This is a genomic window from Spirosoma jeollabukense (assembly GCF_054777855.1).
Genome location: NZ_BAAHAD010000011.1, coordinates 57,672 through 115,342, shown reverse-complemented (window position 1 = coordinate 115,342; position 57,671 = coordinate 57,672). Strand labels below are relative to the sequence as shown.

General features: G+C 47.3%; 45 protein-coding genes (2 of these 45 cut by a window edge). 17 read left to right on the top strand and 28 right to left on the bottom strand.

From position 1 onward, the window contains the following. Window positions 1-746 carry the start of a nitrite reductase large subunit NirB gene (nirB, locus tag ACYVEA_RS28025; RefSeq protein WP_461116729.1) on the bottom strand. 1,774 nt of this gene lie to the left of the window's left edge, so the window shows 746 of its 2,520 coding nt (coding positions 1-746); the start codon lies at window positions 744-746; its stop codon lies off the left edge, out of view. A gap of 277 nt (window positions 747-1,023) precedes the next feature. Here nirB and cobA point away from each other — a divergent pair, with 277 nt between their 5' ends. The 7 genes from cobA (at window position 1,024) to ACYVEA_RS27990 (ending at window position 13,642) form a co-directional block, all read left to right on the top strand. Further along, window positions 1,024-1,782 carry a uroporphyrinogen-III C-methyltransferase gene (cobA, locus tag ACYVEA_RS28020; RefSeq protein ID WP_461116728.1) on the top strand — a complete coding sequence of 253 codons (759 nt, stop codon included), beginning with the start codon at window positions 1,024-1,026 and terminating at the stop codon, window positions 1,780-1,782. Window positions 1,783-2,176: 394 nt separating this feature from the next. Beyond that, window positions 2,177-3,673, top strand: a complete 1,497-nt coding sequence (locus ACYVEA_RS28015) for an alginate export family protein (RefSeq protein WP_461116812.1) — start codon at window positions 2,177-2,179, stop codon at window positions 3,671-3,673. A gap of 146 nt (window positions 3,674-3,819) precedes the next feature. Further along, a complete protein-coding gene (locus tag ACYVEA_RS28010) occupies window positions 3,820-5,121 on the top strand; it encodes a NarK family nitrate/nitrite MFS transporter (protein ID WP_461116727.1) in 1,302 nt (433 codons plus the stop codon). Window positions 5,122-5,220: 99 nt separating this feature from the next. Then, the gene (locus tag ACYVEA_RS28005) at window positions 5,221-8,745 is read left to right on the top strand and encodes a molybdopterin-dependent oxidoreductase (RefSeq protein WP_461116726.1); all 3,525 of its coding nucleotides are present in this window, start codon (window positions 5,221-5,223) and stop codon (window positions 8,743-8,745) included. Window positions 8,746-8,814: 69 nt separating this feature from the next. Continuing rightward, on the top strand, window positions 8,815-10,272 hold the full coding sequence (locus tag ACYVEA_RS28000; protein WP_461116725.1) for a rubredoxin: 1,458 nt from the start codon (window positions 8,815-8,817) through the stop codon (window positions 10,270-10,272). A gap of 73 nt (window positions 10,273-10,345) precedes the next feature. Continuing rightward, window positions 10,346-10,741: a hypothetical protein gene (locus ACYVEA_RS27995; protein ID WP_461116724.1), complete on the top strand. Its 396-nt coding sequence runs from the start codon at window positions 10,346-10,348 to the stop codon at window positions 10,739-10,741. A 72-nt stretch (window positions 10,742-10,813) separates the two neighbouring features. Continuing rightward, window positions 10,814-13,642 carry a M16 family metallopeptidase gene (locus ACYVEA_RS27990; protein ID WP_461116723.1) on the top strand — a complete coding sequence of 943 codons (2,829 nt, stop codon included), beginning with the start codon at window positions 10,814-10,816 and terminating at the stop codon, window positions 13,640-13,642. Between the two features lie 39 nt (window positions 13,643-13,681). Here ACYVEA_RS27990 and ACYVEA_RS27985 read toward each other — a convergent pair whose 3' ends face one another. From ACYVEA_RS27985 to ACYVEA_RS27965, 5 genes are all read right to left on the bottom strand, one after another. After that, entirely contained in the window at window positions 13,682-15,082 is a 1,401-nt protein-coding gene (locus ACYVEA_RS27985) for an MBL fold metallo-hydrolase (RefSeq protein WP_461116722.1), read from the bottom strand. Between the two features lie 56 nt (window positions 15,083-15,138). Then, window positions 15,139-15,936, bottom strand: coding sequence for a sulfite exporter TauE/SafE family protein (locus ACYVEA_RS27980; protein ID WP_461116721.1), 798 nt, complete (start codon window positions 15,934-15,936; stop codon window positions 15,139-15,141). Window positions 15,937-16,046: 110 nt separating this feature from the next. Next, on the bottom strand, window positions 16,047-17,549 hold the full coding sequence (locus ACYVEA_RS27975; RefSeq protein WP_461116720.1) for an APC family permease: 1,503 nt from the start codon (window positions 17,547-17,549) through the stop codon (window positions 16,047-16,049). A 142-nt stretch (window positions 17,550-17,691) separates the two neighbouring features. Beyond that, window positions 17,692-20,772 carry a protein translocase subunit SecDF gene (gene secDF / locus ACYVEA_RS27970; protein WP_461116719.1) on the bottom strand — a complete coding sequence of 1,027 codons (3,081 nt, stop codon included), beginning with the start codon at window positions 20,770-20,772 and terminating at the stop codon, window positions 17,692-17,694. Window positions 20,773-20,877: 105 nt separating this feature from the next. After that, on the bottom strand, window positions 20,878-21,264 hold the full coding sequence (locus tag ACYVEA_RS27965) for a hypothetical protein (protein WP_461116718.1): 387 nt from the start codon (window positions 21,262-21,264) through the stop codon (window positions 20,878-20,880). Between the two features lie 243 nt (window positions 21,265-21,507). Here ACYVEA_RS27965 and ACYVEA_RS27960 point away from each other — a divergent pair, with 243 nt between their 5' ends. Next, a complete protein-coding gene (locus ACYVEA_RS27960; RefSeq protein ID WP_461116717.1) occupies window positions 21,508-22,428 on the top strand; it encodes a hypothetical protein in 921 nt (306 codons plus the stop codon). 108 nt (window positions 22,429-22,536) lie between these two features. Next, window positions 22,537-23,370 (top strand): carboxylating nicotinate-nucleotide diphosphorylase, encoded by an 834-nt coding sequence (gene nadC / locus ACYVEA_RS27955; protein ID WP_461116716.1) that lies wholly within the window; start codon window positions 22,537-22,539, stop codon window positions 23,368-23,370. A 49-nt stretch (window positions 23,371-23,419) separates the two neighbouring features. Here nadC and ACYVEA_RS27950 read toward each other — a convergent pair whose 3' ends face one another. The 5 genes from ACYVEA_RS27950 to ACYVEA_RS27930 form a co-directional block, all read right to left on the bottom strand. Then, window positions 23,420-25,174, bottom strand: coding sequence for an amidohydrolase family protein (locus ACYVEA_RS27950; protein WP_461116715.1), 1,755 nt, complete (start codon window positions 25,172-25,174; stop codon window positions 23,420-23,422). Between the two features lie 46 nt (window positions 25,175-25,220). Next, window positions 25,221-25,580, bottom strand: coding sequence for a hypothetical protein (locus ACYVEA_RS27945; RefSeq protein WP_461116714.1), 360 nt, complete (start codon window positions 25,578-25,580; stop codon window positions 25,221-25,223). A 213-nt stretch (window positions 25,581-25,793) separates the two neighbouring features. Then, complete coding sequence (locus ACYVEA_RS27940) at window positions 25,794-26,774, bottom strand: pyruvate dehydrogenase complex E1 component subunit beta (RefSeq protein WP_093825406.1); 981 nt, start codon at window positions 26,772-26,774, stop codon at window positions 25,794-25,796. Window positions 26,775-26,943: 169 nt separating this feature from the next. After that, the gene (gene porZ, locus ACYVEA_RS27935) at window positions 26,944-29,196 is read right to left on the bottom strand and encodes a type IX secretion system anionic LPS delivery protein PorZ (RefSeq protein WP_461116713.1); all 2,253 of its coding nucleotides are present in this window, start codon (window positions 29,194-29,196) and stop codon (window positions 26,944-26,946) included. A 64-nt stretch (window positions 29,197-29,260) separates the two neighbouring features. Continuing rightward, a complete protein-coding gene (locus ACYVEA_RS27930) occupies window positions 29,261-29,890 on the bottom strand; it encodes a thymidine kinase (protein WP_461116712.1) in 630 nt (209 codons plus the stop codon). A gap of 157 nt (window positions 29,891-30,047) precedes the next feature. Here ACYVEA_RS27930 and ACYVEA_RS27925 point away from each other — a divergent pair, with 157 nt between their 5' ends. From ACYVEA_RS27925 to ACYVEA_RS27915, 3 genes are all read left to right on the top strand, one after another. Next, window positions 30,048-31,379: a hypothetical protein gene (locus ACYVEA_RS27925; RefSeq protein ID WP_461116711.1), complete on the top strand. Its 1,332-nt coding sequence runs from the start codon at window positions 30,048-30,050 to the stop codon at window positions 31,377-31,379. 219 nt (window positions 31,380-31,598) lie between these two features. Beyond that, window positions 31,599-33,695 (top strand): ComEA family DNA-binding protein, encoded by a 2,097-nt coding sequence (locus ACYVEA_RS27920; RefSeq protein ID WP_461116710.1) that lies wholly within the window; start codon window positions 31,599-31,601, stop codon window positions 33,693-33,695. A gap of 107 nt (window positions 33,696-33,802) precedes the next feature. Then, entirely contained in the window at window positions 33,803-35,344 is a 1,542-nt protein-coding gene (locus ACYVEA_RS27915) for a glycosyltransferase family 39 protein (RefSeq protein WP_461116709.1), read from the top strand. Window positions 35,345-35,351: 7 nt separating this feature from the next. Here ACYVEA_RS27915 and ACYVEA_RS27910 read toward each other — a convergent pair whose 3' ends face one another. Then, entirely contained in the window at window positions 35,352-36,098 is a 747-nt protein-coding gene (locus ACYVEA_RS27910) for an ABC transporter ATP-binding protein (RefSeq protein ID WP_461116708.1), read from the bottom strand. Window positions 36,099-36,165: 67 nt separating this feature from the next. Further along, window positions 36,166-36,897, bottom strand: coding sequence for an MlaE family ABC transporter permease (locus ACYVEA_RS27905; protein ID WP_461116707.1), 732 nt, complete (start codon window positions 36,895-36,897; stop codon window positions 36,166-36,168). 161 nt (window positions 36,898-37,058) lie between these two features. Between ACYVEA_RS27905 and ACYVEA_RS27900 the strand changes: the two genes are divergently transcribed. Then, window positions 37,059-37,733 (top strand): SDR family oxidoreductase, encoded by a 675-nt coding sequence (locus ACYVEA_RS27900; protein ID WP_461116706.1) that lies wholly within the window; start codon window positions 37,059-37,061, stop codon window positions 37,731-37,733. 127 nt (window positions 37,734-37,860) lie between these two features. Beyond that, a complete protein-coding gene (locus tag ACYVEA_RS27895; protein ID WP_461116705.1) occupies window positions 37,861-38,775 on the top strand; it encodes an ROK family protein in 915 nt (304 codons plus the stop codon). A gap of 37 nt (window positions 38,776-38,812) precedes the next feature. On the opposite strand, the gene murB is transcribed toward ACYVEA_RS27895, so the two are convergent. Then, entirely contained in the window at window positions 38,813-39,838 is a 1,026-nt protein-coding gene (gene murB / locus ACYVEA_RS27890) for a UDP-N-acetylmuramate dehydrogenase (protein ID WP_461116811.1), read from the bottom strand. 245 nt (window positions 39,839-40,083) lie between these two features. On the opposite strand from murB, the gene ACYVEA_RS27885 reads away from it, so the two are divergent. After that, a complete protein-coding gene (locus tag ACYVEA_RS27885; protein WP_461116704.1) occupies window positions 40,084-40,539 on the top strand; it encodes an SPOR domain-containing protein in 456 nt (151 codons plus the stop codon). 81 nt (window positions 40,540-40,620) lie between these two features. Continuing rightward, window positions 40,621-41,733 carry a GDP-mannose 4,6-dehydratase gene (gene gmd, locus ACYVEA_RS27880; protein WP_461116703.1) on the top strand — a complete coding sequence of 371 codons (1,113 nt, stop codon included), beginning with the start codon at window positions 40,621-40,623 and terminating at the stop codon, window positions 41,731-41,733. A gap of 120 nt (window positions 41,734-41,853) precedes the next feature. On the opposite strand, the gene ACYVEA_RS27875 is transcribed toward gmd, so the two are convergent. From ACYVEA_RS27875 to nadA, 12 genes are all read right to left on the bottom strand, one after another. Then, entirely contained in the window at window positions 41,854-43,374 is a 1,521-nt protein-coding gene (locus ACYVEA_RS27875) for a Do family serine endopeptidase (RefSeq protein WP_093825423.1), read from the bottom strand. A 434-nt stretch (window positions 43,375-43,808) separates the two neighbouring features. Then, a complete protein-coding gene (rnc, locus tag ACYVEA_RS27870; RefSeq protein WP_461116702.1) occupies window positions 43,809-44,570 on the bottom strand; it encodes a ribonuclease III in 762 nt (253 codons plus the stop codon). Between the two features lie 3 nt (window positions 44,571-44,573). Continuing rightward, on the bottom strand, window positions 44,574-45,824 hold the full coding sequence (gene fabF, locus ACYVEA_RS27865) for a beta-ketoacyl-ACP synthase II (protein ID WP_461116701.1): 1,251 nt from the start codon (window positions 45,822-45,824) through the stop codon (window positions 44,574-44,576). 154 nt (window positions 45,825-45,978) lie between these two features. Next, window positions 45,979-46,218: an acyl carrier protein gene (locus ACYVEA_RS27860; protein ID WP_018617787.1), complete on the bottom strand. Its 240-nt coding sequence runs from the start codon at window positions 46,216-46,218 to the stop codon at window positions 45,979-45,981. Window positions 46,219-46,490: 272 nt separating this feature from the next. Beyond that, window positions 46,491-47,339 (bottom strand): TIGR01459 family HAD-type hydrolase, encoded by an 849-nt coding sequence (locus ACYVEA_RS27855; RefSeq protein WP_461116700.1) that lies wholly within the window; start codon window positions 47,337-47,339, stop codon window positions 46,491-46,493. A gap of 75 nt (window positions 47,340-47,414) precedes the next feature. After that, entirely contained in the window at window positions 47,415-48,071 is a 657-nt protein-coding gene (locus ACYVEA_RS27850; protein ID WP_461116699.1) for an SCO family protein, read from the bottom strand. After that, complete coding sequence (locus tag ACYVEA_RS27845) at window positions 48,049-48,684, bottom strand: toxin-antitoxin system YwqK family antitoxin (protein ID WP_461116698.1); 636 nt, start codon at window positions 48,682-48,684, stop codon at window positions 48,049-48,051. The genes ACYVEA_RS27850 and ACYVEA_RS27845 overlap by 23 nt, the downstream gene beginning before the upstream one ends. Then, entirely contained in the window at window positions 48,596-49,420 is an 825-nt protein-coding gene (locus ACYVEA_RS27840) for a YHYH protein (protein WP_461116697.1), read from the bottom strand. The genes ACYVEA_RS27845 and ACYVEA_RS27840 overlap by 89 nt, the downstream gene beginning before the upstream one ends. A 638-nt stretch (window positions 49,421-50,058) precedes the next feature. Further along, a complete protein-coding gene (locus ACYVEA_RS27835; RefSeq protein WP_461116696.1) occupies window positions 50,059-51,099 on the bottom strand; it encodes an aminoglycoside phosphotransferase/kinase family protein in 1,041 nt (346 codons plus the stop codon). Window positions 51,100-51,223: 124 nt separating this feature from the next. Continuing rightward, the gene (locus ACYVEA_RS27830; RefSeq protein ID WP_461116695.1) at window positions 51,224-52,597 is read right to left on the bottom strand and encodes a glutamine synthetase family protein; all 1,374 of its coding nucleotides are present in this window, start codon (window positions 52,595-52,597) and stop codon (window positions 51,224-51,226) included. 171 nt (window positions 52,598-52,768) lie between these two features. After that, on the bottom strand, window positions 52,769-54,355 hold the full coding sequence (nadB, locus tag ACYVEA_RS27825; RefSeq protein ID WP_461116694.1) for an L-aspartate oxidase: 1,587 nt from the start codon (window positions 54,353-54,355) through the stop codon (window positions 52,769-52,771). Between the two features lie 65 nt (window positions 54,356-54,420). After that, entirely contained in the window at window positions 54,421-55,410 is a 990-nt protein-coding gene (gene nadA / locus ACYVEA_RS27820; RefSeq protein ID WP_461116693.1) for a quinolinate synthase NadA, read from the bottom strand. Between the two features lie 229 nt (window positions 55,411-55,639). Between nadA and ACYVEA_RS27815 the strand changes: the two genes are divergently transcribed. Then, window positions 55,640-56,680: a 2Fe-2S iron-sulfur cluster-binding protein gene (locus ACYVEA_RS27815; RefSeq protein WP_461116692.1), complete on the top strand. Its 1,041-nt coding sequence runs from the start codon at window positions 55,640-55,642 to the stop codon at window positions 56,678-56,680. 28 nt (window positions 56,681-56,708) lie between these two features. On the opposite strand, the gene udk is transcribed toward ACYVEA_RS27815, so the two are convergent. Both udk and atpC read right to left on the bottom strand, forming a co-directional pair. Then, a complete protein-coding gene (gene udk / locus ACYVEA_RS27810; RefSeq protein WP_461116691.1) occupies window positions 56,709-57,326 on the bottom strand; it encodes a uridine kinase in 618 nt (205 codons plus the stop codon). A gap of 107 nt (window positions 57,327-57,433) precedes the next feature. Next, window positions 57,434-57,671: the 3' portion of an ATP synthase F1 subunit epsilon gene (gene atpC, locus ACYVEA_RS27805; RefSeq protein ID WP_093825441.1), read on the bottom strand. It continues 8 nt past the right edge of the window; only the last 238 of its 246 coding nucleotides appear in the window; the start codon falls outside the window, past its right edge; its stop codon occupies window positions 57,434-57,436.

Genomic DNA, 57,671 nt, shown 5'->3' with positions numbered 1-57,671 from the left:
CGCGGACGAATCCCGGCCGAGATAACCAGCATATCAACTTCTAAATGCGAACCATCGGCAAACTGCATACCCGTGATACAATCGTCGCCGGTAATTTCCTGCGTACTTTTCGAGAGGTGAATATTCAGCCCCAGCGATTCCAGTTGCCGTTGCAGAATGCCAGAGCCTGCGTCGTCAATCTGCCGGGGCATCAGACGCGGAGCGAATTCCACTACGTGTGCTTCGTCCAGACCTAAATCCAGCAATGCTTTGGCCGCTTCCAACCCCAATAATCCACCGCCCAAAACTGCCCCCTTACGCGCGGTACGTGCGTACGATTGAATAAGCTCAAGGTCTTCGATGGTCCGGTAAACAAAAACGCCGTCTTTCTCAACGCCAGCGACCGACGGCACAAAAGCGCCCGAGCCAGTAGCCATAATCAGGTAGTCATAAGGTACTACCACGCCGTGGTGCGAACGTACTTCTTTCCGCTCCCGATCAATGTCGACCACCGGATCGGTCAGATAGAGTTTAATGCCGTTCTCGGCATACCACTCAGTGGGAGCAAGGGTTAAATCCTCCGCTGTTTTACCCGCAAAATAGGCGCTCAAATGAACGCGATCGTAGGCTACACGCGGTTCTTCCCCAAAAACCGTCAATGTAAAGCGTCCACTATTTTTTTCTTTGGCTACTAATTTTTCGCAGAATTTGTAGCCTACCATGCCATTGCCAATGACGACGACATGCTTGTTTGTGTTTGTGTTCATAGTTAATGGTAACTATAATATTGTGAAAACACCGTTTAATTATTGTATTTATCTAATAAAACAGCCCTATTTCCCCCGATAAGGATATGTCAAAATTAAAAGGCATTTTTCTTAATTCCTAACTTTATATTCGGTTAATGGTTGATATTGAAACATATATTTTTGAAAAACACTTGTTTTTAAGAATTTTGACCCTAATTTTGAAGGGCAAATGAGAAATAGTGGTAATTCAGTATAATAGTATAATACCACTATAATTGACTAACTCAGTAACTATATGCAGCCAAAGCTAACACTCGTGGGGGCGGGTCCCGGCGACGGCGAATTGATCACCTTGAAAGGGATCAGGGCGCTCCGACAAGCTGACGTCGTTTTATACGACGACCTTGCTAATGACTCATTACTGGACTTTGCTCCTAAACAGGCGCTGAAAACCTACGTAGGAAAACGGGCTGGAAAAGCCTCGTTTACGCAGGAAGAAATCAATACCTTAATCGTACGACTGGCGCAGGAACATGGCCACGTGGTTCGGCTCAAAGGGGGCGATCCATACGTATTTGGGCGCGGGTTCGAAGAGTACGATTATGCGAGGCAGTACGGCATCCAGTGCGACGTAGTACCCGGCGTTTCGAGTTGTATTGCAGTTCCGGCTTCACAGGGTATTCCGGTTACGAGCCGGGGTGTGAGCGAAAGTTTCTGGGTCATTACGGGTACGACACGTAACGGCGAACTCTCTGACGATTTGCGTCTGGCGGTTCAGTCGAAAGCGACGGTTATTGTACTGATGGGCCTTGGTAAAGTAAATGAGATATGCGCCATGTATTGCCAGGCCGGACGCGGCCATGTGCCAATGGCGGTTGTGCAGAACGGGACGCGTGCCGATGAGCAAAGCGTAATTGGTCAGGTCTGGAATATTCCGCAGTTGGTGGCAGAGCAAGGCGTGGGGGCGCCCGCTGTGCTGATCATTGGGGAAGTCGTTTCGTTGCATCCGTCCTATCTGGCGGAGTGCCTACGTAGCGTTTCCGTGGCCTACTAAAACGGTTTTCGGTATTTGGTTTTCGGTGGCTGGCGCGTTAGAATTCATGCGTAAGCCTACCGTAAACTAAATACCGAAAACCATAAAAAAAGCCGATCCGGTGTGGGGGCACCTTTGGACCGGCTAAACAGGGTTTGTCTATGCGAAAAACACAAACGCTTCAAAGAAAATGAAAAAACATACGTAAAGCAAATCTGCCTTTCGTTCCGGTTGGCCTATCGATTCTACTGAATCGCCGAATTATCTTCTGCCAACGCGCGCTTCTTCGTTCACTACTTGCCTGACTTATACCACGTTTGCGTGGATTGGGAGGCTATTGTCGACACTATTCATTTTCTATTCTTAATCACCAATCATGATGAAATCTTACCTCGTGCGATTATCGCTTTTGGGTATGTTTATACTAGGACTACAGCCGCTGGTTAAGGCTCAGTTTTCCTTAATTGGTCAGCTTCGTACACGTACCGAACTACGTAACGGCGTCGCTAATCTGCCTGTGAAAGGCGCTTCATCGGCTGCGTTCACGTCGCAACGGGCTCGCCTGACGTTTGGCTATAAAATGGACCGCGTTACGTTCGGTCTCGCCATTCAGGACGTGCGCGTCTGGGGGCAGGATGCTTCGACCATTTCCAACGCCGATGGCAACAAGCTGATGGTTCACGAAGCCTGGGCCGATATCACGCTTCTGAATCGGGCGGATACGACCATTTCAACCAAATTCATTGACTATTTATCGCTGAAAATCGGTCGTCAGGAAATGGTTTACGACGATTCTCGCCTGATCGGGAATCTGGACTGGCTGCAACAGGGACGTCGGTTTGATGCGGCTTTATTGAAAGCGCAACACAAAGGCTGGGCGCTGGATTTAGGCGTTGGTTTTAATCAGAATACGGATGCGTTTGGCGTCGCCGGTACGTATTATACGCCCGCTAACGTACCCACATCGGCCTTATCGACCCAAAACGTTACGTTGGCAATACCGTCTGGTTTCCTGCCAACGACAGGTAAAGGTGGTGCGCCCGTTGTTACGAATGCCGTGAGTACAAACGGGCAGAATCAGCAGTTCAAATCGTTTCAGATGGCGTACCTGACGCGCAAGTTCAAGGCGACGAAGGTTTCGGCGCTGGTGTTCAAGGATGATTTTCAGAAATATAGAATCGACTCAATTGGCTCTGCTACCGCCGGTTACGTATATGGGCGACGTTACGACGTAACGGGAACAAATTCGCGCGTTACGTATGGCGCGTTGCTGACCGGGCAATTGGGCGTTCCGGCTAAACCAACCCAGGTTCTCTGGCAGGCGTTTGGATATTGGCAGAGCGGCAAAGATCGCGACGGCCTTCAAATCAAAAGTGCCCACCATTACGGCGCTAACCTGATGATTCAGAACGGTCCGCTCAGCGCCGGACCGGGTTACGAAATCCTGTCGGGGAATAACGATGCAACTATCCAGGCTGGCCAAACCAGCCGTTTCGATCCGCTATACGGTACGCCACATAAATTCTGGGGCTTGATGGATTACTTCTATGCGGGTACGGGGTCGCCATCGGGTGGGTTGAAAGATGCGTATCTGAAGTTCAAATACACGGGCAAACGCCTGACCACTACGTTCGATGTGCACTATTTCGCGCTGGCCATCACGACGTTCAACAAAATGCCTGATGCGGCTCCAGCCACCCCACTGGCCTCCAAATTGGGCATGGAATATGACCTGATCGCAAATTATTCCCTCAACAAATTCACGACGGTTGAGGCTGGCTACGCGATCATGAACGGCACCAATACGCTAGAATACACCAAGCAGGGCACCATGAACCAGAAAGACAAAATCGGCACGTGGGCTTATCTGATGATCAACATTCGCCCGGATTTTTTCGCGACTAAAAAATAACGATAACGTAGCAAACACCCCTAAACCCCCTGAAGGGGACTTGGCTCACTATCGAGTAGGCCCCTTTAGGGGATTTAGGGATGTTTCTAGCATGACAAAAGCCATCAAACAACATTTCACCCGGGACTTTCTAAACGCACATAATCATGAATGCAACAATTAATAAGCCTCTCGAAAAACTTAACATACTCAGTTTTAAAGGTATCCAGATGCGTACCTTCCACATTACGTGGTTGACTTTCTTCGTCTGCTTCTTCGGCTGGTTTGGGCTGGCGCCACTGATGCCCGCCATCCGTGCTGATCTGGGCCTGACGAAACCTCAAATTGGAAATATCATCATCGCGGCTGTGTCGGCGACCATTTTTGCGCGATTGATTGTGGGTAAATTATGCGATACGTGGGGCCCGCGCAAAACATACACGGCGCTGCTTGTTCTGGGATCATTACCGGTCATGTTTGTCGGTTTAGCGCACGATTACACTACATTCCTGCTGTTCCGATTGGCGATTGGCACCATTGGCGCATCGTTCGTGATTACGCAGTTCCATACGTCGATGATGTTTGCCCCGAAAATCAAAGGCACGGCCAATGCTGTTGCCGGTGGCTGGGGGAATCTGGGCGGTGGGATTACACAACTGGCAATGCCTGTAATCATGGCGATGATCGTTGGATTTGGCTATACGAAGCCCGAAGCCTGGCGTCTGGCGATGATTTTTCCGGGTGTTCTGATGCTCATCATGGCCTTTGTGTATTTCCGTTTCACGAAAGACACGCCAAACGGAAATTATGATGAAATCGAGCGGACAACTGAAACGGGCGAGAAGGTAAGTTTCTGGAAAGCCTGCGCCGATATTCGCGTGTGGGCACTGGCACTGGCCTATGCCTGCTGCTTTGGCATGGAAATTACGTTCGATGGCGTGGCTGCACTCTACTTCTTCGACAATTTCAAGATGGAAGAAACGCAGGCCGGTTTTTGGGCGATGCTATTCGGTGGTATGAACATTTTTGCCCGGGCACTTGGCGGAATCGTAGCTGATAAAGTGGGTAATAAATATGGTATGCGGGGCAAAGGGGTTCTCCTGGCCGGTATGCTGCTGCTGGAAGGCGTTGGTATCATGCTGTTCGCACAGGCGGGTAACCTGCCGATGGCAATTCTGGCGATGATCACCTTCGCGCTGTTCCTGAAAATGTCGAATGGTAGTACGTATGCGATTGTGCCGTTTGTCAATCCGAAAGCGGTAGGTGTTATCTCGGGTGTTGTGGGCGCGGGTGGCAATGTGGGTGGTATGCTGATGGGATTCCTGTTCAAATCGCAGTCCATTACGTATGGACAGGCATTTCTTTACATCGGCTGCATTGTGGCCGTTATCGGCGTGTTATTATTCTTGGTCAACTTCGGCAAAGAAGTCGTAGTCGAACCCGCCGAAGCCGAATTGCAAACAGCTTGATAAATAATGAAGAGTGAAGAATGAAAAGTGAAGAATAAATACTGACCGAAAACCTTTTTATTCTTCACTTTTCATCCTTCACTCTTCACTCAAAAAGACATGACTCACCAAACTACCTGTTGTTATTGTGGCGTTGGCTGTGGAATCGTAGTCAAACAGGAGCAGAACGGGCAATTGAGCCTGGAAGGTGATACCCAGCACCCTTCAAACAAGGGCATGCTTTGCTCGAAGGGAATGAATTTGCATTACACCGTCATGGATCAGTCGGACCGACTGCTATATCCACAAATGCGGCTCAACCGATCCATGCCCAGGCAGCGGGTGAGCTGGGATGCGGCTCTGGAACGTACGGCGGCCGTTTTCAAAACATTTATTCAGAAATACGGTCCTGATTCCGTTGCGTTCTACGTATCGGGGCAATGCCTGACCGAAGAATATTACCTGGTCAATAAGCTCATAAAAGGGTTTATTGGCTCGAACAACATCGACACGAATTCCCGGCTTTGCATGAGTTCGGCGGTGGTGGGCTACAAGCTATCGCTGGGCGAAGATTCGGTGCCGGTTTGTTATGACGATATTGAAGAAGCCGATCTGTTTTTTGTCGAAGGGGCAAATCCGGCCTGGTGCCACCCCATTCTTTGGCGACGTATCGAAGCGCACAAAGCGGCTAATCCAAACGTCAAAATTATTTGTATTGACCCCCGGAAGACCGACACGGCCCGCTCGTCGGATCTGCATTTGCCGTTACGTCCCGGCACCGACATTGTGCTCAACAATGCCATCGGGAGACTGTTAATTGAGAACGGTGACATTGATATCGACTTCATTACGAATCATGCCGACGGTTTTACGGCCTATCGGGATCAGGTCATGATCCGTTCGGTAGAGGAAGCTGCCGAAATCTGTGGAGTTCCTACAAACGATATTCGCACGGCCGCTGAATGGATTGGTCGCTCGAAAGGGTTTCTGTCTCTCTGGACGATGGGCCTGAATCAGTCGGTGATTGGCGTAAATAAAAACCTGTCGCTGATTAACCTGCACCTGATTACAGGACGTATCGGTAAACCCGGCAACGGCCCCTTTTCACTCACCGGTCAACCCAACGCTATGGGCGGACGCGAAACCGGCGGCCTGGCGAACATTCTCCCCGCCCACCGCGACGTAACGAATGCCGTCCATCGCGCCGAAGTAGAAGCATTCTGGAACAGCCCGGTCAAGATTGCTTCTAAACCTGGCCTGACCGCCACCGAAATGTTCGAGGCACTAGCGGATGACCGATTGAAAGCTATCTGGATTATCAACACCAATCCGTTGGTGAGTATGCCGGATTTGAATGCCACCGAGAAAGCGTTGAAAAATGCCCGTTTCGTCGTCGTCCAGGACATATCAAATTGGGCTGACACGGTGCAGTTTGCCGACGTAGTGCTTCCGGCAGCCGCCTGGCTCGAAAAAGAAGGCACCATGACCAACGCCGAGCGTCGAATCGCATATTTGCCTAAAGTACTGGATGCCCCCGGCGAAGCGCTTCCCGATGCCGAAATCATCTGGCGATTTGCGCAGAAAATGGGCTTCAGCGCGGATTTTAACTATACGAACGCATCCGAGGTCTATCAGGAATACACCCGAATTACGGCCGGAACGAACGTCGATGTAACGGGTGTGAGCTATGATTTGTTGAAAAAGAAACGTACAATCCAATGGCCCTATCCGGCAAGGAGCGAGGGGCAGGGAGCAGGAGAAACGGGTACGAAACGGCTGTTTACCGACCATAAATTTTACACTGCAAATCAACGGGCCCAGATTTACGCCGTGCCCGACGAGAATACATCCGAACCAATTGATGAGGATTTTCCGCTTGTCTTAACCACGGGTCGCATTCGTGACCAGTGGCATACCATGACCAAAACAGGGCGGGTTGCCAAATTGAATCAACATGTTCCGCAACCGCTTCTGCAAATTCATCCCGACGATGCCAAAGCGCGGAATATTCAGGAGGGGCAGCTAGTGAACGTGCGCGGGCGACGCGGAGAAGTACGGGTAAAGGCGCAACTGACTGAGGATGTGCGGCCAGGCTTGTGTTTCCTGCCCATGCACTGGGGCAAGCGACTGAACAGCAATCTAAACCGGGCCAATAACCTGACGAGTTCGCTCGTTGACCCGCGCTCGAAAGAACCCGATTTTAAGTTCTCGGCGGTTGAGGTTGTCGCGTATCGGAAACCCGTTGAGAAAATTATCATTATCGGCGCTGGTTCGGCTGGTTTGGGCTTTATCAATACGTATCGGACGTTGAATTCAGACGATGAAATCCACGTCTTTTCCAAAGAGATTTATCCGTTTTACAACCGGGTCTTGTTGCCCGACTACATTAGTGGCGAGCAGACGTGGGAACAGCTTGTTAAACTGCGTGAAGATCAGTTTGACGAGGCTAACATAATCGTTCACAAAGGAATAGGAATTGAGCATATCGACCGAAAGGCTAAAGTGGTAACCGATAGTAATGGCGTTGAACATCAGTACGATAAGATTCTGATCGGTACGGGCAGCCGGGCGTTTATGCCCAAAGGCGTACCGCGACTGCCGGGAATTTTCAATATGCGTTCCCGACTCGATGCTGACGCATTAAAGCCGTTTCTGGATGTTGATGCGCCACAAGCCGTGGTTGTCGGAGGGGGATTGCTGGGACTGGAACTGGCGGCTTCGCTCCGTCAGATTGGCGTTCGAGTGGCGCTGATTCATCGGTCGGGGCGTTTTATGGAACGCCAGCTTGATCCACTCGCCAGCGAACTGCTTTACCTTGAATTGCTAGATCGGGGAATCGATGTGTATTTTAACGAAGAGGTTCAGACGTTTGCCGGAACCGCCCGGCTGGAAGGTGTTACGTTAAAATCGGGTCGGAAGCTTCCCTGTCAGGTAGTCGTGATGGCTATCGGGACGGAACCAAATATCGAACTGGCACGTACCGCCGGACTTACCTGCAACCGGGGTATCGTTGTCAACGACTACTTACAAACCTCTGACCCTGACATCTTTGCGGCTGGCGAAGTGGCGCAGTGGAATGGTCAGATGTGGGGCGTTACATTAGCCGCTGAACAACAGGCCGAAACCGTCGCTCGCTATTGGGCCGGTGATATTTCACAACCGTATCGCGGGAGTTTATCGATGAACATCCTGAAAATGGAAGGCTTACATCTGTGCAGCATTGGCATCGCTGAAGTACCGCCGAATGATACCAGTTACGAAGAAATCATCTTCATCGACAAAGCGAAACGCTATTATAAGAAGTGCATCGTCCACGGCGACAAGCTGGTCGGCGCGATACTGGTGGGTGATAAAAATGAATTTGCCGACTTCCGCAACTTGATTGCAAACGGCATTGAACTGTCCGACAAACGGCTTGGGCTCTTACGGGCGAACAAAAAAGTTGATCCCGTAGAAGGGAAGCTCGTTTGTTCCTGCAACACGGTTGGTCAGGGAAATCTGGAACGAGCGATTCAGGCTGGTTGTACGGATTTTCAGCAACTCTGTCAGAAAACCGGCGCCGGAACCGGCTGCGGTTCGTGTCGACCGGAAGTGCGGAGTATTTTAGAGAAAATGGCTTTGATTAGTGAAGAATTAAGAGTGTAGAATGAAGAATAAAAAAGAAGTCTCTACAGGTTTTTATTCTTCATTCTACACTCTTAATTCTCCCCTAATATGCGCGATTACTATACCATAAAAGTCAACCTGCCTGCCGGGATTGTGTCGCCTGGTAGGTTGCAGACGGTGTTAAAACTGGCCTACGACGCTAAAGTACGAACGGTCCGGTTTGGGGCACGTCAACAATTGTTGATGACCGTGCATTATGAAGACATGCGCTTTCTGGAAAAAGACCTGAAACATCACCAGATAGGCTATGAAGTAAATACCGATTTACATCCCAATATAATCAGCTCGTATTGTGGAGAGGATGTGTTCCGAACGGGGGCGTGGTTACGCGAGAGTGAATACCATACTGTATTGGATCAGTTTGATTATCAGCCTCGATTGAAAGTAAATCTGTCGGATTCTAACCAGAGCTTTACGCCTTTTTTTACCGGAAACCTTAATTTCATTGCCTCAGCAGATCCGCATTTCTGGCATCTCTACGTTCGTCCGAAGGAAAGTAATACGTTATTCCGCTGGCCGGAGATGATTTATACGAATGACCTTGGCCGACTTGCAAAAGCTATTGAAGAGGCAATGCTTGATCAGTGCCACCGCGACGAAGATACACTCTATAAAGCTGTTACGTCGGGGCAAATGTTCATTACACAGCCATCTACCCAGGAGGTTGAATTGCCGGAGTTTTCGCTACCCTATTACGAAGGATTTAACCGCTACGGGGAGCGTTCATGGCTCGGCCTCTACCGTCGGGACGAACAGTTTTCGATTGCGTTTTTACTGGATGTCTGTGCCTTGTGCTTGAAAACACGTATTGGTGAATTATGCACGACACCCTGGAAATCGCTTATTATTAAAGGAATAGAAGAAAAAGATCGTGCTACATGGTCCTATATCCTGGGAAAACATAATGTCAACGTTCGCCATGCCGCCAACGAATTAGCCTGGCAAACGGAAGACCATACCGACGAAGGAACACAGCTAAAACACTACGTGCTGCGGTATTTCGAAAAAAATGATACGCGTACGTTTGGCTTATGTTTTGGGGTACAAACGCGGCCTAAATCGGAAGTTTTTGGCTCCGTCCTCGTGCGAAAACGACCGTTGCTACGAGTTGGCCAATTAGCTCTGATTAGTGTATACGATCTGTATTTCACCGAAAACTTCAACCCGAATAGCCGGACGTATCACTTGTTTGAAAAGGGTCTGCTTAAACTGCACGTACCCAACCAGATAAACCGACTGTGCCGTAAATTCAGTACGCGCCGGTCGCAGGAAAGCGTGGACGTAAATCGAATGGAACCAGAAAAGCCGGAGCCAGTTTCTAACCGGCTAACTAGTATACATCAATGTCCGTATTGCTTCACCGTGTACGATGAACACTATGGAGACGTATTGAATGACATTCCGGCTGGAACGGCTTTCTATGACTTACCCGCTACGTATACTTGCTCAACCTGCGACGCGCCTAAGGAGGAATTCAGGGTGATGCAGGCAGAGTTTATAAATTAAATGCATCTTAAAGAGACTGGGTGACGTATTTAAGGGAGAAGGATATTTTCCGGAAAATTCCTATTATTAATGTGTGACTCGTCATACCAACGATCTTAAACAGCAAATCGAACGCATTTTGCATTGGGAACAATCGTCCCACTGGCGTTCGCGCGACTTTGTGCACCTAAGCGAACTCATATTTACCCATACGAATCAGCACGTTGACGCTCGTGATTTGCAATTATTTTGGACGTCTTCGTCCATTCCCTCACAATTCCTGTTGGATACACTTGCCTGCTACGCCGACTATGCGGACTGGGATGATTTCTGTAGGCGAAATTTTTATGGTGAAGTCGACGCCGATGATGAAATGACAACGCTTCATGCGCCGATGTGGGAAATCCCGATGAAGTGGGTGATTGTGATCTGCTGGTTCTCGGTGCTGGCGTCGATACTGGTGGCTATTTTGTTGGTCTTGAAGGGATAAACGATTCGCCATTGTCCAGCGTTATTGATCTGTATTTCTGATTGAAGAACCATAACTAATTCAAACGACCGAATGGTACGTTTTCCTTTATGCCTGAGCCTGTTGCTCAGCGCTACGCTGGTAGTTGCGCAACCCGCGCCCAAACCCAAATCATCAGCTACGTTAAACCTGAATAGCCCCATTCCACTCGATCCTGACGTTAAGGTTGGTAAGCTCCCGAATGGTCTGACGTACTACATTCGTAAAAATGCCGAGCCGAAAAATCGCGCTGAACTTCGGCTGGTCATCCGGGCTGGATCGGTGCTGGAAACCGACAATCAGCAGGGGCTGGCGCACTTCATGGAACACATGGAGTTTAACGGTACCAAGAATTTTCCGAAAAATGAGCTGGTAAACTTTTTACAATCGGCGGGGGTTCGCTTTGGCGCTGATTTGAATGCCTATACGAGTTTCGACGAAACGGTTTATCAATTACCCGTTCCGACCGATTCGGCCGATGTATTTGTTAAGGCGTTCCAGATTCTAGAAGACTGGGCGCATAACGCAACCATCGACCCGGTTGAAGTTGATAAAGAACGAGGTGTTATTCTGGAAGAACGTCGGCTTGGCCGCGGAGCTGGTCAGCGGATGCGGGATCAGTATTTTCCATTGCTACTGAATAATTCGCAGTACTCGAAGCGATTGCCAATTGGCACCGAGCAAGTACTCACTACGTTCAAACCCGAATCATTACGTCAGTTTTATATAGACTGGTATCGTCCTGATCTGATGGCGGTTGTCGCCGTTGGTGATTTCGATATGAAACAGGTGGAAGGCATCATTCGAGAGAAATTCGGTCGGATTCCAGCCGTAAAGTCGCCCAAACCACGTACCGAATACGAAATTCCCGCACATAAGGACACCAAAGTTGTGATCGTGACTGATCCTGAACAGCCGAATACGGTGGTGCAGGTCATTTATAAGCGGCCGGAAATCAAGGAAAAAACGCTAAATGACTTACGGGAAAGCATTAAGCGTGGTCTGTTCAACACCATGCTGGGCAACCGGATTCAGGAGTTGACCCAACAGGCTGATCCGCCATTTTTGGGTGGTTATAGCAACTACAGTGATTTCTTGGGCAATCTTGACGCCTTTACATCTATTGCTGTCGCAAAGGAGGGAAACGTAGAGCGGGCCATTCGGGCCGTACTCAACGAGAACGCCCGTGTGAAACAATTTGGCTTCACACCAACCGAATTGGCCCGTGCCAAGCAGGAATTTCTGACGAACGTGGAGCAGGCCTACAGCGAACGCGACAAAACCCGATCGGCCAATTTTGTGAACGAGTACATTCAGAATTTTACGGACAAATCGCCTTACACAAGCATCGAGTTCTATTATAATTTCCTGAAAAAAGAGCAGGATGGTATCAAACTCGCGGAAGTAAATGCGCTGGTCGATCAATTTATTCACAATGACAACCGGGCCGTTATCGTGATGGCACCCGAAAAAGACAAGGCCAAGCTCCCGACCGTTCCGCAAATTCTCAGTTACGTGGATGACGCTGGCAAGGGACTGACGGCTTACGAAGATAAAACGATTGACAGTCCGTTGCTCGCTAAACAGCCGACCGGCTCGCCAGTGGTAGATGAGAAGCAAATCAAGGATATCGGTGTTACCGAGTGGACGCTGAAAAATGGCGTTCGGATCGTGCTTAAACCCACTACGTTTAAAAACGATCAGATTCTATTTTCGGCCAGCAGTTTTGGTGGTACGTCTCTGTATGAGCTGCCGGATTTTCAGTCGGCGCGGTTTTCGTCTACGTTGACGGCAATGGGTGGCACGGGGGAGTATAATCAGATTCAGTTGGGTAAATTTTTGTCGGGCAAGCAGGTAAGTGTGTTCCCATTTGTGGGTGAGCTAAGCGAAGGCATCAACGGTAGCGCGGCCCCAAAAGACCTGGAAACGGCGCTGCAATTGCTCTACAGCTATTTCACACAGCCGCGCAAAGACCCCGACGTTGTGAAAGGATTCCTGTCAAATCAGCGGAGTGCCTTACAGAACCGGATCAATACGCCTACGCCACAGGGCGTTTTCCAGGATACGGTGACGGTAACGCTTGGTAACAACAATCCCCGTCGGCAGCCGCTCAAACCCGATGATCTGGACAAAATTGACCTCGACCGGGCCCTGAAAATCTATCAGGAGCGTTTCGCCAATGCCGGGGATTTCACGTTCTATTTTGTCGGTAATTTCAAGGAAGATCAACTGAAGCCATTGGTGGAAAAATACCTTGGCGGCTTACCGTCAACAGATAAGAAGGAGAAATTTAAGGATCTTGGAATCCGGATTCCGACTGGCCAAATCAGCAAAACAGTCTATCGGGGTGTTGATCCAAAAGCGTCCGTACAATTGGTTTACAGTGGTGATTTGGTCTGGTCGTCCGAAACCACTACCCAGTTAGATGCGTTGGCTGAAGTGCTCGAAATCAAACTGATTGAAAAGCTCCGGGAAGAGGAAAGTGGTGTCTATGGCGTTGGTGCCAGTGCCGCCTACTCAAAGTATCCCGTGTCGCGTTACACCTTTCGCATCAATTTTGGCTGTGCTCCCGAAAACGTTGAAAAGCTCATTGCCAAAACGCAGGAGTTGATCAATGACCTGAAACAGAAAGGCGCGTTACCCGCTGACATTGCTAAATTTAAAGCCGAAACCAGACGCGAAACAGAAGTGCAGTTGAAAGACAACCAGTTCTGGCTGGGTTATTTACAGAATCAATATTACAATGGCGATGCGCCAGACGAGGTTCTGCACGAGAATGAGCAGTTGGCCAAAGTAACCGTTGATAGCATGAAAGCAGCTGCCAATCAATATCTTGGATCCAATCTGATCCGGCTAGTGCTGATGCCGGAGAGGAAGCAGTAAAATGTCTTTGTTGAGAGTCATTCGTTGAAATACCACCAACTAGTGACTCTCAACGGATGACTCAACCGGTACGTCCGTTTTTTTTATGGCGGCCATCCCGCCTTCTATATTTACTACGTTGTCAAAGCCCCGCGCTTTTAAAATGGAACTGGCGACCATGGATCGGTAACCACCGGCGCAGTGTACGTAAACCGGCTCGTTTCGGCTGATTTCGGCCATGTGGTCGTTGAGATTATCTAACGATAAATTTTCGGCTCCCTCAACATGTTCTCCCAAAAACTCTGTAGGCTTTCGTACATCAACGATTGGACTAGATGGGTTCTGTTTCCAGCGTCTCGCGAATTCTTGTGCCGAAATACTTTCAACCGTATCGATTTCTTTACCTGCTTGCAGCCAGGTTGAAAAGCCTCCATCTAGAAAACCAATGCAATTGTCGTAACCAACGCGCGCCAGTCGCAGAACGGTTTCGCTTTCCTGACCAGCAGGCGTAACAAGGGCAATTGGCTGAGTTAACTCAGGAATTAAAGCGCCAACCCAGGGAGCGAATTGCCCGTTTAAGCCAATATTAATAGCATTTGGTATAAATCCTTTAGCAAAATCAGCGGCATCCCGAACGTCCAGAATCAGTGCATTGGTTTCGTTAACGGCCGTTTCAAACGCATCGGGCGAAAGCGCCTGACTGCCTCGTTGCATAACCCGGTCAATGGGTTCATAGCCTTCTTTGTTGAGTCGGGCATTTTCGGCGAAATAAGTGGGGGCTGCGGTCAGGCCGTCGAGTACTTTCTCAATAAACTCGTCTCTCGATTTAGCCCGCAACGCGTAATTAAATCGTTTCTGATTGCCGAGCGTATCAGTTGTTTCCTTGCTCATGTTCTTGCCACAGGCTGATCCTGCACCATGAGCTGGATAAACAATAACATCGTCGGGCAGCGGTATTATCTTCCTATTGAGGCTGTCGTAGAGCATGCCAGCCAAATCATGTTCGGTCAGGTTACCTTTGATCGCCAGGTCTGGTCGACCTACATCGCCAATAAACAACGTATCCCCCGTGAAAATAGCCCGTTCTTTTCCTGTTTCGTCGATAAGCAGATACGTAGTAGATTCGAGTGTATGGCCAGGTGTATGCAGGACTTTTATCGTTACGTTACCTAAGGCAAATGTTTCGCCGTCCCTGGCATGATAAGCCTCATAGCTTGTGTTTGCATTGGGGCCGTACACAATCGTAGCTCCCGTTTTATTGGCTAAGTCCAGATGCCCTGACACGAAATCAGCGTGAAAATGGGTTTCAAAAACATATTTAATTTTCGCACCAGCTTTTTCTGCCTTTCTGATATAAGGCGATGTTTCGCGAAGCGGGTCAATAATGGCGGCTTCACCATTGCTTTCAATATAATAAGCTCCCTGTGCCAGACAGCCCGTGTATAATTGTTCGATTGTCATACGTAACGCGGGTGGAAACCCGCAGTTTCATCAATAAATTCGGGTTTCCACCCGCGTTACAGCAATTCTCGCAAAATCATGTAACTAGCCACCACTAGTACAAACCAGCCGAATCCTTTTTTCAGGCGGTCGGGGGCAACAAAGCGGGCTAAGTACATGCCGATGAAAATGCCTGCGATGGATAAACCCGTAAAAGGTAGTATAAAATTCCAGTTCAGGTCGGTATGGTGAATGTCACCCAGAAAGCCAACAAATGAATTAACCGCAATAATTAATACCGACGTAGCAACAGCCCGTTGAATGGGCAGTCCCGCCATGAGTACCAACATCGGAACGATCAGGAAGCCACCACCCGCGCCAATAGTGCCCGTAAGCAATCCCACTGCCAGCCCGTCGAGCGCGAGTGAACCGTAGCGTGGCCGCCCGTCTGAGGCTTCACCTTGTTCTGGGCGATCATTCTGAATCATGGCCCGGGCCGCGATAATCATCACAATAGAGAAAAAGTAGAGGATCGCATTGCTTTTTGGAAGCACAAACTGTTCAAACTGAAAAATTGGATCAGGTAAGGCGGGAACCAGAAACCGCCGACTTAAGTAGACTGATATGAATGACGGTAAAGCGAAAACGGCTGTTACGGTTAAGTCAACCCGTTTTTTTAGAATGTGGTTAATGGAGCCAACCAATGATGTTGATCCAACTACAAACAGCGAATAAGTTGTCGCTAATACAGTAGGTATATGGAAGATATAAATAAAAATCGGCACTGTCAGGATTGACCCCCCGCCCCCGGCTAATCCGATAACCAGGCCTACGACAATGCCCGATGCGTACCCAAATAACTCCTGTTCACTCATTACAGAACAAAGCTACACTTCATAGCCGAGATGTTTAATTTATAGATTAATGAAAACGGCCCCCGACAAGTTGCCGGGGGCCGTTTAGAGGTATTTCTCCAGCGCAGAAACTACTCTGGGGGGTTGTTTAAATGGCTATGCTTCCGGCTGTACAGAAAGTAAACGACGAGGCCTAATGCGCACCAAATCACAAATGATATTTTAGTGTCCGTCCGTAAATTATACATCAGATACAAGTTAGCGCAAATACCTAACGTAGCAATAACCGGCAGCGCGGGGGTACGATAAGGACGTTCCAGGTTTGGCTCCCGAACGCGCAATAACCAGACGGCTCCGCAAATCATGGCAAAGGCCAACAACGTACCTGAGCTACACAATTCTGATACTTTATCGATTGGTGTAAGCGAGGCTACTACGGCCACAATTAACCCAACTAGAATTGTACTCTTCCAGGGCGTTTTGAAGGTTGGGTGAATAGACGCAAACAGGTTTTTAGGTAATAGGCCGTCTTTGGCCATACCCAAAAATATACGGGTTTGTCCCAACATCATCACCAGCATAACCGAGGTCAACCCGCCCAGTGCGGCAATCGTTATGATGTATACAGCCCAGGTCAACCCCTTATCGGCAAACGCTTGTGCTACAGGTGCTTTTAAGTCAAGGCTTTTAAAAGGAACCATGCCTGTCAGCACCAGAGAAACCAGAATATAAAGGGTTGTGCAGATAATCAGGGATGCGATAATGGCAAATGGCACGTCTTTTTTCGGGTTGATTGCTTCACCCGCCTGTGTCGATACCGCATCAAAACCGATATAGGCAAAGAACACGATACTGGCGGCTGTTACAATACCCTGAAAACCAGAATGCGGCACTTTTCCCGGTCCTTCGATGACATCGGGAATGAAAGGGTGCCAGTTGGTCGTGTCTACGTAAAAAGCACCCACGACTATCACAAAAATCACTACGGTTACTTTTACAATTACGATAATGTTATTGGTGCTGGCCGCTTCCTTAATGCCTCTAACCAGAATGTATGTCACTACTAATACGATCAAAAAAGCGGGTAGATTGAAGGCAAACGAAAAATCGGGAACAGCCACGCCCGCAGCTCGTAGCGTAGCGGCTTTTTCCTGCGCTGTAACCGGATCATTCATTAACCACAGGGGCGGATCAATATGGAAAAGGTGAAGAAGTTTCTCAAAATAACCAGACCAGCTTACGGCCACGGTTGTTGCCCCCATCATATATTCTAAAATCAAATTCCAGCCAATAAGCCAGGCAAAAATCTCCCCTACGGTGCCATATGAATAAGCGTAGGCAGACCCTTCAACGGGTAAAATAGAGGCAAACTCAGCATAACATAAAGCCGCAAACGTACAGGCCACACCCGCTAATACAAACGATAGAGCTAAGGCTGGGCCTGCCCAATCATGGGCTGCAATACCTGTTAGTACGAAAATTCCACCGCCAATAACAGCGCCTATGCCAAGAGACGTTAGACCCCAGCGGGTTAACACACGTTTGAGTTCACTCTTTTTCATGTCAGCTTCATAGGCCGCCAGGGGCTTTTTGCGCCAGACACTCGTATCAACAGGTTTTAGTTTGGTTTCCATGAAGGGCAATGGAGTTTGGTGATTATGTCGTTTGGGGAAATATTCTTAGGTAAAAACGTTGGGAAAGATACTAAATTCCGGGACATGAACCAGAAAAAGCCGGATAGTTTTCGAACTACCCGGCTTTCCTGAAATCAATATATTAAGACTGCGAAGGGCGAATCAATGGCTTTTTCTCTTTCTTTTCCTTCTTCGCCGTAAACTCTTCGGGCGTAGCAGGCGCTGCACTTGTGAAGTCGGCAGGAATGGCGTCGAAGCCCGTTTTCTTCTCAGCCGCTACGATGCCTGGTGTAATAGCATCTTTCTCCTGATCGCGGCTCAGCGCGTCAACCACGATTGGCGTAGCCACAAACAAGGACGAATACGTACCGACCACAACACCAATGAGCATCGCGAATGAGAACCCGCGGATGGTTTCACCGCCGAAAATGAACAGGACTAATAAGACCAGGATCGTGGAGAAACCAGTTACAGCCGTACGGCTTAACGTACTATTCAGGGCGTTGTTAATGATCGACGCAATGCTTTCTTTCTTGCCTTTGTTTTCGGCGAGGTATTCGCGTACCCGGTCAAATACGACGACGGTATCGTTCATGGAGTAACCCATGATCGTTAGCAGGGCACCCACAAAAGCCTGGTCAACGTCGAGCGAGAAGGGCAGGAACCCGTTGAAGATCGAGAAGATAGCCAGAATGATAAGCACATCGTGGAACATGGCTACAACGGCTCCATATCCAAAGGCCAACTTCTTGAAGCGGATGAGAATATAGACGAATACCACCGCAACTGCCAGCAGAATAGACCATAAGGCAGATGTCAACAAATCGTATGCGATCGTTGGGCCGACTTTCTGTGAACTCTCAATTTTGGCCGGATTACCTTTAATGCTGCTTAAACCCTGATAAACAGCGGCTTCGGCTTTCTTATCGGCCCCCTGCGAATTGTCATCAACCAGATAGGGCGTCGTTACTTTCACCTGATTGGCTCCAATACCGGTACCACCGTAGGTTTTCACCTCGGGTGATCCACCCAGCACAGTTTCCAGCGAATTACGAACGTCTTCGGTACTAACCGCTTTTTCGAAACGAATCACATACGAGCGACCGCCTTTGAAGTCAACACCCAGCCCAAATCCACGGAAAATAGCGGAGATAATACCCAGCCCAATGATGACCGACGAAACCGTATAGTACAGTTTCCGACGCGATACGAAATCGAAGTCAGAATCTTTGAATAGATTTTTAGCCCAGGATGAGCTAAAGCTCAGCGTTTTACCATTGCGGATATAATACTCCAGCAGGATGCGGGTGATGAAAATAGCTGCGAACAACGATGTCAGAATACCGATAATCAGCGTTGTCGCAAATCCCAGAATCAATCCTGTTCCGAAGATAAACAGTACGATACCCGTCAGGAACGTAGTTACGTTTGAGTCGATAATCGAAGACAAAGCGTTCTGGAATCCATCGGTAACGGCTTGCTTAAATCCTTTACCCAGCGCCAGCTCTTCTTTGATACGTTCGAAAATCAGTACGTTCGCATCAACGGCCATACCAATAGAGAGTACGATACCGGCAATACCTGGCATCGTCAATACCGCTCCCAGCGATGCCATGACGCCCATCAAAAAGAACAGGTTAACCAGCAGCGCAATATCGGCAATGAAGCCAGCGCGGTTGTAGTAGAATACCACAAAAGCTAACACCAATAAGATACCGATAATCGATGAAAGTACACCGGCACTTACGGCTTCTGAACCTAACGTAGCACCCACAACACTTTCTTCAACGATGTTGGTTGGAGCTGGCAGTTTACCTGCTTTCAGTACGTTGGCCATATCTTTGGTTTCTTCTACAGTGAAGTTACCCGAGATGCTCGACCGGCCGTTTGGAATTTCGTTCTGTACGTTTGGGGCTGTGTAAACAAGGTTATCCAGCAAAATAGCCACCGGACGGCCTACATTGGCCGCTGTCAGATTTTTCCATTTACGCGCCCCTTCCGGGTTCATGTTCATCGTTACTTCCGGACGGCCACGGTCATCGTAGTCATTAGCGGCATCCGTGATCACGTCACCTTCGAGTGGCGCACGGCCACCAGCTTTTTTCAGGAAGTAGAGCGGCAGGATTTCTTTGCCATCCGTTGCTTTGAACGTCTTGCGATCCCAGGCAAACACGGCATCAGTTGGGAACAGGCTACGCACTTCGGTCGCGTTCAAAACGGCGTTAGCACGGGCTGTATCTTTCAGATAGACACCCAACTGATCCTGACCAACAGGAATAAACAACTGGGTTAGCGCTGTACCTTGTGCTGCGGCAGCAGCCGTATCGCTTTTCGAAGTCGAATCTTTCTTAGCACCCTGGGCCAGTTGTGATTCCAGGCTAGACGTACCTTTGGTGGCTGAGCCAGTCGTTGGTGTGGTCGTTTTTAAAGCAGCTTTGCGAGCGGCTTCTTCGCGCAGCAAATAAGCACCCATGCCTTCGATGGCAGGAGCCAGCTCGTTCAGGCGATACACTTCCGTAAACTCAAGTTTAGCGGCACCAGTCAACAGGCGACGGATACGCTCAGGATTATCGACACCCGGCAATTCAATTTGAATCCGGCCCGAGCCTGGCAGCCGTTGAATGTTTGGATTGGCTACCCCAAATTTATCGACACGCGCCTGAATGATCTGGAAGGCACGAGTCGTAGCCCCATTCACTTCATCATTCAGCAATTTCCGTACTTCGGTATCTGACGATTGAAAGTTGATTTTGCTACGGTTGGCACTGGTGGCAAAGATGGTTGCCAGCTTGGTGTCTGGAGCGATCTTGCTAAACGCACTGGCAAACAGATCGACAAAGCTCGTGTTGCTCGTTTTCTGATCTTCAGACGCCTGTTTGAGCGCCTGATTGAATTTTGGATCGCGGTTGTTTCCCGACAAACTACGGAGAATATCAACGGGAGATACTTCCAGCACTACGTGCATACCGCCCTGAAGATCAAGACCAAGACCGAGTTCGCGCTCGGTTACTTCCTGTAATGTGCTCCCCAGATAGACGGGCTCTTTCCAGAGTGAATCTAGGTAATGCTGTTTCTTGTTACGGTCAACCTGGCCTTGCTTGTTGGTCGCGTAGGTCTCAGCGGCATTTTTGAAGTTCCTTGAGACGAACGTAAATGACAGGAAGTATAGACAGATAACTGTCAGTACACCCGTCAGAATGAGTATTCCGGTTCTGTTTTGCATGAACGTAGCCTGAACATGGCTGTTCGGGCATCTGAAATGAATTAATGAAAATTAAGAGAAAAACTAAAACACCGTTGGGCAGAGCGAACTGATCTCTGCGCTACGTTAAGGGGCATTTGTGGCTATATGATGCCCGAAAACATGCCTGAAGTAAGAGAAATAAAAATGCGGGAGGGTAAAATGCCGGAGCAGAGTAACGCTCAACAGCAGTAAAATGACAAGCGTCGGTGCGGGGAGCATAAACGCTGTCTGACCTGATTCGCCTAGTTGAACCGCAGGCGTTACAACGGCTTCAAACTGAGCCGCGCTAAGTTGAGCATCTTTCGCATTCGGATCGATCGCTTTCCCGGATTTTGCCTGCTCTGTTGCCAGTTTTTTAGCAACCAACGCTTTCTCTTGCGCTACGTTGCTGTTTCCCCACACGGCCGTAAACAGGAGCAATGTAGCCAGTAACAGGCTTGAAAGACGTTGTATGATGCGTGCTTGCTTCATAAGTTTCCTTAGCGGATGACAAATTTCGCATCATTTTCGATAGAATGCAAATGGAATTTATAGGCCCGGTTCTCAACGGGTTAGGTATAGATGTAGTAGAGGGTCGAACTAGCCATAGTGGATTAAAACAGGTCATAGTTTAATTAAAACTAATTGCCGATAGTCTTTAGTTGATTACAATCCCGTTATATGTTGACACAGGTTCCCGTATTCCCAACTCAGCTATGTAATACGACCCTACTTATGAGAACGATCTTCAGTACTTTGACTTGCTGGTTTGTTATGTCGGCATCCGTACTGGCTCAGCACACCATAGGTTTCACGAATGGTCATACCGGGAAAGCGAGTGCTGTCTTATTCAAGGCAAAGACGGTCCTGATTAAAAGTTTCGACACTATTCAGGCTCCCCTTCAGGAAGTGCCTAAAACCAGTATTGAGCAGATCACAATGGCAGATGGCACCGTGTTAAGTTCCGCAGCCATCGCATTACGTCAGTCTCCTGCCGATCAGGTAGCCTTATTTGTCAGCCAGGAAGCTAACCGGGTTGCCAACGATGATGGGTCTCCTCGGCCGATTCCTTACGAATGGTCGAATTTCCTGCATAAATCTATTACGTTAGTGAGCGTCAGACACGATCAGAAAAATACGGTGCTCACATTTGTACGCCGGAATACTGGCTTGTCCACATTTATCATAAGCTCGGCTACCTACTTATACGATCGCCAGGATGTTCGTCAGGCATTTCGAATTATAAATGCCGGTAAATTTGATCTGGATGTGCCCATTACGATGCCTACCGGTGTCGATTCAATGCAAATTGCCCTGTATTTCGAACGGGTAACTCCCGGTCTGGAAGAAGTCAATTTCAAAAGCATGCCTGTTGCGGCTGGTGCACTAGGTGGCCCAGTAGGCGGGTATCTGATCATTGGACTTTCCATGAATAATCCAGCTGTTGCTGACGGAAGGGAAGAGTCGTCGGCATTGGTAAAACCCTTTGGCTCTACCAAACTAAACTGTGTTACCTGCGGTGGCGTGGGGACGGTACGCTGCCCGAACTGCGCAGGGGAGGGGACTGTCACGAGTACAACCCATATTCCAGTCGTCCACCATAATGCGACAGACTACCGGCTTACAAGTCAGCGTATACTCTGCCCGGTTTGTTGAGGGAGCTGTAATTATCTTTGTCCCAATCGACCTAACCATCCTGAAGTACCCTAATGGCTTTTGGCGCTTAATTGGGAGCGTCGCTAAAAAATTTCCTACTTTCGTTCTATGAACCTACATGAGTTTATTCAGTTAGCCTTAGCCGAAGATGTCGGTGATGGCGACCATACATCACTCTCCACCATTCCAGCCGATGCCCAGAAACGGGCTCGACTCTTAGTTAAAGAAACGGGTATTCTGGCCGGTGTTGAAGTTGCTCAGGCCATTTTTGCCGAAGTTGATCCGACGTTTGTCGTTGATGTGATGATGCACGATGGAGCCAGTATCAACCCCGGCGACGTAGTACTGACCGTTAGCGGAAACGCTCGCAACATTCTGACCGCCGAGCGACTGGTGCTGAACTGTATGCAGCGTATGAGTGGTATTGCGACGCACACACGGGAGCTGGTCAATCTGTTGGAAGGCACCCGTGCAAAATTGCTGGATACGCGTAAAACCACGCCAAATTTTCGGATTTGTGAAAAGATGGCTACTAAGATTGGTGGTGCTGTGAATCACCGATTCGGGCTATACGATCAGATTCTGATCAAAGACAATCACGTAGATTATGCAGGCGGCATTGAAGCGGCAATTACCAAAGCTGTTACGTATCTGAAAGAAACCGGCCGGACGCTACGTATCGAAATTGAGACGCGCAACCGGGCTGAAGTGGAAGAGGTGCTACGTGTAGGACAGGTGGATATAATTCTGTTAGACAACTTCCTGCCCGATGGCATTCGTGATATGGTGCGGCTCATTAATGGCCGGTTTGTGACCGAAGCTTCGGGTGGCATCGACGAAACCAACCTGCGAGCCTATGCCGAAACCGGTGTCGATTTTATTTCATCGGGCGCTTTAACGCATCAGATCAAGAGCCTGGATCTGAGCCTGAAGGCATACTGACAAAATACTGACAGCACGGATCGGCTACTTGAGCCGATCCGTGAATTTATCACCTGGTGAAGTATACTTTCTTAATCTTCCCATCCTCAATCTTATAAATCGCCACGGCGTTTGCTGGCTCTTTGTCTGAAGCGAACGTAACGCTTTCGTGATCGATCACGGTGCTGCCAACCACGATCCGATTGACAAGCTCGCAGTGCAGAAGTGGCGTCTTGTCAAACATACTGCTGTACCGCTTGCGCATTGCTTCTTTACCTTTATACTGAAGCTTATCCGGAAAGTTGTAAACCTCTACGTCCTCTGCGTAGGGCTCCAGAAAAGCGTCGATATTGCGGGCATTATATCCATTGAGTTGCTGTTGCGCCAGATTTTCGGGTGAGTTAGGCAGTAGCTTCGCTGGGTTGGTTACATACCCCCGATTGATAACAGTTTCGATGTTCATCAAGGCGTCAATAGTTTCCAGAGGGTTCTGTGTCAATATCAATACATTGGCTAGCTTGCCTTCTATCAGGCTACCAAACTGACCTTCTTTGCCAAAAATTCTGGCCCCGTTGATCGTTGCGGCTTTTAATAAATCCGCGGTTGAGAGACCTGCCGTCTGCATGGCTTTTAACTCATCAATGAAGGACGTAGCATGAAAGGTGCCGGGATTACCGGCATCCGTTCCAGCCACTACGTTGATACCTGCATTCCAGACTTTTATTAGGTTAGCCCGCTTAATGGAATCCCGCTTAACCAAACGTAGCTGATAGGCGGAACTACTGAGTAAGTCGGTATATCGTTTGCGGATTTCCGGTTCGGGTAAGTGTTTGAAGTCAAACAGAGTTCCTGCTACGTAGGGGTTAGCCTTGGCAAATTCGTAGGGAGTCAGCTTTCGACTGTCGCCGAAGAACCCCGTTATTCCCCGGTTGACGATCATGGTTGGGCCATAACTTACTTTGTTTTTCTGCATCAAACCAATGAGTTCATCATCAATGACGCCGTCTTCCGGGCTATGAACCAGAAAGTCGGCCCCGTATTTCACTCCTAGTTTAGCCGCAAGCAACTCCTGCGTGTGTATGGCTAGCTTGAGCCCGTTTTTGTGCGTTTCGTCGATGGCCGCCTGCACAACGGGAATCATTTCTTCCCCAGACTTGCCCATGCCCCGAATTATGAACCAAACCTTAATAAAGTCAGGCTTATAGACTAGTTGCCGACGTACCATTTCGCGGGCTTCCTCGGGTGTGTTGGCTTTAAGTATGGGCGAATCATCAACTTTAAATGCTTCAGGCTGATAGGTTGAAATGAGCGGCCCGGTCATCAAAATCTGTGGGCTGGTGTAAACCTTGTTAAAACGGTCGCGGTAGGGAAACTGGTAAAGCGGTCCGCCGATGTCAATTACGGTCGTAATTCCGCAAGCCAAATACCGACGTAGCAAATCACCCATATTATCGCGTAGCCATTTGCGCTCGATTTCATAAGGTCGGTATTTCGTCAGGTTGACGCCATCGGGTCGGGTATAAATGCTACCGGACTGAAACAAGTGAATATGACTGTCAATCAGGCCGGGCAGTAGCCATTTCCCTTTAGCATTAATGACCGTTGCTCCATCGGGTAATTTCAGATTCTTGCCAATTTTCCTAATCGTCTCATTTTCAATCAACATACTTATGTTTTCGCGCACTTTGCCCGTTTCAACGTCAATTAAGTTGCCATCTACCAATACAATTGGTCGTTTGGATAGACTAGTGCTGTCTGCCGTACTTGGTTGGCTATAGACGATCGTGCTTCCGAGTAGTAATAGAAGGAATAGAGCGTGTTTCATCGTAGTTGATTGTATTAACAAGCTTGAGATGGAAAATATGACAGCACTATTTCGCGGGATTCTCATCAATGCCTAATCGTGGTAAGGCTGGGTTCAGAATTCTGGGTACGATTTTAATCCGGAATACCCGCATACCCGCTACGTCAAAATCACAACCGTAAAATCCCCGCTGCTTAATCCCGCGATATACCGCCGTATAATTTACCTTGGGCGGCCAGTTATTTGTGGCCAGCTCAACGGTAATAGCATCTACCGCCTTGCGAAGGTTTGAAAAAAAAATGACTGTCGGCTCACGCTGACGTAGCGCAGTCAAAGAGCCAATATATTGAAGTGTCACTTCATAAATTACCCGGCTGGATAAACGAATTTTGGGCTCTTTGGGGCCTCTTTCGGGCGAATTCATCATGTGTTGTAATAATACGAAAAATTATACGTCTATTTTTCAACCCATAAACTATTTTACGGGAATGGCGGTTTTACTTATAATTATGCAAATCAACGCCCGACTGTTTGAACAGTCGGGCGTTTTTGTTGTGGTTCACGAGTATGGCAAACATTAAAAAAAGCGTCGGCCAGCTAGACCAACGCTTTTTGATTTTACTCTAAAACAAAACTTGCCTTACTTTTTATACATCACGGCTTCTACGGCCTGCAACGTACGTTTCACGTTCGGCAGAATAGCTTCGATGAGCGTGGGCGCATAGGGCAGTGGTAAATCCAGGCTGTTGACCCGAATAACCGGCGAGTCCAGATAGTCGAACGCATTACGTTGAATATTGTACGTCAACTCCGACGAGATGGCTGCCAGCGGCCAGGCTTCTTCGACAATAACGCACCGGTTCGTTTTCTTTACGGAACTAATAATTGTTGCATAATCGATCGGACGAACCGAACGCAGGTCAATTACTTCCGCCGAAACACCATTTTTGGCTAACTCATCAGCCGCAGCCAAAGCCACTTTCATAATTTTACCAAAGGAGACAATCGTTACGTCGTTGCCTTCCCGAACGACTTTAGCCTGCCCGATAGGAATCAGATATTCTTCTTCTGGCACCTGGCCTTTATCGCCATACATCAACTCCGATTCCATGAAGATGACGGGGTCATTATCGCGGATGCAGGACTTGAGTAAGCCTTTGGCGTCATAAGGATTCGATGGAACAACAACCTTCAAACCTGACGTATTGGCAAACCAGTTTTCGAAGTTTTGCGAGTGTTGCGAAGACAACATACCGGCATTACCTGTTGGTCCCCGGAATACGATCGGGCAGGAGTACTGACCCCCCGACATCGACATGACTTTAGCGGCCGAATTGATGACCTGATCAATCGCGACGAGCGAAAAGTTGAACGTCATGAACTCAATAATAGGCCGTAGTCCGTTGATGGCTGAACCAACACCAATACCAGCAAAACCCAGTTCGGCGATGGGCGTATCAATTACCCGCTCCGGTCCAAATTCGTCCAGCATTCCCTGACTAACCTTATAGGCTCCGTTGTATTCGGCGACTTCTTCGCCCATCAGATAGACTTTCGGGTCCCGGCGCATTTCTTCCGTCATGGCCTCCCGCAGGGCTTCGCGGAACTGTATTTCTCTCATACTGAGTGTATTGATTTCGTTTTATGGCCTGTCAACTAATACACATTAGCTGCTGGCATTGGCTAAAAATCTGGCCAAAATTAGGCAAAATGGCCTGATTCATCAAATCATCTTTACTGGCTTTTTCTTCATCTGCCGTAATGATCATAGAAGGTGTAATTTTAACGATCTACCGCACTACGGCCAGTTTCCCGGCTAAACTCTCCGTGCCATCGGACGTAACGACAACGACCAAGTAAACGCCTGTCTGTGCCTGTCGATTCCGATAGTCGCGCAAATTCCAGGCAGCGGTACCGCCCTGCGATCGGGTTTCGTAGACCAACTGGCCCCCGGCGTCCAGAATTTTTACCGTTGCGTTTTCCGTCAGACCGTTGATGCCAACCGTCCCGGTGAAATCGGGACGTACCGGATTCGGGAAAATAGTCAGTTTCTTGAGTGTGTCGGCTGGTTCGGTGGCCAGGCCTTGATAAGAGATAAGTCCGTTAGGTTGACCCACAGGTCCGGTTTGAATAAATACCTTGCCGCTGACGGGCTCGATGGCTACCGCTTGAATCAAATTGTTTGGTAATGGGCTATTATCCGATGTGAACGTATTCAGCAGCTGAGAACCGTCGGCTGCTACGTGATAAATACCGGTTTGCGTGCCAATCCACTTCCGATTGCCGCCATCTACGGCAATGGCCGTGATCACTTCATTTGCCAGCAACCGCCGTCGATTAACCAACGGCGGTTGGGCGTCAATAAGCCCATCGAAGACACCCGCTGGATCATCGAACACGGTTGGACCAAGGTCAGTACCAACCCAAATAGCTCCAGTTCGATCTTTAGATAACGTTCGAACACTATTTGTTAATAAGCCACCTTGTCCAGTAAGGGTACTTAAAAAACGGCTCCGATTCGTTTGGGGGTCGAATACAAACAGGCCGCTTCCAAGATCCAGGCGAATCCATAAAAAACCGTAATCATCGGGCACAATCTGGATTATATTAATCTGACTGACTGACGGAAACGACTGAAACTGGCCATCAGGACGGCGGACGTGCAACGTAGCTTGTGTCGTCGTTATTCGACCCGTTGCTATCCACAAATTTCCCTCGGCGTCGCTGGCAAGGCTGGTGATATAGGGACTGATCGTGGCGGGTAACGGGACCAGCGTTGCAGGCTGCGCTTCAGTCTGGCTCCATAGCCCGCTGCCAAAACTGCCCAGATAAAGTCGCTGGTCGGCGGGCAAATATGCTGCCGAGTTAAAACTACTGGATAAGCCATTAATTAACGTGTTGGCCCAGCGACCATTCGGAACAGAAAGTACATTAACGGGTGGTTGATTTACGGAGAACAACGTATCGTTTCGTGGTCCGGCAGGAAGTGCCACGACCGTTTGTGGGTACGTATAAAGTTGAGCGAACAAGTCCCGCGTTGGGCCTTCGGGTGCAATTCGCTGAAATGTGCCGGCATTACCCGCCAGTAGCCCGTTTGTCGTATCGGCAACCCACACGCGATTTTCATCGGCAATCACTTCTCTCGGATTGGTCAACAAGGCGCCGGTAAAAGTGCCGGAGCCAGGTAACGTAACGGCTTTGTCGGTAGCCAGAAGTAAGCTAGTTGTGGCCGGAAATTGTCGAATAATGTCATTGGGTAACGACTGCGTTAAAATCCACTTACTACTTTGTCGTTCATAAACACCCAGCTTACTAAGCGTTGCCGACAACCGGCCCTGGTTTGTAGTAATCGACTCAATTGACAACCCCGGTGTATCAATTTGCTTCCAGTTAGCCGGGTCGGCAATGTTTACACCCGCTGCGAAGCGTATGGCTCGGATTCGGCGTCCGGTTTCTTTCGGATTTACGGCGGCCGTCAGCGCATATAAGCTGTCGGCCGTAGCAACTGTCTGTATAATCGGTAGGGGAACACCATCAGATCGCAGGCTGAAATAGGTATCGCGGACTTCGTTTTTTAAGACATCCAGCACGATCAGGCCAAAATTGGTGCTGAGGTAGGCATTACTGCCAATGCGGTTAATATGATTGATCGTTCGAGAGGCTGGTAAGTTGGCTGTTGTGACGATGATATTCACGTTCAGTACCGTTTCGGGTTCGCCTGTGTCGGATACCGTCAGAAAATCAATATTTCCGTTTCGATACGTGATGAGTAACCGTTTCTGATCGGCAAGATAAAGTAACCGGCTGATGCCTACATCACTTAGCCCCGTCGTTTTACCTAACGTAGTGGTTTCGTTTGTGCTTTTGTTGTAATAAAAAAGCCCATTTTGAGTAGCCGTATAAATTTTATTCGCTACAACTGCCACCGACTGCCCCGACTGATAACTAACGTGAGACTGCCAGGTGCCAATTTGGGCCAATGACGAATGATGAATGATGAATGATAAATGATAAATCAATAATAAACGCCAGAGTTTAGGCATGGATTTAGAAATCCACGATTGATTTAGCATTGCTTTTTCTTTAATATTCATCATTCATCATTCATCATTCATCATTCATAACGTCTTCATAAGCCCACTCCTTCCGGCCGGCATCGTTGCCAAGGTTGAAACAACGCCGACAGCGGGCTTCGTAGCTGTCCGTTTCGCCCAACAGTACACGATCCTTTGAGGGCACAAGCCGATAAGAGTAGTGGGCAATGTCGCCACAAACCACACAAATGGCATGCACTTTTGTTACGTATTCGGCAATGCTCATTAACTGGGGCATACAGCCAAAGGGTTTTCCTGAGAAGTCCATATCCAGCCCTGCCACAATAACGCGTTTCCCCTGATTCGCCAGTATGTTGCAGACATCAGCAATTTCTTTATCAAAAAACTGAGCTTCGTCAATACCAACCACATCGCAATTACCCGCCAGGGCTGGAATCTCGGCCGCCGTTTTTACGGGTAGCGAATGGATCGAGTTTGCCGAGTGCGACACGATATTTTCTTCGTGATAACGCGTATCCAATGCAGGCTTGAAGATTCGAACGTTTAATTTGGCGATCCGGGCACGCGTGAGCCTACGGATCAGTTCTTCGGTTTTGCCGGAGAACATCGAGCCGCAGATTACTTCGATCCAGCCTGTGCGGAGATGGGGCGGTTCGCGTCGACGAGTGGGTTCAATAAACATGGAGAATTGGTCGTTTTAAAGGCCGGTAACTTGTTTTAAAACGAATAAACCGACTTTGCCGTGAAAGGCTTGCTAATCGGTCGTAAATTGCCTTTTTGATCAGATAGCAGGTTTGCGACCGAAAACGTTACAGTATACAAAACAAAGGCTTTTCCTAATGTCGAACAAGTTCAACGCCAACGCCCTTACCGAATATAGCAAGTCGTATGCCCGTCGGGTAGCTACCGATTTTTATCAGAAACATGCTGCCATCAATGGGCAGCAAATTCTGTCCTTGACGCCCATTAGCCAGATTAATATGTTCGTCCTCAGTAGTTTGTCTGATAAATGGCAGGCTGATGCAGCAAAGTTTCGTAGCCCTTATTTCGACTTTACGGATGCCGATGTGCAGGAAGCTCTACAAAATTTCATGAACGTAGTATCGCAACATATTTGTGTTCGACGCGAACATCTTGAACCGTTGCTTGCCGATGCCACGCGTCGCACGATCATTATGATTTTCGATCCCAGAGCTTACTTCGACGAAATTCTACGTAGCCAGCCTGAGTTTACGCTTACGGCCGCAGCGCTGAAAAATATTACACGCTATACAAAAATTAACCAATTCATTCCCGCCCATATTACCCAACGTATCAAAGACAAGCCTTTTGTGTATGCAAATCAGGCAATTGGCTATCTGGATGAAGCCCTTACGCAACGTGGCCATGAACTTGAGCATTACGACAAATTTGTAACCTTATTCTCGGAAAAACTACCAATGGACGTATCGGCTTTGCTACGTAGTCATGTGCCTGATGTCATTCCAAATGCGCCATCACGGTCATTTTTCGATACGGCTACTGAATCGACTGTTCCACCTGCTCCACTGGTTGCAACGGAAGTTAATCCATCTACTGATGCAGTACAGGAAAAGGCCGCCACAACTGTTGCGCCAGCCATTCCACCCCAGCCTGTGCCAGCCAGTGTAGAGGAAATAAAAGAATCGTTGAAAGAGATTTCGGCTCATCCAACTCCGGTAGACGATTCAGAAGTAAGCGGGCCGATGTTTCTTCAGGGCGGTTCTGGTCCTGAGCCGGTTGCCCCCATTAGTCAACCGTCGCAATTACAAACCGGTGCTATTACGCAGCCTGCTACGTCTGAACCGGCGCAGCCCATTGTCCCGGCGGCTACAGCACCGACGCTGAATGATACAATTCGGGATGCCGCCCCCGCTGAACCTGCTAACTCAATTGCCGAAACGTTTCATCGCGCGCCCATCGAGAGCATTGCCCGGAGCATTTCGCTGAATCAGAAATTCAGGTTTATCAACCAGTTGTTCAATGGGAATGCGAATGAATATAACCAGGCAATCCAGGAAATAGACACACTGAATAATTACGGGCAGGCACTCGATCTAATTTCTGACCAGTATGCCTCGCAGTACATTTGGGATATGAAGAGTGACGAGGTAAGTGAACTAGTCGAAATTCTGAAACGTCGATTCTCGTAAACCAGACAACATTCCGTTGATCCGAACCACGGCATTAGGTTGTTCATGCATTTTTAGACAAGCGGGCATGTAGCTTTTCTCGTTAGTGTATCTTTTTGGAAGAACGTTCGTCTTAGGAAGGCCATAATATCCTGATAAAGACATTCGCAACGTCCTTTTCAACCGATTGGAATCTTCAGGAAGGTTGGGCGTATTCTCAACACTTGAACGAAGAGAATTTTGCGAACGGTTTACCTGCTCACGGTTGCTGGATGGCTAGCTGCTTTTCCGGCTTTTGCCCAAACGAGTTTGCCTTCTCGTGGCGACGCTAACCGATCGGCTGATATAAGTCGATATTTACAGGACCTGTTTCCTGTGCAGACTGAGGGGATTGATTATCAGTCCGTTTATGATGCATTAACCCAGCTTTATGTAAACCCGCTTGATCTTAATGTCGCCACGCGTGATGAACTGGAGTCCCTTTATCTTCTTTCTGAACGTCAATTAAGTAGTCTGACAGCCTATCGAGCCGAATACGGTGATTTGTTGTCGATTTATGAACTTCAGGCTATTCCCGACTTCGATTTGCCTACCATTCGGCGGCTACTGCCGTTTGTTACAGTAGCCGGAAATCCGGGTCTGTTTGGTGCCTTGGCTACCCCAACTAATAACTACCTTATCGTTCGATACGAACAGGTTTTAGAACAGCAAAAAGGTTTTTCGGCGGCTATTCCCGATAAAAAAGATAATCTCCCGACACGGTATTTAGGAAATTCGGGCCAACTATATGTTCGGTATCGTTACAGTAGACCCCGTTCGTTCAGCATTGGCTTAACGATGGAAAAAGACCCCGGAGAACAAATCGTCTGGCAACCGTTAGCCCATCGTTATGGGGCTGATTACATTTCTTTCCACGCGCAAGTGCAGAATCGGGGGCGGTGGCGTAACATCTTGCTGGGCGATTATCAGTTCCAAATTGGACAGGGATTGGTGTTATCGGCTGGTTTCGTACTAGGCAAAAGTGCCGAAACTGTTCAGACTGTTCGGCGGCCAACGATTGGCGCCCGGCCCTATACTTCGCTGACCGAATACGGTTACTTTCGAGGAGCAACGGCTACCTATGCTATACGACCAACCCTGGATTTGACCCTGCTGGCCGCCCGCAACCGGCGCGATGCGAACACCGCCGTTGATAGCCTTGCTGGGCAAACCATTGCTACGTCGCTACAAACGTCGGGATTGCACCGCACCTTGTCCGAAATAGCGGATCAGGGTAGCCTGCTTGAGACGAATCTGGGCGTACATCTACTCTATCATAACCGCCGTCAAGTTCAACTTGGCCTGACGGTCTTGTATACAACCTTCGATACGTTTTTCCGAAAACGGGATCTACCTTATAATCAGTATGAGTTTACAGGTAAGCAAAATCTGGTTGTTGGTCTGCATGGTGGCTACATCTGGCGAAACTGGAATTTATTTGGTGAAGTCGCTCGAAGTACGGGATCTGTAACCAATTCGGGCGGATTGGGCGCGGTGGTCGGTACATTAGCCAGCCTAACCAAGAAGCTTGATTTAGCGCTCGTGCTACGTCATTATGACCGGAACTTTCATAGTTTCTACAGCAATGGCTTCAGCGAAGGGAGCCGGACGATCAACGAATCAGGTGCGTATGCCGGGTTGAAGTATACGATTTATCGCAAACTGACATTGGGCGGTTTTATTGATTATTATCGGTTTCCATGGTTGAAATATTTAGTGGATGCCCCATCGGACGGCTTCGATTATCTGCTGCAAGCCCGATATACCCCCAATCGGCAAACGGCGTTTTATGCGGTATATCATGAAGAGCACAAACAGAAAAATTTAACAATCGAAAAGACAAAAGACGTTGTTGGCACAACGCGCCGGAATTATGCGCTTAATGCTGAGTATAGTATAAGACGCGACTTTTCGATGCGGTCGCGTGTGCAGTGGGGTAGTTTTACGTATGCAGGTCAGGCTTCGTCACGTGGATTCGCCTTGGTGCAGGATGCCACGTTGGACTATCGGCGGTTGAGTTTGAGTGGCCGGGTCGCTTTGTTCAATACGGATAATTATGACAGTCGACAGTACGTATATGAGCGTGACGTACTCTACGCGTTTTCGTTTCCAGCTTATTTTGATCGGGGCATCCGCCACTATTTCTTAGTGCAGTACAGCCTAAATCGTCATATAGATGTATGGGTACGTTGGGCCCGAACGGATCTAACGAATAAGGATACTGTTGGCTCCGACCTCGACCAGGTTAATGCTGCCCATAAAACAGAAGTGAAAGTCCAGGCTCGCTGGCGGTTTTAAGATAGGTGCTATAGTAACGTTAGCTCAATAAACATCGTCTGGTGCGTTTGTTTTGATCTATATTTGTCCTGTAGGCTTTAAGCACCAGGTTACATATCCACCTATCTATGTTGAAACTTTTCCGTCGCTTTTATCAGCAGATTAGTCAACGTACTTATTTACTTCTATGGCTTGTTGTTGGACTGCTAGGACTCGTTACAATCTACATTCGGGTTAAAATAATTTTCTTAGTTAATCCCGATATTGGCGGTATTGAGAGTAATGTTATTTTCAGCGTCTTACGCATGATGGCCGGGTATCCGCTCTACCAGAACCCGGAACAGGCCCCCTATGCTATCACTCAATACAGCCCAATCTATTATTACCTGACAGCGGGTCTGTCCCGGCTGTTGGGCTTCACATCCGATGATGTGTATGAGGTATATAGTGCCGGGCGATGTTTGGCGCTGTTGGCCAATGGATTTTATGCCTGGGGGCTCTGGAAGTTAGCCCGGCGTATACAATTACCAGCCTCAGTTGCCGCACTGGTAGCCATTCTTGCTTTTTTACTATTGCCTCCTCAGTCCTACGGCCGACCAGATAGTCTGTACAATGTATTCGTTATATGGACAATCTGGGCATTAGTTCGGTGGAATGCGTCCACGACAACAAAAAAGTTGACTAGTGACATGGTCCTGACGGCTCTGCTAGCAGCTTTGGGCCTTTTTTCCAAGCAATCAGCTATTTGTTTAGCAATAATCGTGAGTGGTTATCTCTTGTTTTTTAGTGGTAAGCCCAGGAAGGCTTACCCATTTTTGGGATTTTTTCTGTTGTTCGTAGGGGTTTTATACGTTAGCTTTTTTCGGGAAGCACCAGATTTAATATATGCTAACGTTATTCGGGGAGTGAGTAACGGCATCGACTTCGTTAACTTCAGATATAACTTAGTTGACCATTATTTACGTCCTTTTTCCTGGTTAGTTGTGCCAGGGGTTGCTATCAGTATTCGCTACTTGCTATTTGAAAAAGGCCCTCGACAGCTCATTGGTTTAGCTACATTTGGTCTGTTTCTGTTTGCATTGGTTACCGGCTTAAAATGGGGGTCGGCGCTGAATTATTTCACGGAGTTTACGGGCCTGTCCTGTATCCTGGTGGCTGATGCCCTCTGGCAGTTACGTACGCTTCGTTCCGATTGGGCGAATGTAGGCCGTTTGGGCTTATTGATGATCGTTGCACTAGTAGTGCCCGTTAATGCCATGAACTTTAACTGGGAGCGAGTTCTTAGCAAACCTATCGACCTAACCCCGTATAAAGAGGAGCAAGCTGTTGCTCAATACGTTGCAACTGAAATGAAGAAATACCCTGGTTGCCTGATCTATAGTACCCAGTATAACAGCAGCTACCTCAATGCTTTTTTATTCCGGCATTGTATTGTGCCTCAGCAGGATATGATTATTGGGTCGGCTTATGAGCTTCGGACGTACGATTATACCGATTTGGAGCAAGCGGCCAAAGATGGGCGAATTAAGTTTTTGATCGCACGTAACGGAGAAACGGAAGCGCCCTTATCACCACCCATCCATTTAGCGAATTATCATCCTGTTAAATCGCTAAATGGCTATGTAATTTATAAATTCAATGCCTCGAATAACCAATTATCCGCGAAATAGACAGAAGCTATTTCTGCATCTCCCGAATTAATTTATTCGCATTAATGAACTCGTTCAGTTCAGTGACACCCGAGTGGGTCAAGGTCGCACTTGTACCTTCCCAAAGTTTATTACCCTGATAGAGGAACATAATTTTCTCGCCAATTTCCATCATCGAGTTCATGTCGTGCGTTATAACAACGGTTGTGATCTGATATTCGTCGGTGATTTCTGAAATTAGCTGATCAATTTTGATTGAGGTCAGCGGATCAAGCCCAGAGTTCGGTTCGTCGCAAAACAAGTATTTGGGATTCAGGACAATAGCTCGTGCAATACCAACTCGTTTTTTCATGCCGCCACTAATTTCAGAGGGCATGCGGTCGCCTGCATTTTCCAGGCCAACTCGTCGTAAGCACTCCTGCGCCCGGTCTATTTTTTCACTTTCCAGTTGCTCTGTAAGCATATCGAGCGGAAAACGAACGTTTTCCAGCACGGTCTTGGAGTCGAAAAGGGCCGATCCCTGAAACAAGACGCCCATTTCTCGCCGAATGGTTTTCTGTTCATTCAGATCCGTAGTCAAAAAATCGCGCCCATCGTACAGTACTTCGCCTGAATCAGGTTTGATTAACCCAATCATGCATTTCAACAGCACACTTTTCCCCGTACCGCTTCCACCAATAATCAGACTTGTATCACCCGGTTTAAACGAGCCATCGATACCCGCCAGAACCTGCCGATCACCAAATGTTTTAGCTATATTTTTTATTTCAATCATAGTCAATGACTGAAAGGATGAACGAGAGAATGAAGTTGTGGCAGTCTTTCACTCGTTCACCCTTTCGCTACGTGAGTAATAACTGCGTCAGAATAAAGTCGGCAGCGACAATGGCAACGCAACTATTGGTAACGGCTGCCGTTGATGCGGCCCCGACTTCCAGCGCTCCGCCCTGAACGTTGTAACCCCGATAGGCCGAAATTGTCGAAATCAGGAAGGCAAACACCACCGTTTTGATAAGCGCAAACGAAACGCCAAATGGCTTGTAATCAACCCGTAATCCGGATACGTATTCTTCTGGCGAGATAACCCCGGCTAGTGTTCCTGCCAGATAACCACCCAGGATGGAGAGGAAACCGGCCATAATAACCAGCAAGGGAAACATGAGTACCGACGCAATAACCTTTGGCAACACCAGGTAGGAGCTTGAATTGATACCCATTACCTCAAGCGCATCGATTTGTTCGGTAATGCGCATGGTGCCTAACTCACTGGCAATGTTGGACCCCACTTTACCGGCCAGCACAATACACGAGAGCGTAGGCGCTAATTCCAGAATAGAGCTATCCCGTACAATAAGCGCGATAATGTTCTTGGGTACAAAGGGGTTGGTAAGGTTGTAGGCCGTTTGTACGCAGGTAACAGCGCCAATGAATGTATTAACAAGGGCAACGATGAAGATAGATCCGACTCCGATGGACGTACATTCGTTTAGAATAAGCCCCAGATAGACACGTAGTTTCTCCCGATTGCGGAAGAGAGTGCCCAAAAAAATAAAGTAACTGCCTAATCGTGACATAAAATGGGTAGTGGAACGAACCGATGGCTGTCCGCAAAATCGGTATTATCTATTCGGGAGAACCCCCATAAAGATAGAATGGTTTCTAACGTAACTTGCGCCGTAGGCTAATCCGTATCGAAGTTGAAATTGATACTGATTAACATAGAATAACTTTTCAAATGAATCCACTGATTATCGTAACAGGTGGCTCCAAAGGTATTGGTCGTGCCATTGCAGACCGGTTTGTATCTGAAGGATTCGACGCTGTTGTCTGTGCCCGCTCCATTGATGGCGTAGTTGGGCCAGGTCTCTTGCCGGTTGCCGCCGACCTCTCCACGCGCGACGGCGTTAATGTATTGCTTACTTACATTCACTCACTCAATCGACCTGTCGACGTATTGGTCAACAATACGGGTACGTTTCAGCCAGGCCAGATTCACAACGAGGCAGAGGGCGTATTCGAGCAATTGATTGATACCAACGTGGCCAGCGCGTATCATCTGACGCGTGGTTTGGTGGGTGACATGATGACCCGCAGACAGGGGCATATTTTTATGATGTGTTCTACCGCCAGCATTACGGCTTATACAAATGGTGGCTCTTATTGTATCTCTAAGTTTGCTTTATTAGGTATGAGCCGGGTACTACGTGAGGAACTGAAACCGCATGGTATAAAAGTAACGGCTATATTACCCGGTGCTACACTTACCGCCAGTTGGGAAGGTACCGACTTGCCTGAGGAGCGTTTCATGAAGCCAGAAGACGTAGCAGATAGTGCCTGGGCGGCTTATTCGCTCTCAAAAAGTGCCGTTGTAGAAGAAATGCTTATCCGTCCGCAACTGGGTGATATTTAGGTTTGTTCGCAGGCAATCAGGCAGGCTAAGGAGATGGCGGCCCGTAATGACTTTTTTGTATCTTGCGGCCGACTTCATTTGGCCTAAAGCTGATAACTTTTCACTGTATAACTTATTACTAATACGAATGGCTTCCGTTGAGTATTTGGGTATCGACGTCGGCGGTACGAACGTCAAAATGGGTATTGTCGATGCCAATACCGGTAAAATTTCCAATTTCTATAGCCACGATACGCTTAGCTGGCGGGAGTCGGGGCACTTTGTCGAGCGTTTCGGCGATGCCGTGGCGCTCCAATTGTTGAGTAATAAAGACGTAAAACAGGTTGGTATTGGCTTGCCAGGCATGCTTAATCGGGAACGGACGGTTCCGCTCGAAATCACGGCTATTCCTGAAATCAACCACGTACCGATGGTGGATTTGTTGAGTAAGCGATTCCCGGGTACTCAGTTTTTTCTGGCTAACGATGCCAACGCAGCAGCTTTGGGCGAATATTACTTTGCTGAAGAAAAAATTACGGAAAATTATATTTTCATTACGCTTGGCACCGGTGTGGGTGGCGCTGCCATTATTAACAAGAAAATCTTTACGGGTGGCGATGGGAATGCAATGGAACCCGGTCATATACCCTCACGCAATGGGCGCGTACTGGAGCGAAACATCGGAAAAAAAGAACTTCTGGAGCTAGCCAATAAGCGCCGGAGCGAATACAAAAGTGAAACGCAATTACCCAATGACGGCGAAATCTCGACAACGGGCCTGGTAGCCGCAGCGGCCGTGGGAGACGAATTAGCTATGCAAATCTGGACTGAAGTAGGTGAGATGCTGGGCGAAGGTTTAGCTGCGCTCATCAAGGTTTTAGATATTAAGCAAGTACTGATTGGCGGTGGTTTATCGGCGTCCTTCGATTATATCCTGCCAGCGGTTAACAAAACACTCGATTATTGGCTCAATGACTATTACAAAAATGGCTTGAGCATTAAAAGAGCTACTTTAGGCAACGATGCTGGATTACTCGGAGCTGCCTCACTTTGCTTTGAATAAATAGGAATGGTCGGAACGGTTCTGGTAGTTCCGACCATCATACCACATTTACCTCGGGTGAAATTGCTACTCCAAATTTGGTTAGTACAGATTTTTCTACTTTTCCTGCGAGGGACAAAATTTCATTACCTGTAGCATTGCCGTAGTTAACCAACACCAATGCCTGCTTGGCATGAACGCCCGCATCGCCAAGACGATACCCCTTCCAGCCAGCCTGCTCGATAAGCCAACCCGCAGGTACTTTTACGGCGTTATCATCGATTGGGTACCCGGGCAGAGTTGGAAACTGATCTTTTAGTGCGTCAAACTGACTTTTTGGAATTTCCGGGTTTTTGAAAAAGCTGCCCGCGTTGCCAATTTGAGCTGGATCTGGGAGCTTGCTTCGTCTGATACGTATCACGGCCTCACTAATAGCCTTAATACTTAAATTTTCTTCAGCTATTCCCATCTCAGTCAGGGTTTCCTGAATGGCTCCGTAACGCGTATGAAACGTTGGGCGTTTATCCAGTTGAAATGTGACGCTTGTAATGATATATTGGTTCTTCAACTCATGCTTGAAAATGCTTTCTCGATAGCCAAATTTACAATCAGCATGGGTAAAGGTTCGTTTTTCACCCGTTGAAACATGAATAGCCATGAGTGATTCGAATACCTGTTCCAGTTCAACCCCATAAGCGCCAATGTTTTGCATAGGTGCCGCCCCAACGGTACCCGGGATGAGGGCGAGGTTTTCTACTCCCGCATAGTTCTTCTTCACGCAAAATTGGACAAACTCGTGCCAGTTGACCCCTGCTCCAGCCACAACATATATATGGTCATCATTTTCCCGAGCTATAGTAATACCCGGAAGGCTTATTTTAACCACCAGCCCGTCGAAGTTATGGCAAAGCAACACATTGCTGCCTCCTCCAAGAATTAATTTAGGCGTATCAACAAAGTCGGTTAGGTGAAGTAAAGTGGTAAGGTCCTCTTCGTGGCTAATGTCGACCCAATACCGTGCCGTGGCGTCAATTCCGAATGTATTATACGGCTTGAGCGACACGTTACTTTCTATATTCAGCATGTATTTGTGTTGTAAATGCTCAAAATTAACCAAAATCCTGGATGGGTTTGTACGTGTGGCTACCCACCTGGCTTATCACAATGACAAATTGGCTATTTTTGCGTCTAATTTTAAAAATGATTATGCGTTGTGAGGCTTTTATCTTGGGGCTGTTAATTATGAGCGGGTGTGCCAGCAATCGCCCAGTGGCTTCATCAAGTCGGACAGTAGTTGATTATAACAGCTATAATGAAGATTTGTCTTCAATGCGGCCTGTGTATGGAGTTGTATCGACCAACGTACCGGCTACAAATCGACCAAGTGCGCCTGTAAATAAACCGGCTACTACGCCACGCCCATCTGAGACTCGTAAACCAACGGCGCAGGTTGAGGCCTTACACATTAATAGACGTCTTGATTTGGTGCTTGATACTATTGCCACCCAAAATCGTTCCATTCGCTATGCGCCAGGCTATCGCATCCAGGTTTATGTTGGAAGCCAACGTCAGGAAGTTGATGCGGCAAAATTGATGATTTATCAAAATTTTCCTGAACTAAGTCCTTATCTGAGTTATAATCAACCAACGTATAAACTGAAGGTTGGTGACTTCATGCGACGCATGGATGCCGAACGATATTATGCATCTATCCGCCGATTGATTACATCGGCGCAGTTACAAGCCGACAAAGTAGACGTCCGGAGAAGCCTCTTGATAAAATAAATTATAAAATTTGGCCAACAGAAGGTACCTTTAATGCGTTTTGTGCAATTTTAGGCGTTGGCTTTGACCTGTTAACATACTATGAAAAAAGCGTTAATTACCGGAATTACCGGACAGGATGGGGCCTATCTGGCCGAGTTACTATTGGAAAAGGGATATGAAGTTCACGGCATTAAACGCCGGAGTTCGCTCTTCAATACACAACGTATTGACCATATGTATGAAGACCCGCACGAAAAAAATGTGCACTTCAAGCTTCATTACGGCGATCTGTCTGATTCAACCAATATTATCCGTATTATTCAGGAAATTCAGCCCGACGAAATATATAACCTTGGGGCTATGTCGCACGTACGGGTTAGTTTTGACGAACCAGAATATACGGCTCAAGTTGATGGAATTGGAACTCTTCGTATTCTGGAGGCTGTGCGGTTGCTGGGTCTGACTGAAAAAACGCGTATTTATCAGGCATCAACCTCGGAGCTTTATGGGGGTGTTCAGGGGCACGCGCAATCCGAGACGACGCCTTTTTACCCGCGTTCGCCTTATGCCGTTGCTAAACTTTATGGCTACTGGATTACAGTCAACTATCGCGAAGCTTACAATATGTATGCCTGCAATGGGATTCTGTTCAACCATGAGTCACCACTACGTGGCGAAACATTCGTTACGCGCAAAATTACCCGCGCTGTAGCCCGGATTGGACTGGGTTTACAGGACAAAGTGTATTTGGGAAATCTAGATTCGTTGCGCGATTGGGGCCATGCCAAAGATTACGTCGAAGCCATGTACCTGATCCTACAACAGGAAAAGCCCGAAGATTTTGTTATTGCTACGGGTGTAACAACGAGCGTTCGGGATTTTGTTAAAATGTCATTCGCTGAGATCGGCGTCGAATTGGCATTCTCTGGCGAAGGTATTTCAGAAGTCGGTACGGTTGTCAGTTCATCAAACCCTGAGTTTCCGGTTAAGGTCGGTACTGTAGTCGTTAGTGTTGATCCCCGGTATTTCCGTCCGACAGAAGTAGACTTACTACTTGGCGATCCAACTAAAGCGATGGCAAAGTTGAACTGGAAACCAAAATATGACTTACCTGCTCTTGTGAAAGATATGATGACGGCTGATATTAAACTCTTTCAGCGTGATCAGCTATTGGCAAACAGCGGGCATCAGGTACTAAATTATTTTGAGTAAAAGCAGTTCTGAAATCTTTAGGCACGGTCGGGTTTTCGTACTCGACCGTTTTTATATGCAAAAAAAGCGCCGGGCTTAAGACCCGACGCTTTCATTAATAAAATAGCAATTTTAACGTACTTAAACAGGCACTGCGTAGTAATACATCCGCGAGCTGTTAGGATACATGCCAATCAGCATTAAGCCTTCACCTTCTTTTACCGACGACATAATCGCCTGCAAATCCTTCGTTGTTTTAACGTTTTTGCCGTTCGCCTTCACGATGATAAAGCCTTCTTCAACATCTGTTTCAGCTAGCTTACCACCCGTGATCTTCTTCACTCGAACACCACCACCAATACCTAGCTGTTTAGCGTCCTGAGCAGAAAGCTCTTCGAAGCTTGCTCCAAGGCTACTCAATGAAGCACTTGCTTCTACAACATCTGTCTTTTTGATAATATCCCGTCCGCCGTTGCGATTACGTAGTTCGACCTTAAAGTCACGTTCCGTACCATCCCGGTTAACTGTTACTGTAACTGCATCACCCGGACGACGACGGCCAATAATTTCACGCATCTGAGCATCTGAATCAAGAACCTGGCCTTCCATTTTTACAATAACATCACCTTTTTTCAGACCAGCAGCTTCAGCAGCACCTTTTTCAACAACGTTTTCTACGTAAATACCACGGCCCACTTTAGCACCTTTTTCTTTGGCTACAGTGCTGTTCAACTCGATTGGCAAAATGCCTATATACCCGCGTTGTACGTTACCATATTTAAGAAGGTCCGCCGATACTTTTTTGACAAGTGATACAGGTACTGCGAAACCATAGCCACTATAATAACCCGTTGCGGAAGCAATTGCCGAGTTAATACCGACTAATTCACCGCGTAGATTTACTAGCGCACCACCTGAATTACCTGGGTTAATAGCTGCATCTGTTTGTATGAAAGCTTCGACAGGAGAATCTGGCTTAGCGTCAGTTTTGCTTATGTTCTGATCAAGAATACCAATCCGACGACCCTTGGCGCTAACGATACCGGCTGTAACCGTTGATTCCAGATCAAGCGGGTAACCAACGGCCAATACCCATTCGCCCAGTTTCAGTGCATCAGAGTCGCCAAGTGTAATAAAAGGCAGGTTATTCGCATCGACTTTGATAACGGCTAAGTCCGTAAGTGGATCCGTGCCGATTACTTTAGCCTTGAAACTACGTTTGTCAGTCATGATGACTTCTACTTCATCGGCATCCTGAACAACGTGGTTATTCGTGATAATATAACCGTCTTTGCTGATAATTACGCCCGAGCCAGAGGCCTGACCCTGTTGACGACGGGGTTGTCGTTGACCACCGCCAAACTCATCGCCGAAAAACTCCCGAAAAATATCAGGCATTTGCTGCTGACGAACCGTACGGGTCATTGTCGTGCGAATATGAACAACCATTGGCGTTACGGCTTCTGCTGCCGTAGAAAAATCGCCTGGCATACCATTAGGCCCACCCGGCATTGATGCCAGACGTCCCGTAATCGTCGGGGTTGGTGACGACTCGTTAAAAATTACATCCCTATTGTTGAAGCCCAACAGGTTGTAAGCAGCCAGCGTTATTGCACTCGACAGAAGTGCCATCAACGCCAATAATTTCCAGTTGCTTTTCATAGTTAAATGGGAAAATCTAATTGCTTTCTTTTTGTGTTAATACTGCTTATTTCGTCTGTTTGTATAACGGAAAGCAGCTTCTAAAAATCCGGCTCGTGTGCGTCCTTAACAAAATTTAACAAGCCTTTGTTAGATCGCTTCCTAAGTTGAAAATACTAGTAAAACGACCGTCTAGCCGCAATCTATGTAAGCTATTTTCAATTTTTATACCAACGGTATGAATCACCTCAATAACGGCATTTTGGCAGTATAAACAAATAAAATCGGGCGACTTATGTCAGAATGGCGCTTAGAAGGGCTACTGAATTATTAAAACGAAAATATGACACAATTTACTTAGTTGAAGTGCCAGGTTTGCGTCAAGAGAGGCCAACCAGTACATTTACCGGTATAAATTGGTGAAGAGAGGTGGCAAAGTGTGTGAAAGCGGTCTACTACTTGTTGTCGAGTAGTTCAATAGCCTTCTCGGCAGCTGCTTGTTCAGCTTTTTTCTTACTGTAACCACTGCCCGTAGCAAAGGGCTCGTTACCAACTATGACCTGTGCTATAAACTCACGGAAGTGGCTATTACCCTTTTCTGATACGATTTCAAAACGGATCTCCTTGCCTTCACGTTGTGCCCATTCAATCAAACGGCTTTTGAAATTACCGTTGTTCTGTACGACCGATTCAATATCGTAATGCGCTAATAAATCTTTTAGAATAAATCGACGGGAGAAACGAAACCCTTTATCCAGATACACAGCACCCACCAGCGCTTCGAGCGCATCGCCATACATAGACGTACGAGCGGGTAAGCTACGTGTCCGGCTTCCGTCGTACTCAATTAGTTGATCGAGGCCAATCTTTCGGGCAATACCATTCAAGGTTTCCCGGTTTACGATTCGAGAGCGAATTTCTGTTAAGAATCCCTCGTCTTTGTAAGGATACTTTTTGAAGAGGAACTCGGCAATGACCATACCTAACACGGCGTCGCCTAAATACTCCAGCCGTTCGTTTGATTCCCGAAACCCCTCAATAGCTGTTGCCTTAGATGCTGACGTGTGGCGTAGTGCAAGTTGATACAAACCTAAATTAGAGGGTCGTGCTCCAATTATATGAGCGATTGAACGACGTAGGCTCTTATGCGAACCAGAATTGCCGGTTCGGAACCAACTAAAGGGATTATATAAACTACGGGGCAGAGCGAGTTGCACGACTCAGCTAAGTTTACGAAAAATGACTATGGCGTTATGACCTCCAAATCCAAATGCATTACTCATCACGGTTGTTATAGAGCGTGTCTGAGCCGTGTTGAATGTTAAATTAAAGCGAGGGTCAATTTCGTCGTCGTCCGTGAAATGATTAATTGTTGGCGGTACTAGTTGATTTTCGAGCGCTTTAATACAGGCGATTGCTTCAACGGCACCAGCCGCTCCCAGCAAGTGACCCGTCATTGATTTGGTCGAGCTAATATTCAGCTTAAATGAATGCTCGCCAAATAATTGATGGATGGCCTTTAATTCCTGCGGGTCACCAATCGGTGTTGATGTGCCGTGGGTATTGATGTAATCGATGTCAGTAGGGGCAATGCCTGCGTCATTCAGCGCGTCTTGCATAGCCAAAAACGCACCTAAACCATCAGGGTGGGGGGCTGTTATGTGATAGGCATCAGACGACATGCCTCCGCCAATTAATTCAGCGTATATTTTTGCACCCCTAGATTGAGCATGTTCATATTCTTCAAGGATGAGTGATCCCGCTCCTTCGCCCAGCACAAAGCCATCACGGTCTTTATCGTAAGGGCGAGAAGCTGTTTCTGGCGAAGCATTACGTTCCGACAAGGCACGGTTAGCATTAAATCCACCAATGCCTGCCCGTGTAACGGCTGCTTCTGAGCCTCCCACAACGCACATGTTCAAACGACCCAGGCGTATATAATTCAGCGCGTCAATAATTGCATTATTTGTCGACGCGCAGGCTGAAACTGTTACGTAGTTGGTACCGCGGAAACCATAGCGCATGGAAATCTGTCCAGAGGCACTGTCGGCAATCATTCGAACAATAAAGAATGGATTGATACGGGGTGTGCCGTCACCTTTGGCGTAATCGATCATCTCGTCCTCAAACGATTTTAGACCGCCAATACCTGAGCCCCAAATGACGCCGACTTTATTTTTGTCGATTGTGTCGAGGTTTAGGTTCGCGTCCTTAATGGCTTCGTCGGTGGCGATGAGCGCGTAATGCGTAAACGCGTCCATCTTACGGGCTTCCTGCCTTGGAATAAACTGAGTAACCTCAACCCCTTTTAATTCGCAGGCAAACTGTGTACGAAACTTGCTGGCGTCGAACTTCGTAATGGGACCGGCCCCGCTTACACCGGCGGCCAAGTTGTTCCAATAAGTGGGTACATCATTGCCGATGGGTGTCAACGCACCGAGGCCGGTCACTACTACTCGTTTGAATGTCATACAGTTTGACTGCGTAATGAAAAATAGAAAAACAACGCCGAGCCTAAAATTGTTGGCGCTGATTTCTACGTACTTGATGGCTCTCTAATTGTGATAAGCTTTGGGCGACTTTCAGCAGCTAGCTTACCACCGGACTTTACTGTTCCGTAAGGGCTTACTTTCCGATGTGTTTCTCCAGATACTCGATAGCCAGACCAACCGTAGAGATTTTTTCGGCTTCATCGTCAGGAATAGGGAGGTTGAATTCTTTTTCGAATTCCATGATTAACTCAACCGTGTCGAGTGAATCAGCACCCAAATCGTTCGTGAAGCTTGCTTCCGGAGTCACTTCTGACTCTTCAACACCTAATTTCTCAACAATGATATTCTTAACTTTTTGTGCAATGTCCGACATTATAGTAGTCCGTTGGAGTTAAAAAACTGCGCAAAGAAACGTATTTACCTTTGTATTATCAAACAATTTTTTAGAGTATAAATCATCTGGACTGGATATTGAATTCTAATTAAAATTCAGATAGTCAATTAGTTATATTGGTGTAGTGGGCGTCCGATGGCTGTATTCAGAAACTGAAAGAGAATCGTTAAGACGTAGAATTTGATTGTATTATACGCTAAAGATGAACTTCGTTGCATCATTAATCAATTGTGATCTACTACTAAATGTAGCTAACGAATCACAACTGATTTGCAAATATAAGTAGGAATAATGCCCGTACTTCTGATTAGAACTTCTGCATCTTGTGGTTGGGTGTTACCGGTTAATACCAGCACGGTGTCCAGGCCAAATTTATTGCCGCCTAAAATGTCGGTTTTTAACGTATCACCCACCATCAAAATATCTTGTTTACTCACGTGGGATGCATTCTCCAATCGCTCGTAAGCAAACATAAAAAGCTGAGCATCAGGCTTGCCAAAGCGAATAAATTGCTTGCCAACAATGGTTTCAATCATTTTCGCAACACCCCCTATAGCAATCGCGATCCGGCTTTTGGAGACAGGATAAGTGGCGTCAGTATTAGCTACAATCACTGGAATGTTACGCTTACGTAAAAGATTAACCGTTTTGTTGAGGTCGGTATTCCAGTCGAAACCTTCATCGTCGAGCAAAACTAAGGCGTTAATATCCGCTACATCCTTAAGGTCTACCTGACTGATCGGTAGCGTTTTCAGGCCACTTGTTTCTAGATAATGAGCTGATTTCTCGGTGCCCAGGTAAGCTACCGTGCCACTACGTACTTTGAGATCTAAATATTCCCGGGCCAACATGCCTGAGGAAATAATCCTTTCGGGTGGAATTGCCCGTAAGCCTTGTCGGTAATATGATTCAGCTAATTCGTGAGGTCCGCGCGATGCGTCATTCGTCAGCACATAAAAATCTTTTCCGTTTTCTCGAAGCCAGTCAAATGTATGTTCAATACCCGGCAATAAACCCTCCGAATTTTTTAAAACACCAAACGCATCGAAAAAAATGACTTTGTAATCAGACGCTACGGTTTTGAACTCGGCAAGTTGCATAAAAAAGAAAAAGTAGTATAACCTATGGATATAGGTAGATTATATGTAAAAATACGATCCAAGCCGAATTTTCAACTACTTTTCACGAAGTAAGATCCGAATATCGTTAATAAGCTGTTGCATTTCAAGTTCAAGAGTTCCGTTATATATGCCACGGATGCGCTTTTGTTGATCGATGAGTAAGAAATGCTCCGTGTGTAGAAATTCAGTGCTGTCTTTGCTGAACCCCAGTTCCTCTTCCGCAAAATAAGATTGCCGGGCTAATTGATAAATAGCGGATTTATCTCCGGTTAACAAATGCCAGTTTTTAGATCGGATACTGTTCGTTTGACTGTAAGCTTTCAGCCGAGCTATACTATCAATCCAGGGTGTAACGCTATAGGAAAGTAAGAGCAGATTAGTGTTGTTCGGGAATGCCTTTTCAACCAGCTTCATATGTCTGGTCATACGGGGGCATATTGCTCCGCAGGAAGTGAAGAAAAAATCAGCTACGTGTACTTTTCCCTCAATATCCTTCTGACTAATGAGTGCGCCGTCCTGATCTTTGAACGAAAAATTACGGATGGTATGGGGAACCTTCGAGGGCAGTTCACTTTTATTTTCAATAAAAATGGGTGTGAAATTGGGGGTGTTATAATAAGGTAAATACTGCTGGCTGGGTTCTTTCTGACAGCCTATCGAAAGAAGAGCAATAGTCAGTAAACTACTTTTAAAAGATATTGTCTGAAACATTTTTGCAGTTTTTAGTGCCCAGTAACCCGTAGCGCCTATCGTCTTTAATAATATAGTTCATTTTTATTTTCCCCGTTGTGTACCAACTCTGCTGAATACCAGACTCCTGTCCTTTTTCATAATTCATATTCCGAAAGAGTTTGCCGTTTGGAAACCATTCTTTATAGCTACCCTCAAACATGTCGTTGTGGAAATGGTACTCAAACATGGCCTTTCCATTCTCATACCAGCCTCGATGGGTGCCTTCTTTCCAGCCATTCACAAAAAAACGCTCTTCACGAAGTCGTTTTTTAGGGTAAAAAAATGTTGCTCTACCGTTTTCTTTTCCCTCTACGAAAGGTATGATGAAAACAGTATCGCCTTGCACATCGATCGAAAAGAGGCTTCCCAAAATGGGTCTGTCCTGAATGTAATTAATGCCTTCCTGGGTTTGAATCTGAGTGTGGCTGGCATCAATGTAGTTAAGCGATTCGGCTGGTTGCTGGCAAGCACTACACATGCCTGCCAGCAACCAAAGTAACAACTTACTTAGACCAGGTCCCTGCTGTGCCATAATAGCCATTTCCGTTGATGTAAGGCGCGTCTGCTGTGGTATGATAATGATATATTCCATTTGGATAATCGGCGGTTGCGCTCGTATGGCCGTGGTAAGCATCCAGATCGTTACTGACCAGTGTTTTTCCATTTTCGACTGATCCATATAATGGGAAGCCATCTAGCAAAAAGCCTATCAAACTACTGCTTCCTTTAGTAGCCGTCAGATAGTTCGGTTCAATGTGATAGTGGTATTCGCTGAAAGGGGTAGGATGACCACCATACAGATCAAAGGAAACATATTCGCCAGCGCCCGGCGTCAGTAACTGGTTCTCCATCTGATACTGATTGAATAACGGTACGCCGTTGATAGCAACTCCAATGGTAGCAGCTGATAACGCCTTATGCGTAGCTGCCACCGCCGGGCTCTTTGGAATTTTAAAGGTATAGCTAAACGAAGAAATGGTGTTTGTGTTTGCCTTGAAACCAGAACGAGTATCAGCTACATAAAGGGTTGACTCCCACTGAGTGCCTTTATAATAAGGTGTTTTGTGATCGGGCAGTCCCGTTGATTTGACAACGATATAATCCCCTTCCACATAAATCTGGGAGGCCCCATAAATTTTTTTGAATACATCAGGCACACCTGTTCCAACAGACGCGGTCGTGCTGGTTGTTGCTGTCGAACTGGTTGTGCCCGTAGTTGTACCTGTTGTAGGCGATACGTTATTGTCACTTTTATTACAGGCGACAATTGTTAAGCACAAGGCTAAAGTTAAGCCGCTAAACGCAGTAATAGTTTGTAATCTATTCATGGCAAGATTAATGTTAATGGGATTTGACTCCTCACCCGAATGAAATCTATAAATGCTTAAAAATGAGATTATGACGAGGAATGTGCTCAAAAGTATTGCTTGTGAACCCACACTTTGGCTAAAAATGAGAGAGAAAGAATCTTTGATCGGCGTACTGTCCATACCAGTTGTTGTGGACGTATGATCAGAAAACCGATGGTTGGGCCCGCTCCATAGACCGCATGGTTCACTATTGGCTGGGTAGAGCTGCATGGCAGCAACAAACAACGTAGTCAAGTCGGTCGTTACAGCCTGAGTTGCTAACGTAGTTTTATTAATAGCCTGCTAGCTGAACTCCAGGAGTAAAGCAAGGGAAGTTATCGTTAGTCACACAGCCCACGGTGATATGTATGCTGCTGGAAATTATTTGGCATCGCCCTTGAACGTACCTGCCGACCCAAAAAATCACTGTAAATATCTCCTGTGTAGTCTCTCTTGCGTCTTCGCGGCTGCAAGCGTAGCCTAAGGCCACACTGAACGCCTGATTTTTAGAAAGCTCATACAATTTTGGTATGGTACTTCCGTCACTTTCCCGGATCTCTTCTAGTAAAAATAGCCGCGCTTTTGGCGGCTCATGCTCGATCTAGCCGCCGACTAATCTATATATCCAGTGCTTTCAGAATAACTCTTATATCAAATTTTTCAATCGATGGAAAGTATATCTCGTAGGCTTCGCGTTGAAGTTTGGTAGCATACGTTCGGTGGAAAAAATACCGGCCGTATTTTATAACGTAGTTGAGAATGAAAAAACGATAGGCCTCGGGGAGGAAGCGAATTTCGTTTTCGGTTAGTGGAAAAATCTTGTGGTACTCTTTCAAAAATAATAGAAATCGATCTTCCATTAATGGACCAATCACGTAACTAAATACGGTACGGTCACCGGCGTTGGAGACGACCCTACTGAAAAAATAGAAATCCATGACCCGATAACTGATTCGAAACCAGTCATAGTCCCAGCGAGAATAGAGTTCGAGATTTTGAGTGACAGAGAAATTGCCGATGTTCCAATCGACAAAAACAGGCATTGTTTCTACCGTGCCAGCCACGAGTTTCTGGCGGTTCGCCAAGAATAACTCACACTGCCGCTTCAACTCTTCTATGTGTAACCTATGCTCAAACTGGCCAACCTCCGTGTCGAGCAGGTCGAGCAAATCCCAAATGTCCGAACGTAACGTTTTACTGGATTTAGGTAAGACGGTACTAACGCGGGAACAGGCTTTGTGAAATTTGGCTATCTGTCTTCCCAGCATCTGGATATGATGCTCTTCTAATCGACGGGGGAGTTTTAATTGAATACGAATTGGGTTGTAAAACACTACCCAGGCATCAACAAACCCGTCCCGGTGACGATACGTGTAAACCTGCCCATTGCGTACCAACGATTTTGCCAGTACGTTCTCAAAGGGATAGAGAAGGTTGTTCGCTAGCGCGTGTATAACCTGATGATCTTCCAGAAACTGCTCATATTTACCGAAATAAGACAGTTTGGCAATAATATGTTCGCCGTCCTCAAACGTAACTTTAAAGACATGGTTGGTTGAAACCCGCGCGCTGATGTCTTCAATTGTTTGAATCTGCACGGACGCATCAAACTCCGCCCAGGCTTTTTTTATTATAGTAGGGTAATCGACTAAACGCATGATCGGTATTCGGTTTGGGTATTCGGTATGTTGAGATTCGGTTGACTGATGTCACAATAATGTCATGCCGCTTCACCAGGGCTGCCAACCAACCGGATCTCAAATACTGAATACCTAAAACCAGTCATATAATTTCAAAATATCGTTTCAATTCCCAATCGCTGACTTGGCGTAGATACTGACGCCATTCCCAATCTCGGGTGCGCGTAAAATGGTCAACAAACTCAGCGCCAAACAGTTCAGCTGCTATTGGTGAATTGGCCATCAAGCGCGTTGCCTCATCCAGATTTGTTGGTAAAATGCCATTTCGCTTATCCGTATAACCATTCCCCTCAGAAGCGGGTATATCGAGCGTTAGCTGGTGCCGAATGCCATATAAACCTGAAGCCAGCGAAGCTGCCAGCGCTAGATACGGATTGGTATCAGCTCCCGACACACGGTGTTCAACACGCGTGTAAGCTTCCTTGTGGTTCAATACCCGAAGTGCCGTTGTCCGATTATCTACCGACCAGGTTATGGTTGTTGGAGCCCAGGCGCCTTCGATCAGGCGTTTATAGCTGTTAATGGTTGGTGCAAACATGGGGGTAATATGTGGCAGGCAATACAGTTGTCCAGCTATGAACTGCCGCATCAATTTACTCATGTGGTTGGGTTGAGCAGCGTCGTAAAACAGGTTTTCGGTCTGTTCCAGATTCCACAGACTTTGGTGAATGTGTCCACTACATCCTGGCAGATCGGCGTTCCATTTGGCCATAAACGTAGCAACCGCGCCGTGTCGGTAGGCAATTTCTTTAACGGCAGTTTTGAACAAAGCAGCTTTGTCAGCTGCGCGAACAACCTCGTCGTGCATGATAGCGGCTTCGTAAACACCCGGTCCGGTTTCGGTATGAAGCCCTTCCAACGGTATATCGAATTGACCTAACAAATCAAACAAATCGTGGTAAAACGCACTTTCGAGTGAAGGACGAAGGATCGAGTAACCGAACATGCCCGGCGTCAGCGGTTCTAGTTGCTGAAAGTTTTTCTGCTGTAACGTCTGTGGCGTTTCGCGGAAATTAAACCACTCGAACTCCTGAGCAAATTCGGCATGAAAGCCCATTTCCTGGCATTGGGTGGCAACCCGTTTGAGCAGACTACGCGGACAGGCAGCTAAGCCATAGCTGATGGGCTTATCATGTAGATCATGGCTAAAGTCAGCCAGAAAAAACGGGATATTGTCTTCCCAGGGAAGCTGCCGAAAGGTGGACACGTCGATACGTATCGGAGCATCCGGATACCCGGAATGCCAGCCCGTAGTTTTCCCGTTATCATAGGGCATGTCCGACGAATCCCATCCCCAAACGACATCGCAGAAGCCAAAGCCATCGGTCAGGCCGTCCAGAAATTTCTGTCGGTGAATGATTTTACCGCGTAGAACCCCGTCGATATCGGTAAACGCATATTTTATTTTAGGACTATCGCTTTGGTTGATGAAGTCGATAATGTCTTGCTGGTTCATGATAGTCAGCTTATTCTTCGAAACTTTATCCAAAAACCAGGTCTTGCTTTTATTAGCTTTCGCTATTACTAGAAAGCTGAATTTTGGCGGGTAAAGCTACTTATTCCTGCGCTATCATCATTATATTGATAAGACTGGCTTGTAAACGTATTGAAAGTTTAATCCATTATACTACTTCATATTATCCAGGTTAAAATGTAAACCTGTGTTCTCTCGCCGAGCCATGGCCATCTTGATAACTAAGTAAGCAACTTCAATCATGTTACGTAGTTCGCAAATGGGGACCGATACTTTCGACTGGCGGTAAAGCTCTTCGTGCTCTAGGTAAATAAGTTCGAGTCGGTCCATGGCTCGTTTCAGGCGCCGATTTGAGCGCACAATGCCAACGTAGTTCGACATGATCGACTCTAATTCTTTCTTCATTTCGGTTACTAAAACCAGTTCCTCCGGATGAGTCGTACCCGCATCATTCCAGGCAGGGATATTCTCTGGCAAAGATGCCTGACCAAGCAGTTCAACAGTTTTCTCATAAGCCCGATGTCCAAATACTACAGCTTCGAGTAATGAGTTGGAAGCCAGTCGGTTGGCCCCATGTAGGCCTGTGCACGAGCACTCACCCACAGCATATAGAAACTGAATATTTGTTTGTCCCCATTCATTAACCCGAATGCCCCCGCATAAATAATGCTGTGCCGGCACAACTGGAATATAGTCTTTCCGAATGTCTAGTCCCAAATGGTCTCGGCAATAGGCAGTTATGTTTGGAAAATGCTCAATAAACTTTTCGTAGTCGCAGTGAGTCACGTCCAGGTAAACGTGGGGATCGCCGGCCTTTTTCATCTCCGAATCTATAGCGCGGGCCACAATATCGCGTGGAGCAAGCGATAGGCGAGGATCGTAGTTTTCCATGAATGTCTCGCCCTTTTTGGTACGTAGTATGCCGCCAAAACCACGTACTGCTTCTGAAATCAGAAAATTGGGTTTCTTGCCCGGTTCATAGAGCGCCGTTGGGTGAAACTGGATAAACTCCATATCCTTGCCAATACCTTTAGCGCGGTACGCCATCGCAATACCATCGCCCGTGGCAATGCTGGGATTCGTCGTGTTCTGGTAAATGTTGCCAATACCGCCCGTTGCCAGCAGTGTGGTTTTTGCCAAAAACTGCTCGACCTGCCCTGTTTTTGTATTCAGCACGTAAGCGCCAAAGCATTTATTGTCAGAGTCATAGCGGTGAACGGTTTCGCCGAGCTGGTGACGCGTAATGAGTTCTACAGCATAAAAATGGGTGAAAATTTCAATCGATTTCAGGGAGTTAGCCTTTTCCAGTAAGGCTCGCTCAATTTCAGCGCCCGTAATATCTTTGAAATGAAGAATCCGGTAGTCGGAGTGACCACCCTCTTTAGCAAGGTCATAATCGGTCCCGCCATGTTCTTTGTCGAAGCGGGTACCATAATTAATCAACTCCTGAATCCGACCGGGCGCTTCACGGACCACAATTTCAACAATGTGACGATCACTTAGGAAATCGCCCGCAATCATGGTGTCCTCGATATGTTTCTCAAACGAGTCATCTTCCGACCAGACAGCCGCGATGCCCCCCTGAGCGTATTTGGTGTTGGTTTCGTCGGCCTGCACCTTCGTAATGACACCGATACGTACCTCTTGCTGCAACTCTTCAAAGTGCATAGCCAACTTGGTGGCGTAACTCAGGCCCGCGATACCGGAGCCGATAACCAGAAAATCGAATTGATGGGGCATTGATTAGTTTGTTGAACAGAACGACTTGGTACTATCTCGCCAGTTCATGATTTTTTGATTTGTTATCACTTACTCAATTCCAGCATTCGCGCTACAGACTCATACGCCTTTACACGCACGTCTTCCGGTACAATGATCTCCGGTTGTTCGTACAGCATGGCGTTATAGACCTTCTCCATAGTGTTCATCTTCATATAGGGGCATTCCGAACAGGCGCAGGTATTGTTCTGGCTAGCCGGGGCCGGAATGATTTTCTTATGTGGAACCGCCTGCTTCATCTTATGCAGAATTCCTGCTTCCGTCCCCACAATAAACGTTTGTTCAGGGCTATCCACTACGTATTTGAGTAAAGCCGTTGTCGAACCAACATAATCAGCTTCACTCAGAATATGCTCTTGGCATTCGGGGTGAGCAATGAATTTGGCTTCGGGATATTGTACCCGCAACTTATGCAGTTTTTCGAGAGAAATGTCGATATGAACAATGCAGGCACCATCCCATAACACCATTTCCCGTCCCGTTTTTTTCGAGACGAAGCGCCCCAGATTGGCATCAGGTGCGAAGATTATTTTTTGGTCTTTTGGCAGGCTCTCAACAATTTTCAGGGCGTTTGACGACGTAACGATAATATCAGATAACGCCTTGATTTCGGCCGAGCAATTGATGTATGACAAAACAATATGATCAGGATATTGTGCCTTGAATGCCGCGAACTTATCGGCTGGGGCCGAGTCGGCGAGTGAACAACCCGCGTTGAGATCGGGAATAACTACTTTTTTCTCTGGTGATAACACTTTTGCCGTCTCGCCCATGAAATGCACTCCGCAGAATACAATCATATCGGCGGGTGTAGCAGCCGCCTGCTGGCTTAGACCAAGACTATCACCAATATAGTCGGCGATGTCCTGAATAGCGCCATCTACGTAGTAGTGAGCCAGAATAACAGCATTTTTTTCTTTCTTGAGCCGATTAATTTCGGCAACTAAATCTATGTCGTCGGCAACGGGTTTGTTGACGTAACCCACGCGCTGAACTTCTTCCAGGAGTGCTTCCATTAGTTAAGACTTGGTGTTTGTTAATGAAACAACGAATGACGGCAAAATGTCACTACGTTAGTTATATCGGCCAATGTAGTTGTTGAGGAAATCAACGCGCTGATTAGACGAATCCATTATATCGGCGAACCGGCGGGGCGAATCCACGCGGGGCGAATTTCAGGAAACCTTTCGGGCTTTCAAACAATAGCCCGTATTTGGTTAATTTAGAAATAAAGTAGATTTGGTCATGAGTGACGATTTTCTCCAGCTATGCATTGTTCGAATTGTCTCTGAGACTCCTGAGGCTAACAGCTATTTCCTTGAGCCTTTAGATGGGAAACCTGTCTCATATCGTGCAGGCCAGTTTTTAACGTTGATCTTAACCCATCATGGTCATGAGGTACGTCGATCGTATTCGCTTAGTTCTATGCCGGGTGAACCACTGCGATTGACAATCAAACGGCTTGAAAATGGAGAAATTTCGCGCTACCTGCTTGCTACACTACGTGTTGGCGATGTGTTAACAAGTCTATATCCTGCCGGACGGTTTACACTTGATGACAATCAACCTGGAGATCTGGTTTTCCTGGGCGCGGGAAGTGGCATAACTCCGCTTTTTTCTTTGTTAAAGCAGGTACTATTTACTGAATCAGACCGACGGGTTACGTTGCTCTATAGCAGTCCTGGTGAACGAGCTATTATTTTCCGGGAGGAATTAGAAACGCTGCACCATCAATTTCCGGACCGTTTTCGCCTTCTGTATTTACTGAGTAGTCCATCGGAGGATTGGCATGGCTTGCGCGGGCGTTTGAATAACGTAATGCTCGAACGACTGTTGCCCGATTTGGTTGGCACCTCTAACGGGCAAACACTCCATTTTTACGTTTGCGGACCGGGCGATTATATGCGAATGATTCAGTTTACACTCATTTTTAGCGGCTTTCGGCTGGAGCAGATTCGTCGTGAGAATTTCGTTGTGGAACAAGTCTTTCTAGCACCTCCGCCTGCCCTGGCACAAGACCGAACGGTGCTGCTACGTTTTCGCGGACATGAGGTTGAAATTCAGGTTCCGGCTTACAAATCTATTCTCCAGGCTGCTTTGGACGAAGGTATCGCGTTGCCCTATAGCTGTCGGGGCGGCCGTTGTTCAACCTGTGCCGCTCGCTGCACGGCTGGAAGCGTGCATATGACAATTAACGACGTACTGACGGAGCGTGATCTACGGGAAGGTTGGGTACTGACCTGCACCGGTTACCCAGAAAGTGATGGAGTCGTGATTGAAATTTAACGTAGTGTGAGCTTCCGCCCGCACTACATTATACCTTCGTTTTCAAAAACTCAATAACTACATTCAGACCTTTGTAATAGTGGTTATTGTTCGGAATGACGATGTCTGCTTCGGCGCGGTAGGGCTTTATAAATTGCCGATACGTGGGTTTGACATGATATTTCCAGCGATACATGACATCATCAAGGTCGTAGCCACGTTCCTCGGCATCCCGTTTTACGCGTCGTTCGAGTTTGATGCTGTTTTTGGCGTCGATGAAGATTTTTAAATCCATTTGGTCGGCCAGCTCGCGAAAGTGAAAAACAAATATGCCCTCAACAATGATAATTGGCGCCGGGTGAAACGTCAATAACTTGGGTACAATCGAGGGGTTGTTGAAGGTGTATTCCATCTGCGTAACCATCTCACCGTTACGTAGCTTGCCAATATGTTGCGCGTAGAGGTGATGATCAATTGTTTCCGGTAAATCGAAGTTATGGATGCCCTGATCATCCACGGGGATGACATCACGACTGAGGTAGTAATTGTCCTGCGAAATCAGGCAAATCTGATCTTCCGTAAACGCATTGAGTACGCCTTTCAAGAACGATGTTTTGCCGGACGCGCTGCCGCCTGTAATACCGACGATAAATGGTTTAGTAGTCATGTTGATGGCTGGGTAAGTAACAAAGAAAGCTGGAACGCATAAACCAGCCATAAAAAAAGCGGTCCACTTGTATAAAGTGAATCGCTTTTAGCAATAAGAGAGGTTGTTTAAACAATTACCGCTTCGGCAAGTACCAGCACTTTATTTTGCAGCACTTCCACAACGCCACCATCAACCGTAAACGTTTGTTGACCAGAGGTTGTCTGTACAATAATAGATCCACGGTCAAGGGTGCTCACTAACGGAGCGTGGTTGTTTAATACTTGAAACTGGCCTTCACTGCCTGGAAACGTAACGGCACTGGCTTCGCCAGAAAAGACCTTGCGGTCGGGAGTGATAATGTCT

Bases quoted from the DNA above. Each gene is read 5' to 3' on its own strand.
- ACYVEA_RS27875 (WP_093825423.1), bottom strand. From the start codon at position 43,374: ATGAAAAGCAACTGGAAATTATTGGCGTTGATGGCACTTCTGTCGAGT.
- ACYVEA_RS27905 (WP_461116707.1), bottom strand. From the start codon at position 36,897: ATGTCACGATTAGGCAGTTACTTTATTTTTTTGGGCACTCTCTTCCGC.
- ACYVEA_RS28010 (WP_461116727.1), top strand. From the start codon at position 3,820: ATGAATGCAACAATTAATAAGCCTCTCGAAAAACTTAACATACTCAGT.
- ACYVEA_RS27885 (WP_461116704.1), top strand. From the start codon at position 40,084: ATGCGGCCTGTGTATGGAGTTGTATCGACCAACGTACCGGCTACAAAT.
- secDF (WP_461116719.1), bottom strand. From the start codon at position 20,772: ATGCAAAACAGAACCGGAATACTCATTCTGACGGGTGTACTGACAGTT.
- ACYVEA_RS27945 (WP_461116714.1), bottom strand. From the start codon at position 25,580: ATGATGAATTCGCCCGAAAGAGGCCCCAAAGAGCCCAAAATTCGTTTA.
- ACYVEA_RS27990 (WP_461116723.1), top strand. From the start codon at position 10,814: ATGGTACGTTTTCCTTTATGCCTGAGCCTGTTGCTCAGCGCTACGCTG.
- udk (WP_461116691.1), bottom strand. From the start codon at position 57,326: ATGACTACTAAACCATTTATCGTCGGTATTACAGGCGGCAGCGCGTCC.
- ACYVEA_RS27975 (WP_461116720.1), bottom strand. From the start codon at position 17,549: ATGGAAACCAAACTAAAACCTGTTGATACGAGTGTCTGGCGCAAAAAG.
- ACYVEA_RS27930 (WP_461116712.1), bottom strand. From the start codon at position 29,890: ATGTTTATTGAACCCACTCGTCGACGCGAACCGCCCCATCTCCGCACA.
- ACYVEA_RS27965 (WP_461116718.1), bottom strand. From the start codon at position 21,264: ATGAAGCAAGCACGCATCATACAACGTCTTTCAAGCCTGTTACTGGCT.
- ACYVEA_RS27980 (WP_461116721.1), bottom strand. From the start codon at position 15,936: ATGAGTGAACAGGAGTTATTTGGGTACGCATCGGGCATTGTCGTAGGC.
- murB (WP_461116811.1), bottom strand. From the start codon at position 39,838: ATGCTGAATATAGAAAGTAACGTGTCGCTCAAGCCGTATAATACATTC.
- ACYVEA_RS27835 (WP_461116696.1), bottom strand. From the start codon at position 51,099: ATGCGTTTAGTCGATTACCCTACTATAATAAAAAAAGCCTGGGCGGAG.
- nadA (WP_461116693.1), bottom strand. From the start codon at position 55,410: ATGGAAGCACTCCTGGAAGAAGTTCAGCGCGTGGGTTACGTCAACAAA.
- ACYVEA_RS27855 (WP_461116700.1), bottom strand. From the start codon at position 47,339: ATGCAACTTGCCGAGTTCAAAACCGTAGCGTCTGATTACAAAGTCATT.
- ACYVEA_RS27845 (WP_461116698.1), bottom strand. From the start codon at position 48,684: ATGGAATATATCATTATCATACCACAGCAGACGCGCCTTACATCAACG.
- cobA (WP_461116728.1), top strand. From the start codon at position 1,024: ATGCAGCCAAAGCTAACACTCGTGGGGGCGGGTCCCGGCGACGGCGAA.
- ACYVEA_RS27840 (WP_461116697.1), bottom strand. From the start codon at position 49,420: ATGAATAGATTACAAACTATTACTGCGTTTAGCGGCTTAACTTTAGCC.
- ACYVEA_RS27985 (WP_461116722.1), bottom strand. From the start codon at position 15,082: ATGACAATCGAACAATTATACACGGGCTGTCTGGCACAGGGAGCTTAT.
- porZ (WP_461116713.1), bottom strand. From the start codon at position 29,196: ATGCCTAAACTCTGGCGTTTATTATTGATTTATCATTTATCATTCATC.
- ACYVEA_RS27850 (WP_461116699.1), bottom strand. From the start codon at position 48,071: ATGTTTCAGACAATATCTTTTAAAAGTAGTTTACTGACTATTGCTCTT.
- nadC (WP_461116716.1), top strand. From the start codon at position 22,537: ATGAACCTACATGAGTTTATTCAGTTAGCCTTAGCCGAAGATGTCGGT.
- ACYVEA_RS28000 (WP_461116725.1), top strand. From the start codon at position 8,815: ATGCGCGATTACTATACCATAAAAGTCAACCTGCCTGCCGGGATTGTG.
- ACYVEA_RS27950 (WP_461116715.1), bottom strand. From the start codon at position 25,174: ATGAAACACGCTCTATTCCTTCTATTACTACTCGGAAGCACGATCGTC.
- ACYVEA_RS28015 (WP_461116812.1), top strand. From the start codon at position 2,177: ATGTTTATACTAGGACTACAGCCGCTGGTTAAGGCTCAGTTTTCCTTA.
- ACYVEA_RS27900 (WP_461116706.1), top strand. From the start codon at position 37,059: ATGAATCCACTGATTATCGTAACAGGTGGCTCCAAAGGTATTGGTCGT.
- ACYVEA_RS27830 (WP_461116695.1), bottom strand. From the start codon at position 52,597: ATGAACCAGCAAGACATTATCGACTTCATCAACCAAAGCGATAGTCCT.
- ACYVEA_RS27895 (WP_461116705.1), top strand. From the start codon at position 37,861: ATGGCTTCCGTTGAGTATTTGGGTATCGACGTCGGCGGTACGAACGTC.
- ACYVEA_RS27960 (WP_461116717.1), top strand. From the start codon at position 21,508: ATGAGAACGATCTTCAGTACTTTGACTTGCTGGTTTGTTATGTCGGCA.
- ACYVEA_RS27915 (WP_461116709.1), top strand. From the start codon at position 33,803: ATGTTGAAACTTTTCCGTCGCTTTTATCAGCAGATTAGTCAACGTACT.
- fabF (WP_461116701.1), bottom strand. From the start codon at position 45,824: ATGACATTCAAACGAGTAGTAGTGACCGGCCTCGGTGCGTTGACACCC.
- ACYVEA_RS27940 (WP_093825406.1), bottom strand. From the start codon at position 26,774: ATGAGAGAAATACAGTTCCGCGAAGCCCTGCGGGAGGCCATGACGGAA.
- ACYVEA_RS27815 (WP_461116692.1), top strand. From the start codon at position 55,640: ATGAGTGACGATTTTCTCCAGCTATGCATTGTTCGAATTGTCTCTGAG.
- ACYVEA_RS28005 (WP_461116726.1), top strand. From the start codon at position 5,221: ATGACTCACCAAACTACCTGTTGTTATTGTGGCGTTGGCTGTGGAATC.
- gmd (WP_461116703.1), top strand. From the start codon at position 40,621: ATGAAAAAAGCGTTAATTACCGGAATTACCGGACAGGATGGGGCCTAT.
- nadB (WP_461116694.1), bottom strand. From the start codon at position 54,355: ATGCCCCATCAATTCGATTTTCTGGTTATCGGCTCCGGTATCGCGGGC.
- ACYVEA_RS27925 (WP_461116711.1), top strand. From the start codon at position 30,048: ATGTCGAACAAGTTCAACGCCAACGCCCTTACCGAATATAGCAAGTCG.
- ACYVEA_RS27860 (WP_018617787.1), bottom strand. From the start codon at position 46,218: ATGTCGGACATTGCACAAAAAGTTAAGAATATCATTGTTGAGAAATTA.
- ACYVEA_RS27910 (WP_461116708.1), bottom strand. From the start codon at position 36,098: ATGATTGAAATAAAAAATATAGCTAAAACATTTGGTGATCGGCAGGTT.